This window comes from Novosphingobium sp. (assembly GCF_039595395.1).
Taxonomy (GTDB): Bacteria; Pseudomonadota; Alphaproteobacteria; order Sphingomonadales; family Sphingomonadaceae; genus Novosphingobium.
Window position 1 is genome coordinate 113,756 of record NZ_JBCNLP010000005.1, and the last position, 57,221, is coordinate 170,976.

The 57,221-nt window shown below is 63.2% G+C and carries 52 protein-coding genes and 3 pseudogenes (2 of these 55 running past the window's edge); 24 read left to right on the top strand and 31 right to left on the bottom strand.

The window, feature by feature from the left end; genetic code table 11:
• The 5 genes from ABDW49_RS19940 to ABDW49_RS19960 all read right to left on the bottom strand — a co-directional run.
• A protein-coding gene (locus ABDW49_RS19940) for an NAD(P)/FAD-dependent oxidoreductase (protein WP_343614596.1) crosses the window boundary here: on the bottom strand, window positions 1–818 show its 5' portion. The gene continues 388 nt to the left of window position 1, outside the view; only the first 818 of its 1,206 coding nucleotides appear in the window; the start codon lies at window positions 816–818; its stop codon lies off the left edge, out of view.
• 199 nt (window positions 819–1,017) lie between these two features.
• Entirely contained in the window at window positions 1,018–2,013 is a 996-nt protein-coding gene (locus tag ABDW49_RS19945; protein ID WP_343614598.1) for an alpha/beta hydrolase, read from the bottom strand.
• The gene (locus tag ABDW49_RS19950; RefSeq protein ID WP_343614600.1) at window positions 2,010–3,239 is read right to left on the bottom strand and encodes an LLM class flavin-dependent oxidoreductase; all 1,230 of its coding nucleotides are present in this window, start codon (window positions 3,237–3,239) and stop codon (window positions 2,010–2,012) included. Before ABDW49_RS19950 ends, ABDW49_RS19945 begins: the two co-directional genes overlap by 4 nt.
• Entirely contained in the window at window positions 3,239–4,063 is an 825-nt protein-coding gene (locus ABDW49_RS19955; RefSeq protein ID WP_343614602.1) for a nitrilotriacetate monooxygenase, read from the bottom strand. The genes ABDW49_RS19950 and ABDW49_RS19955 overlap by 1 nt, the downstream gene beginning before the upstream one ends.
• A complete protein-coding gene (locus ABDW49_RS19960; RefSeq protein ID WP_343614603.1) occupies window positions 4,060–5,352 on the bottom strand; it encodes a M24 family metallopeptidase in 1,293 nt (430 codons plus the stop codon). Before ABDW49_RS19960 ends, ABDW49_RS19955 begins: the two co-directional genes overlap by 4 nt.
• A 119-nt stretch (window positions 5,353–5,471) precedes the next feature.
• Here ABDW49_RS19960 and ABDW49_RS19965 point away from each other — a divergent pair, with 119 nt between their 5' ends.
• Window positions 5,472–6,341: an alpha/beta fold hydrolase gene (locus ABDW49_RS19965; protein ID WP_343614605.1), complete on the top strand. Its 870-nt coding sequence runs from the start codon at window positions 5,472–5,474 to the stop codon at window positions 6,339–6,341.
• A complete protein-coding gene (locus tag ABDW49_RS19970; RefSeq protein WP_343614607.1) occupies window positions 6,341–7,699 on the top strand; it encodes an MFS transporter in 1,359 nt (452 codons plus the stop codon). The genes ABDW49_RS19965 and ABDW49_RS19970 overlap by 1 nt, the downstream gene beginning before the upstream one ends.
• A 6-nt stretch (window positions 7,700–7,705) precedes the next feature.
• Here the strand turns inward: ABDW49_RS19970 and ABDW49_RS19975 are convergent, their stop codons facing one another.
• Both ABDW49_RS19975 and ABDW49_RS19980 read right to left on the bottom strand, forming a co-directional pair.
• A complete protein-coding gene (locus ABDW49_RS19975) occupies window positions 7,706–8,923 on the bottom strand; it encodes an alpha/beta hydrolase-fold protein (RefSeq protein WP_343614609.1) in 1,218 nt (405 codons plus the stop codon).
• Between the two features lie 100 nt (window positions 8,924–9,023).
• A complete protein-coding gene (locus ABDW49_RS19980; RefSeq protein ID WP_343614611.1) occupies window positions 9,024–10,529 on the bottom strand; it encodes an aldehyde dehydrogenase family protein in 1,506 nt (501 codons plus the stop codon).
• 258 nt (window positions 10,530–10,787) lie between these two features.
• Between ABDW49_RS19980 and ABDW49_RS19985 the strand changes: the two genes are divergently transcribed.
• The 8 genes from ABDW49_RS19985 (at window position 10,788) to ABDW49_RS20020 (ending at window position 21,294) form a co-directional block, all read left to right on the top strand.
• Window positions 10,788–12,836: a hydantoinase/oxoprolinase family protein gene (locus ABDW49_RS19985; protein WP_343614613.1), complete on the top strand. Its 2,049-nt coding sequence runs from the start codon at window positions 10,788–10,790 to the stop codon at window positions 12,834–12,836.
• 13 nt (window positions 12,837–12,849) lie between these two features.
• The gene (locus ABDW49_RS19990) at window positions 12,850–14,727 is read left to right on the top strand and encodes a hydantoinase B/oxoprolinase family protein (RefSeq protein ID WP_343614615.1); all 1,878 of its coding nucleotides are present in this window, start codon (window positions 12,850–12,852) and stop codon (window positions 14,725–14,727) included.
• A gap of 83 nt (window positions 14,728–14,810) precedes the next feature.
• A complete protein-coding gene (locus ABDW49_RS19995) occupies window positions 14,811–15,671 on the top strand; it encodes an isocitrate lyase/PEP mutase family protein (protein WP_343614617.1) in 861 nt (286 codons plus the stop codon).
• Between the two features lie 5 nt (window positions 15,672–15,676).
• Window positions 15,677–16,822, top strand: a complete 1,146-nt coding sequence (locus tag ABDW49_RS20000; RefSeq protein WP_343614619.1) for a zinc-binding dehydrogenase — start codon at window positions 15,677–15,679, stop codon at window positions 16,820–16,822.
• A 145-nt stretch (window positions 16,823–16,967) separates the two neighbouring features.
• Window positions 16,968–17,753 carry an IclR family transcriptional regulator C-terminal domain-containing protein gene (locus tag ABDW49_RS20005; protein WP_343614621.1) on the top strand — a complete coding sequence of 262 codons (786 nt, stop codon included), beginning with the start codon at window positions 16,968–16,970 and terminating at the stop codon, window positions 17,751–17,753.
• Window positions 17,754–17,990: 237 nt separating this feature from the next.
• Entirely contained in the window at window positions 17,991–19,559 is a 1,569-nt protein-coding gene (locus ABDW49_RS20010; protein WP_343614623.1) for an FAD-binding oxidoreductase, read from the top strand.
• 114 nt (window positions 19,560–19,673) lie between these two features.
• Complete coding sequence (locus ABDW49_RS20015; protein ID WP_343614625.1) at window positions 19,674–20,903, top strand: class I SAM-dependent methyltransferase; 1,230 nt, start codon at window positions 19,674–19,676, stop codon at window positions 20,901–20,903.
• Window positions 20,904–20,916: 13 nt separating this feature from the next.
• Window positions 20,917–21,294, top strand: a complete 378-nt coding sequence (locus tag ABDW49_RS20020) for a hypothetical protein (RefSeq protein ID WP_343614627.1) — start codon at window positions 20,917–20,919, stop codon at window positions 21,292–21,294.
• Between the two features lie 67 nt (window positions 21,295–21,361).
• Here the strand turns inward: ABDW49_RS20020 and ABDW49_RS20025 are convergent, their stop codons facing one another.
• From ABDW49_RS20025 to ABDW49_RS20035, 3 genes are read right to left on the bottom strand one after another with little or no spacing between them, the layout of a single operon-like run.
• Window positions 21,362–21,895: a VOC family protein gene (locus tag ABDW49_RS20025; RefSeq protein ID WP_343614629.1), complete on the bottom strand. Its 534-nt coding sequence runs from the start codon at window positions 21,893–21,895 to the stop codon at window positions 21,362–21,364.
• Window positions 21,896–21,900: 5 nt separating this feature from the next.
• Entirely contained in the window at window positions 21,901–22,590 is a 690-nt protein-coding gene (locus ABDW49_RS20030; RefSeq protein ID WP_343614631.1) for a hypothetical protein, read from the bottom strand.
• A complete protein-coding gene (locus tag ABDW49_RS20035; RefSeq protein WP_343614633.1) occupies window positions 22,587–23,420 on the bottom strand; it encodes an alpha/beta hydrolase in 834 nt (277 codons plus the stop codon). Before ABDW49_RS20035 ends, ABDW49_RS20030 begins: the two co-directional genes overlap by 4 nt.
• Before the next feature lie 218 nt (window positions 23,421–23,638).
• On the opposite strand from ABDW49_RS20035, the gene ABDW49_RS20040 reads away from it, so the two are divergent.
• The 3 genes from ABDW49_RS20040 (at window position 23,639) to ABDW49_RS20050 (ending at window position 25,548) form a co-directional block, all read left to right on the top strand.
• Entirely contained in the window at window positions 23,639–23,935 is a 297-nt protein-coding gene (locus tag ABDW49_RS20040; RefSeq protein WP_343614635.1) for a hypothetical protein, read from the top strand.
• A 5-nt stretch (window positions 23,936–23,940) separates the two neighbouring features.
• Window positions 23,941–25,071 (top strand): class I SAM-dependent methyltransferase, encoded by a 1,131-nt coding sequence (locus ABDW49_RS20045; protein ID WP_343614636.1) that lies wholly within the window; start codon window positions 23,941–23,943, stop codon window positions 25,069–25,071.
• A gap of 258 nt (window positions 25,072–25,329) precedes the next feature.
• Window positions 25,330–25,548, top strand: a complete 219-nt coding sequence (locus tag ABDW49_RS20050) for a hypothetical protein (protein ID WP_343614639.1) — start codon at window positions 25,330–25,332, stop codon at window positions 25,546–25,548.
• A 12-nt stretch (window positions 25,549–25,560) separates the two neighbouring features.
• Here the strand turns inward: ABDW49_RS20050 and ABDW49_RS20055 are convergent, their stop codons facing one another.
• From ABDW49_RS20055 to ABDW49_RS20070, 4 genes are read right to left on the bottom strand one after another with little or no spacing between them, the layout of a single operon-like run.
• Window positions 25,561–26,616, bottom strand: coding sequence for an alpha/beta hydrolase (locus tag ABDW49_RS20055; RefSeq protein ID WP_343614641.1), 1,056 nt, complete (start codon window positions 26,614–26,616; stop codon window positions 25,561–25,563).
• A complete protein-coding gene (locus tag ABDW49_RS20060; RefSeq protein ID WP_343614643.1) occupies window positions 26,613–26,903 on the bottom strand; it encodes a hypothetical protein in 291 nt (96 codons plus the stop codon). Before ABDW49_RS20060 ends, ABDW49_RS20055 begins: the two co-directional genes overlap by 4 nt.
• Window positions 26,904–26,950: 47 nt before the next feature.
• A complete protein-coding gene (locus ABDW49_RS20065; protein WP_343614645.1) occupies window positions 26,951–27,520 on the bottom strand; it encodes an MBL fold metallo-hydrolase in 570 nt (189 codons plus the stop codon).
• A gap of 4 nt (window positions 27,521–27,524) precedes the next feature.
• Window positions 27,525–28,394, bottom strand: a complete 870-nt coding sequence (locus ABDW49_RS20070) for a DUF1838 family protein (protein WP_343614646.1) — start codon at window positions 28,392–28,394, stop codon at window positions 27,525–27,527.
• 41 nt (window positions 28,395–28,435) lie between these two features.
• On the opposite strand from ABDW49_RS20070, the gene ABDW49_RS20075 reads away from it, so the two are divergent.
• Window positions 28,436–29,341, top strand: coding sequence for a transporter substrate-binding domain-containing protein (locus ABDW49_RS20075; protein WP_343614647.1), 906 nt, complete (start codon window positions 28,436–28,438; stop codon window positions 29,339–29,341).
• Between the two features lie 212 nt (window positions 29,342–29,553).
• Here ABDW49_RS20075 and ABDW49_RS20080 read toward each other — a convergent pair whose 3' ends face one another.
• Window positions 29,554–31,599, bottom strand: a complete 2,046-nt coding sequence (locus ABDW49_RS20080) for a TonB-dependent receptor (protein WP_343614649.1) — start codon at window positions 31,597–31,599, stop codon at window positions 29,554–29,556.
• A gap of 574 nt (window positions 31,600–32,173) precedes the next feature.
• On the opposite strand from ABDW49_RS20080, the gene ABDW49_RS20085 reads away from it, so the two are divergent.
• The 5 genes from ABDW49_RS20085 (at window position 32,174) to ABDW49_RS20105 (ending at window position 39,079) form a co-directional block, all read left to right on the top strand.
• The gene (locus tag ABDW49_RS20085; RefSeq protein WP_343614651.1) at window positions 32,174–33,502 is read left to right on the top strand and encodes an LLM class flavin-dependent oxidoreductase; all 1,329 of its coding nucleotides are present in this window, start codon (window positions 32,174–32,176) and stop codon (window positions 33,500–33,502) included.
• Window positions 33,503–34,708: 1,206 nt separating this feature from the next.
• Entirely contained in the window at window positions 34,709–35,731 is a 1,023-nt protein-coding gene (locus ABDW49_RS20090; RefSeq protein ID WP_343614652.1) for a polysaccharide deacetylase family protein, read from the top strand.
• Between the two features lie 11 nt (window positions 35,732–35,742).
• Window positions 35,743–36,453, top strand: coding sequence for an SDR family oxidoreductase (locus ABDW49_RS20095; protein WP_343614654.1), 711 nt, complete (start codon window positions 35,743–35,745; stop codon window positions 36,451–36,453).
• A 10-nt stretch (window positions 36,454–36,463) separates the two neighbouring features.
• Window positions 36,464–37,006, top strand: a complete 543-nt coding sequence (locus ABDW49_RS20100; protein WP_343614656.1) for an ester cyclase — start codon at window positions 36,464–36,466, stop codon at window positions 37,004–37,006.
• Window positions 37,007–37,363: 357 nt separating this feature from the next.
• Window positions 37,364–39,079: a tetratricopeptide repeat protein gene (locus ABDW49_RS20105; protein ID WP_343614713.1), complete on the top strand. Its 1,716-nt coding sequence runs from the start codon at window positions 37,364–37,366 to the stop codon at window positions 39,077–39,079.
• A 239-nt stretch (window positions 39,080–39,318) separates the two neighbouring features.
• Here ABDW49_RS20105 and ABDW49_RS20110 read toward each other — a convergent pair.
• The 4 genes and pseudogenes from ABDW49_RS20110 to mobQ form a co-directional block, all read right to left on the bottom strand.
• Window positions 39,319–39,579: pseudogene (locus ABDW49_RS20110) on the bottom strand (transposase); the annotation flags it as partial.
• Between the two features lie 189 nt (window positions 39,580–39,768).
• On the bottom strand, window positions 39,769–40,371 hold the full coding sequence (locus ABDW49_RS20115; protein ID WP_343614658.1) for an outer membrane beta-barrel protein: 603 nt from the start codon (window positions 40,369–40,371) through the stop codon (window positions 39,769–39,771).
• A 412-nt stretch (window positions 40,372–40,783) separates the two neighbouring features.
• Window positions 40,784–41,449 (bottom strand): hypothetical protein, encoded by a 666-nt coding sequence (locus ABDW49_RS20120; protein WP_343614660.1) that lies wholly within the window; start codon window positions 41,447–41,449, stop codon window positions 40,784–40,786.
• A gap of 215 nt (window positions 41,450–41,664) precedes the next feature.
• Window positions 41,665–43,343, bottom strand: a pseudogene (mobQ, locus tag ABDW49_RS20125) (MobQ family relaxase); the annotation flags it as partial.
• A gap of 172 nt (window positions 43,344–43,515) precedes the next feature.
• Here mobQ and ABDW49_RS20130 point away from each other — a divergent pair.
• Together ABDW49_RS20130 and ABDW49_RS20135 are read left to right on the top strand one after the other, a co-directional pair.
• Window positions 43,516–43,860 (top strand): conjugal transfer protein TraD, encoded by a 345-nt coding sequence (locus tag ABDW49_RS20130; RefSeq protein ID WP_343614662.1) that lies wholly within the window; start codon window positions 43,516–43,518, stop codon window positions 43,858–43,860.
• 16 nt (window positions 43,861–43,876) lie between these two features.
• A complete protein-coding gene (locus ABDW49_RS20135; RefSeq protein ID WP_343614663.1) occupies window positions 43,877–44,095 on the top strand; it encodes a conjugal transfer protein TraD in 219 nt (72 codons plus the stop codon).
• A gap of 295 nt (window positions 44,096–44,390) precedes the next feature.
• On the opposite strand, the gene ABDW49_RS20140 is transcribed toward ABDW49_RS20135, so the two are convergent.
• On the bottom strand, window positions 44,391–44,975 hold the full coding sequence (locus tag ABDW49_RS20140) for a hypothetical protein (RefSeq protein WP_343614665.1): 585 nt from the start codon (window positions 44,973–44,975) through the stop codon (window positions 44,391–44,393).
• Window positions 44,976–45,359: 384 nt separating this feature from the next.
• On the opposite strand from ABDW49_RS20140, the gene ABDW49_RS20145 reads away from it, so the two are divergent.
• On the top strand, window positions 45,360–45,662 hold the full coding sequence (locus ABDW49_RS20145) for a DUF6429 family protein (protein ID WP_343614668.1): 303 nt from the start codon (window positions 45,360–45,362) through the stop codon (window positions 45,660–45,662).
• Window positions 45,663–45,726: 64 nt separating this feature from the next.
• Here the strand turns inward: ABDW49_RS20145 and ABDW49_RS20150 are convergent, their stop codons facing one another.
• From ABDW49_RS20150 to ABDW49_RS20160, 3 genes and pseudogenes are all read right to left on the bottom strand, one after another.
• Window positions 45,727–46,422, bottom strand: a complete 696-nt coding sequence (locus tag ABDW49_RS20150) for a sigma factor-like helix-turn-helix DNA-binding protein (protein ID WP_343614670.1) — start codon at window positions 46,420–46,422, stop codon at window positions 45,727–45,729.
• Window positions 46,419–46,715: pseudogene (locus ABDW49_RS20155) on the bottom strand (zincin-like metallopeptidase domain-containing protein); the annotation flags it as partial. The pseudogene ABDW49_RS20155 and the gene ABDW49_RS20150, both read right to left, overlap by 4 nt.
• A gap of 24 nt (window positions 46,716–46,739) precedes the next feature.
• On the bottom strand, window positions 46,740–47,711 hold the full coding sequence (locus tag ABDW49_RS20160; protein WP_343614672.1) for an ArdC-like ssDNA-binding domain-containing protein: 972 nt from the start codon (window positions 47,709–47,711) through the stop codon (window positions 46,740–46,742).
• Between the two features lie 622 nt (window positions 47,712–48,333).
• On the opposite strand from ABDW49_RS20160, the gene ABDW49_RS20165 reads away from it, so the two are divergent.
• Both ABDW49_RS20165 and vsr read left to right on the top strand, forming a co-directional pair.
• A complete protein-coding gene (locus ABDW49_RS20165) occupies window positions 48,334–48,447 on the top strand; it encodes a hypothetical protein (RefSeq protein WP_343614714.1) in 114 nt (37 codons plus the stop codon).
• A gap of 178 nt (window positions 48,448–48,625) precedes the next feature.
• Complete coding sequence (gene vsr, locus ABDW49_RS20170) at window positions 48,626–48,943, top strand: DNA mismatch endonuclease Vsr (protein ID WP_343614674.1); 318 nt, start codon at window positions 48,626–48,628, stop codon at window positions 48,941–48,943.
• Between the two features lie 21 nt (window positions 48,944–48,964).
• Here vsr and ABDW49_RS20175 read toward each other — a convergent pair whose 3' ends face one another.
• The 8 genes in view from ABDW49_RS20175 to ABDW49_RS20210 are tightly spaced (at most 49 nt apart) and all read right to left on the bottom strand, a layout consistent with a single transcriptional unit that may run on beyond the window.
• A complete protein-coding gene (locus tag ABDW49_RS20175; RefSeq protein WP_343614676.1) occupies window positions 48,965–49,534 on the bottom strand; it encodes an HAD family hydrolase in 570 nt (189 codons plus the stop codon).
• Window positions 49,531–50,514, bottom strand: a complete 984-nt coding sequence (rfaD, locus tag ABDW49_RS20180) for an ADP-glyceromanno-heptose 6-epimerase (protein WP_343614678.1) — start codon at window positions 50,512–50,514, stop codon at window positions 49,531–49,533. The genes ABDW49_RS20175 and rfaD overlap by 4 nt, the downstream gene beginning before the upstream one ends.
• A 27-nt stretch (window positions 50,515–50,541) precedes the next feature.
• A complete protein-coding gene (locus ABDW49_RS20185) occupies window positions 50,542–51,303 on the bottom strand; it encodes a methyltransferase domain-containing protein (RefSeq protein ID WP_343614680.1) in 762 nt (253 codons plus the stop codon).
• 16 nt (window positions 51,304–51,319) lie between these two features.
• Window positions 51,320–52,477, bottom strand: a complete 1,158-nt coding sequence (locus tag ABDW49_RS20190) for a hypothetical protein (RefSeq protein ID WP_343614682.1) — start codon at window positions 52,475–52,477, stop codon at window positions 51,320–51,322.
• Window positions 52,470–54,470 carry a glycosyltransferase family 9 protein gene (locus tag ABDW49_RS20195; protein ID WP_343614684.1) on the bottom strand — a complete coding sequence of 667 codons (2,001 nt, stop codon included), beginning with the start codon at window positions 54,468–54,470 and terminating at the stop codon, window positions 52,470–52,472. The genes ABDW49_RS20190 and ABDW49_RS20195 overlap by 8 nt, the downstream gene beginning before the upstream one ends.
• Window positions 54,460–55,650 (bottom strand): AGE family epimerase/isomerase, encoded by a 1,191-nt coding sequence (locus ABDW49_RS20200; RefSeq protein ID WP_343614686.1) that lies wholly within the window; start codon window positions 55,648–55,650, stop codon window positions 54,460–54,462. The genes ABDW49_RS20195 and ABDW49_RS20200 overlap by 11 nt, the downstream gene beginning before the upstream one ends.
• Window positions 55,637–57,091 (bottom strand): D-glycero-beta-D-manno-heptose-7-phosphate kinase, encoded by a 1,455-nt coding sequence (rfaE1, locus tag ABDW49_RS20205; RefSeq protein WP_343614688.1) that lies wholly within the window; start codon window positions 57,089–57,091, stop codon window positions 55,637–55,639. Before rfaE1 ends, ABDW49_RS20200 begins: the two co-directional genes overlap by 14 nt.
• 49 nt (window positions 57,092–57,140) lie before the next feature.
• Window positions 57,141–57,221 carry the final stretch of a lipopolysaccharide biosynthesis protein gene (locus ABDW49_RS20210; RefSeq protein WP_343614690.1) on the bottom strand. It continues 1,017 nt past the right edge of the window, so the window shows 81 of its 1,098 coding nt (coding positions 1,018–1,098); the start codon falls outside the window, past its right edge; it ends in the stop codon at window positions 57,141–57,143.

Consider the following 57,221-nt stretch of genomic DNA (forward strand, 5'->3'; position numbering starts at 1 on the left):
TGCACGCGGTAGAGCGTGCGGTGGCCGGTTTCCACCTGCAGGTCGCTGCCCAGCAGGCGGCGGAAAATGCCGTCCTTGAAGGCGTCCGATTTCAGATGCTCGTCGCCCAGCGAGGCGTCGGTCGGCACCAGCACGCGCCACACCGAGGGCACGCGCAGCAGCACCAACCATTCCGACGGATCTGACACATAGTTCACATAGGCCAGATTTGGCAGAAACTCGGCCAGTTCCAGCGGGGTGGACAGGGTGAGGAAGCGTTCGGGATAGGTGAAGCCGTCAAATTCGATGCCCAGCCACTTGCGGACGATCGAATTGGCACCATCGGCACCGATCAGGTAATCGCAGCGATAGCGCAGGATGTCCGTCATGGTTTCCACCGCAAGGTTCACCCCCGCATCGTCCTGCTCGAAGGTGAGCAGGCGATGGCCGAAGAGCACCCTGGCGTTGGAATATTGTGCCAGCCCCTCGGCCAGCCCGCGCGAGAGGTGATACTGCTCGCACTGGATTCGGAAGGGATAGCGCGTGGCGTCAGCAATTTCGGCCAGGTCGAAGTCGATTACCTCGCCGCTGGCCCGGTCGCGCCAGTGATAGACCGGCGCTTTGAGACCACGCTCGAGCAGCATGGAAGTGATGCCGATCTCGTCGAGCATTTCGAGCGTCGACGGATGGAAGGTCGATGCACGCAGGTCCTGCGCACAATCCGCACCGGCTTCGAACACGGTGACATCATAGCCGGCCTTGGCCAAGAGAGTGGCCAGAACCGTGCCGACGGGGCCCGCCCCGACGATCGCAACCTGGCATCGTTCTACCCCTGTCATTCTCATGCACTCCAACTTCAGACTTGGAATTTGGTATGGACGTGCTTTGAGCAGGGATTGCCCCAAGTGCCGGAACTATCCGCACAGTGAGTATCCGGCCAGGGCAGCGGACCGGGCAAAACGCAAAGGGCCGCGCGGACGATGCCCCGCGGCCCTTTGCCGCAGACAGACCGCTACCCGGGCGGCGGATTTAGCTGGCTTATGGTCTCGCGCGATGCGGTTCGCGCCAAGGATGCCGGTCGAGAAACGCCTTGAGGTCGCGGGTGAAGAGCTGCGGATCTTCCCACATCGGGAAATGGCCGAGCTGCGGATAGTTGACCACTTCGACCTGCGCATTGGGAAAGCGCTGCTTTGACGAATCCTCGCTTTGACTGATGACCGTATCGAGACCGCACCACTGGATCAGCACCGGCCCATGCACCGCCGCTGTTTCCCGCGCGACCAGGTCGGTCTTGAACAGCTCGACATTGGCGGCCAGCAGCGCCTGCTGGTTGCGGTAGGCGCCAGGCAGATTGTCGGCGTCGAAGATTGAATCGACCATCCAGTCCTTCGGCTCGAAACCGGGCGAGGTCGTATCCTTGAACACCTCGCGGAAAAAGGCGTGGCTGCGCCATTGCGGGGTTCTGGCTTTCTGCTCGGCGATCAGTTCCTGCATCCGCGCGCCGATCTTGCGCGTCTGGCTCGGCCGTTCGAGCGGCAGAATGGAAAAGGCCATGGCCGTGACATGGCCGGGATAGGCCCGGTTGTATTCCAGCGCGACATTGGCCCCGTTGCTGGTGGCAACCAGCGCAAAGCGGCTATAACCCAATTGGCGCATCAGGCCGTCCATCAGAGCGGCTGCGCGCGGGGTCGTATAAACTCCCGTGGGATCGGGACCAGAAAGCCCATAGGGCGGCCAGTCGAACCGCACCACGCGGTAGCTGCGCTTCAGACGCGGCACCACCAGATCCCACTGATGCAGATTGACGATCGACCCATGCAGCAGCACGACGACCGGTGCATGGCGCGGCCCTTCCTCGCGCACATGGATGGGGACGCCATCCACGGTGACGAAGCGCGAGGGCGGCGCGGCCCAGCGCGCCCGCACGGCGGCGACATCGGTGTTCACATTGGGCTGCTCGGCCGCAGGCGCCGCTGGCAACGGCCCAGTGATACCGGCCCCGGCCAGGGCGGCGGCAGCCAGCAGAGTCCTCACGCGGCCATATCCGCCGGCCAGCGCGGCAGGCCCATGGTCTCACGCAAGGTCTGGCCCGGATAGGCGCTGCGCAGCACGCCTGCCGCCTGGAGGATGGGCACCACCTCCTGCACGAAGAGTTCCAGCTCGCCCGGCATATAGGCCGGCTGCAGGGTGAAGCCATCGCAGGCCGCCGCATCCACCCAAGTGATCATCATCTCGGCCAGTTGGGCCGCCGTGCCGCGAAACACATTGTGTCCGCGCGGTGTGCGGACGTAGCCGGCGGCGAACTTGCCCAGCGACAGGCCGGTGGCCACCGGCTTTTCCAGCGCGCGGGCGATGTCCGCGCGCGGCAGGATGGTCTGGTCGAGGATCAGATCCTCGGGGATCGGGCCAGCAGGATCGCATGTCGTCAGATCAACGCCCAGACCTTCTGACAGATATTCAATGCACAAAGCCTCATCGGCCAGATCGAGCAGGGCCTGATCCTTGGCGATGGCCGCTTCCTCGCTTTCGGCCAGGATGAACGAAAGGCCTGGCATGATCCGTACCCCGTCCGGGTCGCGCCCGGCGGCGGTCACGCGCGCCCGCATGTCGTTGCGGAAAGCGATGCCGGCTTCCATCGTGGGTGCCGGACAGAAAATCGCCTCGGCGACGCGGGCGGCAAAGTCACGCCCATCCGCCGATTGCCCTGCCTGCACGAAGACCGGGCGTTGCTGGGGCGAGTTGCCCAGTTCGTGGTTCATCGCGCGCCAATGCTCCTGCGCTTCGGCCACCACCTGCGCCGCCATTCTGTAGCGCAGCGACTTTTCGGGAAGTTCCTCCTCGCCAAAGTTGAAGGCGGTGTCGGGATGAGCCGAGGTCACAATGTTCCACCCGGCCCGCCCGCCGCTGATCCGGTCCATGGTAGCAAAGCGCTGGGCCAGCCCCTCGGCAGACCAGTATGTGGTCGAAAGCGTGTTCACCAGCCCGATATGCTCGGTAACCGAAGCAATGGCCGAGAGCAACGCCATGGGGTCGAGCGTGGGCATGGCCAGCCGCTCGGGCGTGTGTCCCCCTGCCCCGCGCGACTGGATCTGGTCGCCAAAGACGATGGCGTCGAAGCAGCCGCGTTCCACCAATTGTCCCACGCGCTTGTAATAATCCATAGAGAACACGTCGGCGGGCTTCGCGTTTTCATGACGCCAGCCGCTGGGATAATGGCCGATACCCTGAAGGAAGGCCCACAAGTGCAGGGGACGGGGCATCAGGCGATCTCCTCTTGAGCGGCTTGGGTGGGCGCGGCCAGCTTCAGCCTTTCACGCAGCGTGCCGCCGGCGGCGGAGGGGGTAATAAGTCCAGCCAGGCGCTGGGCGACCAGCGGCAACTGGCCGAGCGCCGCGTCCACATCGACATGCACACCATCGATCCGCCCCTCGGCAAAGGCCTGTGCAATGGCGACACTGTCCAGATCCACACCGACGCGCAGCAGGCGCCGCGCGCCCTCCGGCGCGGCCTGATCCGCCTCCACGATCATCACATCGATGCCCGGCACGGCAAAGGGCGAGAGCGCATTGCACACCAGCAGCGGATGGCCCTGACGCGGGCGCATGGCATTCACCGGGCCCCGCGTCTTGTAATGGCTGCCGACATAATGGCTCGGGCGCACCTTGGTGGAATCGAGATAACGTCCGCTCTCCTTGTCGATGATGAGGCAATCGGCATCCCAGCCATCCCACAGGGCGCGCGTCGCCAGCACCATATCGGCGAGACGCTCGGCATCGCCATCTTCGGCCACCGGGCACCAGCCGAGCAGGCCGCCGGTCAGATAGTCGATCGCCGAGAGCGAGCGGGCGTGATGGAAGGGATGGCCAAGGCGCGTCGAGACCAGCGGCACCACGCCCATGCGGGTCAGGCGCGGGGCGGCCCAGGCGGCAATCACCTGCGCATCGAAGGGCAAGGCCTGGGGATGGCCCAGCACCAGCAGATCGACGCCCACCTCCTCGGCCAGAGGAAGGACCTTGGCGGCATAGGCCGGGTCGGCCATCGCCGCCTCGGACAGGCCGATGGAAAACATGAAATGTCTGGTCATACGATGATCACCGCTGGTGTGGAAATATGGATGGGCTCGCAACCATCGGCTGTGATGAGGACCAAATCCTCGCAATGGGCCGAGCCGCCGATGCCGGTGTCGAGCACCGGGCAATCGACCGAAATGACCATGCCCTCGCGCAGTTCGATGTCGGGCTTGCGCCAGAAACCGCCCGCATCCTGCCCTGGCTCATCGGTATGGGCCAAACCGCAGGAATGGGGGCCAAAGCCGATCGCCACATCATGGCCGCCACGCTTGAGGGCGTCCTGACCGAGCGCGACGATCTGGCTGAAACGCAGGCCCGGCCGCAACGCCTCGCGCACCGCCTGCCAGGCAAAGGCAGCGGCATCAGCGGCCCGCGCCGCTGCGCCCGTGGGTTCGCCGACGAACACCGTGCGGGCAAAATCGCCATGATAGCCCTGAAACTGGCTCACCGCGTCGAGAAACAGCGCCTGCCCGTCGGCGATGGTGTAGGGGCAGCTTTCCGAGGAGGAACGGTCGACATTGAGGAAGACGGCGGTGTTGCCCCGGCTGGCGGTTTCCCGTTTGAAGAGCGCGTGAAGGTCACGATAGGTCGCCCCGGCCCGCACGCCCTGCGCCACGGCGGCCAGCGCCTGCGCATTGGCCTGCGCCGCGCGCGCCATCAGCGCCTGTTCCAGAGGCGACTTGATGAGGCGGATTTCGCGCAGCGCGTTTTCGGCATGGACCGCTTCGCCCGGATGATCGTGGCGGGCCAGCACCACCGGCACCACGCCATCGTCCCACCCCACCCGGCCACCCCATGCCCCGCAGGCCTTGAGCGCGGCAACCAGCGCGCCGCCCGCGTTGCGATAGGCCGCCCGCTCTTTCAGCGAAGCGGCGCTGGTGGCCAGACGATGCGCTTCGAGCGGCGAGAGCGGAGCGAGGCCGCGATCGGGACACATCGGCACATCGCCGTTCTGGCCCAGGTCGCCGGTGTCGGTCAGATCGTCATACAGCCAGACATCGCGCGGCTGCGCGCGCCCATCGGCAAAGGTGTAATAGTGCAGGAAACGGCTGGTCACCAGCAGCGGTTGCTCGGGATGGCGACGCGAGAGAATGGCGAAAGTGCCCGGTGGCTGACCGATCCGGGTGCGGGCAATCTGCGGCCAGTGGCCCAGCGCATGAAAGACATTCACCGGCTGTCCCATCACGATGGCATCGAGATCCCACCGCTCCATCACCGCCATCGCCTCGGCCATGTTCATCGGGCCGGACAGGTTCAGCGCATCGAGGAGCGCCGCGTCGTCTTGGGGCTGGGGCAACATCATGGCCGTGACAGCAGCACGACCGGGCTGGCGGCGAACGTCCCTCGTGGCAACTTATCCGCCTGCTGGATAAGATCAGCGCGGCACGGCGCTTGGCGGCAGGGGAGCGTAGCCTGCCGTCCATGACATCCATCCACGCAACCGGGATCACACGCGAATTTGTCACGCTGGAGGAAGGGCAGATGCATCTGCGCCGCCTGCCGGGTAAGGCGGGCGTGCCGCTCGTCCTGCTCCATGCCTCACCGGCTTCGGGCAGCTTCATGCAGGGGTTGATGAATGCCTTGCGCGCGGCTGGCCATAAAAGCGCCATTCTGGCACCCGACACGCTGGGCAATGGCGACAGCGCCGCGCCCGCCCCCGACCATCCCGACATTGCCTATTTCGCCCACAGTGTGCTGCGCATGCTCGACGCTCTGGAGATCGAGGTGGTCGATCTCTATGGCTCGCATACAGGGGCACGGATCGCCTGCGAGTTTGCCGCCGCCTATCCAGGCCGCTGCCGCCGTCTGGTGCTTGACGGCATCACCGAATATTCCGACGAGATGCGGGCCGCCGTCGTGGCCAATTATGCCCCGCGCGTCGAACCCGACGCCTATGGCCGCCATCTCATCTGGGCCTTCAACTTCTGCCGCGATCAGGCGCTGTTCTTCCCCCATTTCATGCAGGATGCCGAGCATCGCCTGGCCGTGCCCATGCCCTCGCCCGAGGTGCTGCACCGCATCACGCTCGACGTGCTGAAAAACTGGGACACCTATTCCAAGCCCTATATCGCCGCCTTCGAATATCCCACCTTCGCGCGGATGGCGCAGGTTGCGGCCCCTACCCTGCTGCTCAAGCCCGAAACCGAACTGGCACTCCTCAACGCCTCGGTTGCGCGGGCCATGGCGGTGCTGCCGCAGGGCGCGGAGCAGGCCGTGCCCCCCGGCGACACCGCCAAGGCGCAAGCCATGGCCGCATTCCTTGTTCAACCCCCTGCTGACCGGAATCCGTGATGAGCGCGCAACGGCTATCGATGAAGATCTGTCTGGGCTTTGGATTGGGCACGGTGGGCGTGTCCATCATGCTCAACGCCGTGACAGCCTATTACCCCGCCTTCATGAGCACGGTTCTGGGCCAGTCGCCCGAAGTTGCCGGCTATCTGATGATGGGTGCCAAGCTATATGACGCCTTCGTCGACATTCTCATCGGCAACATGAGCGACCGTAGCCGCAGCGCCTGGGGCCGCCGCCGCCCCTTCATGCTGCTGGGCGCCATTCTGGCGGCGGCCAGCTTCCTGATGCTGTTCGCACCCCCAGCGCTCAGTTCCAGCGCGCTCATTGCCTATATGATCGCGGCGCAGATCCTTTATTCCACGGCCTATTCCCTCTTTGCCGTGCCCTATATGGCGCTGCCCGCGGAACTGACCGACCGCTTTGCCGAGCGGACCCGGCTCATCTCCTACCGGACGGTGTTTGTGTCCATCGGCCAGATGCTGGCGACAGCGGGCACGGCAGCAGTCATCAAGGCGGGCGGCGCGGGCGGCTCGGCCTATGCGATGATGGGCGTGGTGATGGCGCTTGTCATCTTCGGCACGATGACAGGCACCGTGCTGGCCGTTCCGGCCACCCATGCGCAAAAGGATGAGAAAAGCCCGGCACAGAAGGTGCCATTTGGCCGCCAGGTGCGCCTCATCACGCGCAACCGGCCCTATATGCTGCTGCTGGGCGCCAAGGTGTTCCAGTTCCTGGCCTTTGCCAGCATGGGTTCGACCGGGCTGCTCTATCTGCTCAATGTGTTGAACCTTGGCTATTCCGGCCAGATCACGCTGACCGCCACCTCGAATGTCGCCACGGCTCTTTCCATGCCGCTCTGGGTGTGGATGGGCGCGCGCATCGGCAAGCATCGCACCTATCTGGTGGGCGTGCTGGTGTTCTGCGCAACGGCGCTGAGCTGGCTGGCCGTAGGCCGGGGGGTGAGTGAGGGGCAGATCATCGTGCGCGGCATTTTTGCCGGGGTTGGGTCAGGTTCGCTGATCCTGATGTCGATTTCGATGCTGGGCGACACCATGGCCTATGACCGGCTGATCACCGGCATGGCACGCGAGGGGCTGCTCTCCTCGGCCGTGGCGGTGGTGGAAAAGGCCAGCTTTGCGCTCGGTGTGGCCATTTTGGGCCTCTGCCTGCGCGCGGCGCATTACATTCCCACCACCGGCGGCAGACTGGTCGAACAGCCCCATAGCGCGATGACCGCGCTGACGCTGGGCTATACCGCAGTGCCTGCGCTGCTCTTCATCGCCAATGGCGTCTTCATCTGGCTCTATGATCTGGACGAAGGGAAGATGGCCGCCACCCGCGCAAGGCTGGCGGCCTGATTGTGCTCAACGCGGCCTGACAGGCTGGAAGAGCATAGGGGCGAACTCGTTCAGATAATCGCGCCAGTTGATCCAGGTATGGCCGCCGCCACTTTCGCGATAGATATGGCGGATGCGGTAGCGGTCAAGCACGGCGACTGTGGGCGCAGCAGAAGGATAGAGGCCATCCTCGCGCCCCATGCCGAAATAGACCAGATGCACGGAGCGCGCCGCAGCCTTGAGCGCATCGTCATGGGCGGCGGCGAAATCGTCGGTGGCCTTGGCGCTCACCCCCGTCTGGCTGCCAACGCCCATGCCCATCGAGAAGATGCCGAGCCAGTGGAACGTGTCGGGCCGCGTCAGACCTTCGCGGATGGTGTGCGAGCCGCCCATGGACAGGCCCGCCATCGCCCGCGCCTCGGCGGTGGGGACGGTGCGATAGGTGCCGTCGATCAGCGGGATGAGATCCCGCGTCAGGTCCGCGCCGAATCCCGCCGCGTGAAAATCGGTCGCGCGGTCGGCATCGGGGAGGTGGCCATCGGGCATCACCACGATCATCGGCCGTGCCTCGCCCGAGGCGATCAGCCGGTCGAGAATCTGGTTGGCATGGCCGATGCTGACCCAGCTATCGTCATTATCGCCCGAACCATGGACGAGATAGAGCACCGGATAGCGCGCGGCGGCGCCCTTTTCATAGCCCGGTGGGGTGTAGACATGAGCCCGCCGGCGCACCTTGAGCGACTTTGACCAATAATCTACCGTGGCCACTGCGCCATGGGGAATGGTCGCGTCCCATGCCTGAAAGGTCGCGCCGGGCACCTCGACCACCGCTTCGATGCCATAGCGTGTCTGCGAGAAGGACCGGGCATAAGGATCGACGGTGCGCACCCCATCGACGCGGAAGCCATAGCGATAGGGCCCGGGCGCCACAGGGCCAGTTGTCGTGCCGCTCCACAAACCGCTGGCATCGCGGGTCAGGACCAAGCCCATCGGCGTGCCTGCCGGAAAGCCCTGGGGGATCACCGGCGCGGCATCGGGGCTGGTGGCCAGCACTTCCCTCGCCTCTGGCGCGCAGAGGCGGAACGTCAGGCGATGATCGGGCAGCACCTCGACCGAGCGGACCGGCGGCGGAAGCGGCGTGTACCACGGCTTCAGGCAGGTGCCGCCCTGGGCCACGACAGGGCCGCCCGACATAAGCGCGCCCGTTGCAAGCAGAAAGGCTGAAACACGTAGATGGACCGGCATGGCTTTCTCCCTTTGCACAGGCAAGAAAGCTGAACCGGCGGCGGGCGAGCGCAACTTTCACCCGCCCCTTATCCGACCAGCGGTGAGTGGTCCCTCGCCCTCACACCACGGCGCAGAGCGTCTTCCATTCCAGATAATTGTCCATCGCCTGCTTGCCGCTGTCACGCCCCCAGCCCGAAGCCTTGACCCCGCCGATGGGCAGGCAGGCATCATACATGGCGTGGCAGTTGATCCATACCGTGCCGGCGCGAATGTCGCTCGACAGGCGGTGGGCGTGGCTCAGGCTCTGGGTCCAGACGCTGGCGGCAAGCCCATACTGGGTGCTGTTGGCAGCCGCGACCACCTCCTCCACATCGTCATAGGCCTGCGCCACCAGCACCGGGCCAAAGACCTCCTCGCGCACGATCTCGAAGTCGGGCTTCACATCGACCACCACGGTGGGCGCAATGAAGGTGCCCACCTCACCCGACCGTTCGCCGCCAGCCAGCATGGTGGCACCCTGCGCCTTGGCCCGGTTCAGGAAACCTTCCACCCGCTCGGCATGGCGGGCCGAGACGACCGGGCCCATCTGCGTGTCAGGCAGCAGGCCATGCCCGAGCTTGATGCTCCTGGCGTAATTGGCCACGCCCTCGACCACCTGATCGTGGATCGAGCGATGGACATAAAGACGGCTGCCCGCGATGCACACCTGCCCCGCGTTGAAGAAGATGGCATTGGCCACGCCCGGAATGGCAAGGTCGAGATCGGCATCGGGCAGGACGATGCTGGGTGATTTGCCGCCCAGCTCCAGCGTAACCCGCTTGAAATTGGTCTTGGCCGCATCGAGAATGGCCCGGCCCGTGGCGGTGGACCCAGTGAAGGCCACCTTGTCCACGCCCGGATGGTTGGCGAGCGCTGCCCCCGTTTGCGAACCCAGCCCTGTCACCACGTTGAGCACGCCGGCGGGCAGCCCCGCCTGCGCCATCAGTTCGGCAAGGCGCAGGGCAGTAAGGCTGGTGTCCTCGGCAGGCTTGAGCACGAGCGTGCAGCCTGCCGCGAGCGCCGGGGCCAGCTTCATCGCGGTGAGCACAAGGGGCGAGTTCCACGGCACGATGGCCGCCACCACGCCTACGGCCTCGCGCACTGTCCAGCTGCGCATCTGCTTGCCGGCGGGCTGGTAATTGATCGAGCTTTCGAGCGTGTTGCCCTCGATCGCCATCGCCTGGCCCGCAAAGAAGCGGAACTGGTTGATGGCGCCCGGGATCTCCGCCCAGCGCCCGACATAGAGCGGCTTGCCCTGGTCGAGCGTTTCCAGCTCGGCCAGTTCGTCGATATTTGCTTCGAGCAGGTCGGCGATGGCCCAGAGGATACGCGCCCGCTCCACCGGCACGGTGGCGCGCCAGCCCGGCAGGGCGGCCTGCGCCGCAGCCACCGCAGCATCCACATCCTGCACGCTGGCATCGGCGATCAGCGCCGTCTGCGTGCCCGTGGCCGGATCAAGCGTGGGCAGTGTGCGGCCACCTTGCGCGGCCTGCCACCGCCCGCCGATAAACAATCCCTCGCCGCCGCCACGCCGGGCCAGAAACTCGCGCGAGTCGTTGCGCAGCGTGTTCATATCAAGGGCCATCGGTTCGTTCTCCATCTGCGGCGCGCGGCGCCTCGCTGCTGAAACTGGCGCGCATGGGCCGGACTGACCACTCAGCGCCACCAAAAATTCGGCTGGCGGATATTCCGCCGCCTGCCTCAAGCCAAGTGCCGGCTTTCGGTTACGCATGGCCCGATCGGCATCGCCGTTTATGGAATATCATTATACCAAATCCCATCGCTGCGCTACGGCGGATCTGCCCGATGCCCGATTCATGGAACCAAGGAAGCTGGGGACTATATGACCTACCGATTGGGTGTAGACGTTGGAGGCACCTTCACCGACCTCCTGCTTTTCGACCAGACCAGCGGCAATTTCTGGCGCCACAAGACCCCTTCGACCCCGCATGACAGTTCCGAGGGCATCCTTAATGGCGTAACGGCAATCTGCAACAAGGCAGGCGTCACCCCGGCCGATGTGGAATTCTTCCTGCATGGCACCACCGTGGCGACCAATGCCGTGCTGGAAGGCAAGGGTGCGCGCGTCGGCCTCATCACCAGCAAAGGCTATCGCCAGATCATGCAGATCGCCCGCAGCTTCGTGCCGGGCGGCCTTGCCGGCTGGATCGTCTGGCCCAAGCCCGAGCCGTTGGCTGCGCTGGAAGACACCCATGAAGTCTCCGGGCGCATGGATGCCCAGGGCAACGAGATCGCCGCGATCGACGAGGCCGAGATCCGTGAGGCGCTCACTGCCTTGCGCGACAGCGGCGTGGAAGCGCTGACGGTCAGCCTGATCAACGCCTATCTCAACGGCGCACATGAGAAGCGCGTGGGCGAACTGGCCGCGCAGATCATGCCTGGCATTCCCATCTCGCTCAGCCATGAAGTCCTGCCCGAGATGCAGGAGTATGAACGCACCCTCACCACCGTGGCCAATGCCAGCGTGCGCCCGGTGGTGGGCAAATATGTCCGCAATCTGCGCAGTCGCCTGCGCGAGGGCGGCATGGCCGGATCACTGAGCCTGTTGCGTTCCGACGGCGGGTTGATGTCCTCTGAGAAGTCGGAAGAACATCCCGTCAGCCTGCTGATGAGCGGCCCGGCGGGCGGCGTCACCGGCGCAATCTGGGTAGGCCGCAACGCGGGGATCAAAAACATCCTTACGCTCGATGTCGGGGGCACGAGCACCGATGTGGCGCTGATCGAGAACCTTGAGGCGCGCCGCCAGCGCACCACTGAGGTCGGCCATCTTCAGGTGCGCGCCTCGGCGCTCGATGTGAAAACCGTCGGGGCGGGCGGCGGCTCGATCGCCTATGTGCCCGAACTGACCAGGGCGCTGCGGGTCGGCCCCCAGTCGGCAGGCGCGGTGCCGGGGCCTGTCGCCTATGGCAAGGGCGGCACGCTGCCCACGGTGACGGACGCCAACGTGGTGCTGGGCTATCTGCCAGAGAACCTGCTGGGCGGCACCTTCCAACTCGACCGCGAAGGTGCGAAACAGGCGGTGCAGACCATCGCCGATGCGCTGGGCATTGGTCTCATGGAAGCGGCGCGCGGCATCATCGACATCGTCAACGAAAACATGTTCGGCGCGCTGCGCATGATTTCCGTCCAGCAGGGCTATGACCCGCGTGATTTCGCGGTGATGGGCTTTGGCGGGGCCGGGCCGCTTCATGTCAATGCCGTTGCCAAGCTGATGGGCTCCTGGCCCGCCGTTTCGCCGGTCTCGCCGGGCGTGCTGTGTGCGCTGGGCGATGCCACCACCCGCATGCGCACCGAAACCGCACGCAGCTTCTCGCGCCGCGTGAGCGACACCGATGAGGACAGCGTCATCGCCGTGCTGGAGGAGATGGCTGCCCAGACCCGCAGGGAACTGCTGGCCGAGGGTGTGGCCGAGAGCGACATCATCTCGGTCTTCGAACTCGATGTGCGCTATGAGGGGCAGGCCTTCGAAGTGCCGCTCTCGATCGACCCGGAAACGCTGCGCAAGGATGGGCTGAAGGGCGTCACTGCCCGCTTCGATGCCGAACACCACCGCCTTTTCACCTTCAACATGGACAGCGCGCATGAACTGGTGAACCTGCGCGCGGTTGCCATGGGCCCGGCGCTCGAACTGGCCGCCCCGGCGCTGGAGCAGGGCGACGGCAATCCGCAGGCCGCCAAGATCCGTGACCACCAGCTCTGGGACAAGGACCGCATGGTCCCGGCCGTCATCTATGATCGCGCGAGATTGCGCGCCGGCGACATCATCCCCGGTCCGGCCATTGTCACCGAGATGGATTCGACCACGCTGATCGAGGCCAATTGCGTCGGCACGGTCGATCATGTCGGCAACATCCTGATCAACCTCGCCTGAAGGGAGCACCATCATGCCCGCACAGATCATCCAGGCGAATGAAACGCCTTTCGCCCCCGTCGCCGTCGATCCGGTCACGCTCGACATCATCGAGAACGCGCTGCGCAACGCCCGCATCGAAATGGACGCCACGCTGGTGCGCACCGCCATGTCGCCGGGCATCCGCGAGCAGGGCGACGCCTTCCCGCTGATCGCCGACCACAAGGGCCGCATGGTCGTCGGCCAGTTCGGCAGCTACATCGGGCCGTTCCTCGAAGGCTATGAGGGCACGGTGGAAGAAGGCGACATGATCTTCCTCTCCGACCCCTATTCGGTGGGCGGCGCGATCAGCCATTGCAACGACTGGCTGGTGCTGCTCCCCGTGTTCAGGGACGGGCGCCTGATCGCCTACACCTCGATGTTCGGCCATCAGAGCGACATCGGCGGCATGGTGCCGGGCTCCATGCCCATCCACGCCACCTCCATCTTTCAGGAAGGCGTGCGTATTCCGCCGGTCAAGATCTGGAAGAAGGGTGTCTATAACGAAGACCTCATCAAGCTGGTGATGCATCAGTCGCGCACGCCCAACTGGTGCAAGGCCGATCTGAACGCACTGATCGCCTCCTGCCGCGTCGCCGCACACCGCATCGAGGAAATGGCCGAGCGGTTTGGCGACGACATGTTCGTGGCCGCCACCGAACTCTTGCTGGAGCGCAACCACCGCGCGATGCAGCAACTGATCAATAGCTCCATCGGCGAGGAGAAGGTCAGCTTCGAGGATTATATCTGCGATGATGGCCTGGGCTATGGCCCCTACAAGATCAAATGCACGATGTGGCGCGAGAACGGCCGCGTGGTGCTCGATTTCGACGGGACCGATCCGCAGTCGCAGGCCTCGATCAACATGCTGCTCAACGAGAACATGATGCGCATGTTCTTTGGCATTTACATGATCATGATCTTCGACCCGCAGATCCTGTTCAACGATGGCTACTACGACCTGATCGATGTGCGCATCCCGGAAGGCTCGCTGCTGAAACCCCGCTTCCCCGCCGCGCTGTCGGGCCGCACCCATGTGCTGGGCCGCCTCTTCGACATTCTTGGCGGTTTGCTGGGCCAGAAGACGCCCGAGTTCCTCAATGCCGCCGGCTTCTCCTCCTCGCCGCATCTGTTCTACGCGGGCACGGACAGGAAGGGCCAGTGGTTCCAGCTCTTCCAGATCGGCTTTGGCGGCATTCCGGGCCGTCCACTGGGCGACGGGCCGGATGGCCACTCGCTGTTCCCCGGCTTCACCAACGTGCCCAACGAGTTCCTCGAACGCTATTTCCCGCTGGTGATCGAACGCTATGAAACCGTGGCCGACAGCGGCGGCCCGGGTCTGCATCGCGGCGGCAACGGCATCGAGATGGTCTATCGCTTCCTCGAGGACGGCGTGATCGCCATCCATGACGACCGCTGGTTCGTGCCGCCATGGGGCGTCAATGGCGGGTTGCCGGGCGCCCGCGCGCGCAAGGTGCTGGTCAAGGCCGACGGCACCGAGATCGTCGTGGGCAACAAGCTGGAGGATTATCCCGTCGAGGCCGGCGACAAGCTGCACTTCATCACCTGGGGAGGCGGCGGCTGGGGTGACCCGCTGGAGCGCGACCCTGCTCTGCTGGCCAGGGAACTGAAGCAGGGTCTGGTGACGGTCGAAGGCGCGCGCCGCTATGGCGTGGTGCTGATGGATGGAACGGTGGATGCCGCTGCCACCGATGCGCTGCGCGCCCGGATGCGTGCCGAGCGCGGCCCGATCGACACGTTCAACTTCGGCCGCGACCTTGAAACCCTGCGCGCCAATTGCCTGGCCGAAACCGGCCTGCCCGCGCCCATCGCTCCGCGCTGGGCCGCCCCTCTGGCGCAGGCGGCCGAGTAAAGCTTCGACGGAGCCCGTCGAACACCTCAGGCCCCCGGCGATCAACCTGCCGGGGGCTCTTTTCCCCGCAAGGACACATTTTCATGGCCAATCCCATCCTTCGCCAGAAGCTTGCCAGCGGCAAATTCTTCGTCGTGCCCGGCATTCAGGACATGATCGCCGCCGTCATCGCCAACAAGGTCGGCTTCGACATCGTCTATGGCACCGGCTATTGGCTCACCGCCAGCGCCTGGGGGCTGCCGGACGCAGGCATCGCCACCTATACCGAGATGAAGAACCGCATGGAGACGCTGGTGCGCACCAGCAACAGCGCGGTGATCGCCGATGGCGACACCGGCTATGGTGGCCTGCTCAACGTCCACCACACGGTCAAGGGCTATGAGGCGGCGGGTGTTACCAGCATCCAGATCGAGGATCAGGAATTCCCCAAGAAATGCGGCCATACGCCCTTCCGCCGGGTGATCCCGGTCGAGGATATGGTCGAGAAGATCAAGGTCGCCGTCGCCGCGCGCGAAAACGAGGATTTTCTGGTCATCGCCCGCAGCGACGCGCGCCAGAGCGAGGGCTTCGATGCCACGATGCGCCGCATGGAGGCCTATGACAAGGCCGGCGCCCATGTGCTCTTCCCCGAGGCGCTGGAAAGCGAGGAGGAAATGGCCAAGGCCTGCGCCGCCTTTGACAAGCCGCTGATGGCGAACATGGCCAATGGCGGATCAACGCCCATTCCGCTGGCGCCGGTGCTCGAAGAGATCGGCTATGCCTATGCGATCTATCCCTCGCTTACCTCGCTGGTGGCGGCCACCGCTATGGAAAAGGCGCTGCGGGACCTCAAGGACCATGGCATCGGCGAGCCCGAGGGCATCTTCAATTTCAAGGAATTCTGCTCACTGATCGGTTTTGACGAAGTGTGGGACTTCGAGAAGCAATGGGCAAAGGGCGCCTGACCGCCATGGCCATCAGCAACCCTTCCCCTGGCAACAGCCGCGACATCGCCGCAGCCGTCCTCACGCAGAGCGGCGGCCACAGCGCGCCCTATGCCACCAGCCATCCGCTGGAGATCAGGACGCTGCAACTGGCCGATCCTAAGCCTGGCGAGGTGCTGGTGCGGATCGATGCGGCAGGCCTGTGTCACTCGGATCTTTCGGTCATCAACGGCGACCGTCAGCGGCCCATGCCCATGGCGCTGGGCCATGAAGCCGCAGCAACCGTGCTGGCGCTGGGCGATCCGGAAGAAGCGGGGCTGGCCGTGGGCGACCGGGCGGTGCTGGTTTTCCTGCCCAGTTGCGGGCAGTGCCCCACCTGCCAGTCGGGCGAAGGCTATCTGTGTGCCAATGGCGCGGCGGCCAACGGCAAGGGCGAATTGATGCGCGGCGGCACGCGACTGTCCTGCCAGGGCGAGCATGTTCATCACCATCTGGGTGTCTCGGCCTTTGCGACGCAGGCGGTGGTGGACCGGCGCAGTCTGGTCAAGGTTGATGCCGAAATTCCGCCCGAAACTGCCGCGCTCTTTGGCTGCGCGGTGCTGACGGGCGTCGGCGCGGTGATGAACACGGCCGGCGTGCGCCCTGGTGAAAGCGTGTTGATCTATGGGCTGGGCGGCGTCGGTCTGGCTGCCTTGCTCGGTGCGCTGGCGGCGGGTGCACAGCCCGTGCATGCCGTGGATCCCAGCCCGGAGAAACGCGCGCTGGCGCTGGAACTGGGGGCTGCCATTGCCGTCGCGCCGGGTGATGAAGGCGGTGTGCCCGCCACCGATGTGGTGGTGGAGACCGTTGGCAAGGCCGCCGTTCTGGCGCAGGCCTACAAGGCGGCGCGCCGGGGCGGACGGATCGTCACGGTAGGTCTGCCCAATCCGGCCGAGTCGCTGGAGATCAACGCGCTGTCGCTGGTGGCCGACGGCAAGACGCTGATGGGCAGCTATATGGGCTCCTCCATCCCGTCGCGCGATATTCCGCGCTACATTGCCCTTTGGCGGGCGGGACGGCTTCCGGTCGAGCGCCTGCTCACGTCCAAGGGATCGCTCGAGGAAATCAACGAATTGATGGATCGACTGGCTTCTGGAACGGCAATACGGCAGGTTATTTTACCAGATTGGTGAGCGATTTGGTCCTTTCGTCGTCGGTTCCCGACAGGTGGCTACGTTATTTGACGTATCCGCCTGTCGGATAAACTAGCCCGTGTTTCGGAAAAATGACAATCTCCTGACACTCTGCATGAGTCGCGTGCAGCGAGGGAGACTGGCTATGGAAAAAGGCGTTCCGATTCGTTCGATCACAAGGTCCATTGCGGCGCTCAAGGCGATCAACCGCCATGGGTCGCTCTCGATGATGGAAATCGCCAAGGCCTCGGAAGTCCCCTATCCCACCGCCTGCCGCATCGTGCAGACGCTGCTCTATGAAGGGCTGATCGAGCAGGAACCGGCCCGCAAGCGCTATCGCGCCACGGCCATGGTGCAGACGCTGGCCACCGGCTTCCAGCATGATGACGAGTTGGTGCGGATCGCCCGCCCGCATATCGTCGCCCTCACCAAGAAGGTGGGCTGGCCGCTCTCGATCGCCATCCGCGTCGGGCGCGACATGATGCTGCGCGACAGCACCCATGCCAATTCCTCGCTGACCTTCGAGCAATATTACCCTGGCTTCACCCTGCCGATCCTCGACAGCGCCTCGGGCAAGGTGTCGATGGCCTATGCGCCCGATGAGGAGCGCGAGATGATCCTGCGCTTCATGCGCGTCTCGCAGGACATCGACCTCAACTATATGGCCACCGCCGAGGTAAGCCTCGATGTCGAGCGCATCCGCGCCCAGGGTTATGCCGTGCAGGGCCGCAACCATCACAATCTGACGCCGGGCAAGACCTCCTCGATCGCCGTGCCGATCTTCCGCAATGGTCATTACGAGGCCGCCATGACCCTGGCCTTCTTCGTCGCGGCCATGAAGCTTTCCACCGCCCTCGAGCGCTACCTGCCCGATCTTCAGGCCACCGCTGCTGCCATCAGCCACGATCTCTCCAACGGCGTCATGCAATGACACACGCCCGGGACAGCATGGGCCTCCCGGGCCTTCGCGCCACAGACCATCATGCACAAACGCGCCATCAGCCCCTTGGTCGTCAGATAAGCGTCCGGGCCTGCCCGTAGAGCGGATAGAACCGATCTCCATTCTCGAAGATGGCCGCCAAGGCAGGCAGCGAACTCGAAAGGCATAGTTTGACATGGACCGCCGCCGACCCGGTTGCCATCCGGGGGCGCCAAGGAACAGATGAGAATGGATTCGAGCCTCACCACCGCCTCTTCGGAAACGCTGCTGGCCGATCTGCACGCCGCCCTGCCGGCCGGAAGCCTGCTGACCAGCGAGGCGGATATCGCTTTTGGCGCGAATGATGTCTATCGCACCGGCGGCCTGCCACTGGCCGTCGCGCGGCCCCAGTCCGTAGCCGGAGTGCAGGCCCTGGTCCGTCTGTGCAGTGCGGCGGGTGTTGCCATCGTGCCGCGCGGCGGCGGCGCCTCCTACACCGATGGCTATCTGCACAAGCCGGGCGGCCATGTGCTTATCGATACCTCCGGGCTCGACAGCATCAATATCGACGAGGCCAATGCAGTGGTCACAGTCGGCGCAGGAGTCACCTGGGCAAGGCTCAAGGCCGAACTGGACCAGCGCGGCCTGCGCACGCCTTTCTGGGGACCCTTCTCGGGGATCGCCGCCACCATTGGTGGCAGCGCCAGCCAGAACACGCTGAGTCATGGCAGCAGCGCGCATGGCATTTCGGCCCAGTCGATCCTGGGCATGGAGGTGGTGCTGGCCTCCGGCGACATACTGAACACCAGCGCGGCGGAGGCCATGCGCTTCTATGGGCCTGATCTGACCGGCCTTTTCACCGGCGATTGCGGCACGCTGGGCATCAAGGTCTCCTTGCGCCTGCCGTTGATCAACCTGATGCCCGACGCCGAGACGCTCTCGTTTGCCTTCGATGATTTCGCGGCCTGTCATACGGCGGTCCGCAAGGCCCAGCTGGCGCGGCTCGATGATTCCTATTTCGGGCTCGATCTGGCGTTGTCCCAGGGACAGATCGGACGCCATGAGGGCATGGGCGCACGCCTGCGCATTGCCATCGAAGTACTCAAAAAGGCGCCGAACAAACTCAAGGGCCTGATGCAGGTGCTCAACATGGCGCTGGCCGGCGAGAACCCGATGCGTTCAGGCGCCTATATGTGCCATTTCATCGTCGAGGGCTTTGACCCGAAGGATGCCGCCCACAAGGCCCAGCACCTGCGCCAGATCATCAGTCCCCATGGCCGCGAGATCGCCAATTCAATCCCCACCTTTGTGCGCTCCATGCCCTTTGCGCCGCTCACCAACATACTGGGGCCTTCGGGCGAACGCTGGGTGCCCCTCCATGGGGTTTTGAGCCATCAGCAGGTGCTGCCCTTCCATGAGGCTTTCCAGCGGTTGATCGCCAGCTGGCAGGCGCGGATGGACAAGCATGGCATCTGGATCGGCACAATGTTCTCGCCGGTCGGCTCCTCGGGCTTTCTCTATGAGGTGGCGCTGTACTGGCCCGACGCGCGCACGCCCTATCATCTGACTGTGCTGGGCCCGGAACAGATCGCCAAATTGCCCGATTACCCCGCCAATCCCGCCGCCCGGGCCGCAACCGACGAGCTCAAGACGGAAATCGTGGCCCTGATGCAGGATCATGGTGCGGGTCATTTCCAGATCGGCCGTGCCTATCCTTATCAGACGCGCCTTTCGCAGCCCGCGCGGGAGTTGCTGGGCGCGATGAAGCGGCAGCTTGATCCGCAAGGTATCATGAACCCGGGCGCGCTGGGGTTTTGACCAAGGAGTGCTTCATGTCGCTTTATCCGTCTGGCGGATAAAGCGACACCACGCTTTCGGTCCCTTCGCGACCGGCACCATGATAAACGATTATTGCATAGTGGAGTCGCGCCAATGCTCAACACCTTCCAGCAAGCGAGCCATCCTGTCCTGCCCAAAGCCACGGCCGATGAGCATGCGCGGCAGGAGTTCGCCAAAAGCTTCAAGGGCTTCATCCAGTCCAGCCTGCTGCCCGGCCTGTTCCCGGTCTTCCATGGCCGCGTGTCGAAGACCTTTGAAAAGGCTCATGGCAGACCGCCGCAGGACCGGCGCGATATTCGCACCGGCATGGTCGATGACCTCTATTTCCAGCATTATGCCGCCGCCAACCGTATCGCGCAGGAGCTTTTGTGGGAATCGGTCAATGTCTCGGTTGACCGCCAGTTGCCCGCGCTCAATGCCAAGGCGGCGGAACTTTCGGCTGCCAGCAAGGCCCAGCTTGTCATTCCCGAGGGTTTCGAGCCACCCCGCTATGTTACGGCGCTCGACATTCACTGCATGCCCGGCGGCTATTGCAGCGAGGTCTGCGAGTGCGACATCTCCGTCGGCGCGCTCTACGACCGGGGCGTCTTCCTCTATGCCATGGGCTACACAGGGCCGGACAATGACGACATGGGCCGCTCGGTGGTCAATTATCTCAAGCGCCGCATGCCCGATTTCCAGCCCCGCCGCATTCTCGACATGGGCTGCACCGTGGGCCACTCTACCCTGCCCTACAAGGAACTGTTCCCCGAGGCAGAGGTCTGGGGCATCGATGTCGGCGGGCCGGTTGTGCGCTATGCCCATGCACGCGCGGCGGGCATGGGGCTGGAGGTCAACTTCGCTCAGATGAATGCGGAAGAGACCACCTTCCCCGATGGCCATTTCGACCTCGTCGTCAGCCATATCCTGCTGCATGAAACCAGCGGCAAGGCCATGCCCAAAATCTTCGGCGAAGCCCATCGCCTGCTGGCGCCCGGCGGGCTGATGATCCACGCCGACCTGCCACCCTTCGATCTGATGGACCCCTTCACCCAGTTCATCCTCGACAATGAGACTTGGTACAACAATGAGCCCTTCTGGGGCGCGATGCGTGATATGGATCAGATCGACCTGGCCGAGCGCGCCGGTTTCGACCGCGCGACGGTGAAATTCGACACCGCGCCCATGGCAGTGATGGAATTTGCCGCTGCTGCCGAAGGCTACAGCCAGGAAGCCTCCGAAGCGGTGGCCGAGCGCGAGTTTACCGCCGGCGAATTTGCCCCGGGCGGCGGCTGGGAAGTGCTGATCGCCCGCAAGGCCGACGCACAGGCCAAAGCGGCGTAAGAGGACCAGGACAATGACCCCCGACATCATCGACCGCCCCGCCGACTACCCGCATGTCGTCAAGGACGCCAAGGGCAAGCGGCCCCATTTCTATGAAGCGCCCGGCCTCGATCAGGCGATGAGCATGATCATGGTGCTGGCCAGCGAACTGGCGACGTTGCGCGATCGGCAGGACAGCGCCGAGCGCGTCGCCAAGGCTCATGGCATCGACCTTGCGGCGGGCATCGAGACGCTGGAACTGGATCAGGCCGCGCTGGAAGAGCGCGAAGCTCGCCGCCAGGGCTTCCTTGATCGCCTGTTCTATCTGGCCCGCAAGGATGCCAGCGAAGCCGGCAAGACCGAAACCACCGAGGGCTACAACGCCACCATTCACGATATCGCCCAGCAGTAAACCTGCCGGAAGGCATGAACCCCGCACCGGCCCCACGCCGGTGCGGGGTTTTTGCTGCAGCTGTCTCTCAGGCGCCCTCCCTGCCGGTGCGCTCCTGCTCGGCGGGGTTGGTCTCGACCAGATTCAACAAAACGCCGTTAGGGTCGCGCAGACAGACCTCGCGCTGGGCGCGATGCGGCATCACGAAAACCTGCGGATCAGGCGACCAGATTGCCCCTGTCGCCCGGAGTGCCGCGAGAGTCTCATCCATATCCTGCACGTAGAACACCAAAGCCACCTCACCGATGCGCGCGGGCCCGCGCGAGACCGGCGCCGTCAGAGGCTCGAGCTTCGGATCGATGACAAACAGCCCGATCATGCCGAAATTTGGCCCGCCGCTCTTGACGATGCGCACCGCCAGGGGGCCATGGCTGCGAAAACCCAGGATCCGGCTGGCCGAAGCATGGGTCAGCACGCCCTCGTAGTAAACCTCGGTAAAGCCCAGAGCCGCATAGAAGCGCGCTGACCGCTCCATGTCGCGCACGAAAATCGTGGCGCGAATCAGCGAAGATACCGGGCGGGGAAGGCTCTGCTCCTCGGGCGGAAAGGGGGAAGTCTGCACGCTCATCATATCACTTTCGTTTCATCATGCAGGTCGACAAGTTCATAGGAATGCCCGGTCAGCGACCATGTCATCGCCAGGAAAACCCCGTCGCCCTGCCTGACCCAGAGGTCGGCGGCGGGCCAGTCATCGCGCCAGCGCAGGCGGTAATGCCACGAGGCAAAGCGTCCGGCGGCCACGCTGCGATCCACCGGCCCCATATAGGCCGCCTCTATCACCATGGCCTGTGCCGGTCCCTCGCTCTCGCCGTCGGGCGAAACGGCATTGGTGACGGCAGGAATGGGCAGGAAGCGACCGGGCTCATGCTGGCCCCGTTCATGGACGATCAAGGCGTCGCCCATGAGCGGATGCAGCCCCAGATAGGGCAATCTTCCGGTCGTGGAGATGCGTTGCGGCGCAAGCGCCATCCCGTCGCGCAACGCGCCGACATGCACTGCGGTGTCTTCGATCCGGAAGGCCATCGCGTGTTGCCGCCCGTCGGCATGCCACAGACGGCAAGCGCCATCACGCGGCCGCCAGCTTTCGTCCATCGCCAGGGACACCTCCCGCCAAAGCCCTGCATCGGCAAGTTCGCACCAGGCGCGCAGCAAATGGCCGCCGGGCAGGGTCAACAGTTCAAAGGTCTCATGACCGATGTCCTGTCCCTGCGCATCGCGATAGGCGATTCGCCCCGCAACGCTCTGTGCCGCGATCATGCCGGTACGCCCCTCAGGAAGTCCGCAATGGCCGCCGCCCATGCTTCGGGCGCCTCGTCACAGATGTCGATCCCGCCGCCGACGATTTCCGCCCAGGCAAAATCGGGGCGCAGGGCAAGGGCGGCCTGCGCACTGGCGTGTGTCATGTCGCCCGTGTTGGTCAGCAGCAGGCAGGGCACGGCGATACGCGGCAGGCTCTGTTCATGACGATAGGCAAAGGCGGCGGCATGCCCCCACCAGTAGGTGCCCTGACGATAGGCCTGCATCGCCTGCACCACATAATCGGTGATGCGATCGGGCGGTACGCGCCCTTGTGACAACTCCTCGCGCAGCGAGGCGACGTCCGCCAGATGCGCGCCGCCCGGCAAGGCGGCGAAGGCCATTTCCTTCGCGAGCAGACGTTCGCCCAGACGGGCGCGCTCGTCATCGGGCAGTAGCATGGGCCCGTGAAGGATCAGGGCCTGCGTCCTTTCAGGATGGGCAAGCGCGAATTCGGTCGCCACCGCCGCCCCGGTGTGATGGCCCGCCACCGCCGCGCGCTCCAGCATCAGGGCATCGAGCACCGGTGCCACGCAGCGCGCGTAATCGGCAATTGTGGGCGGCCCTGCGGGCGGATGGGAAAGGCCGAAGCCGGGCATGTCGATGGCAATCGGCCGCAGGCCCGCCGCCATGAGCGGAGCGAAGACCGCATCAAACTGCCCTGCGGCCATGATCGCCTGATGCAGCAGCACCAGCGGCCTGCCGTGCGGGGCGACATGGACATGGATCTGCCCAAAGGGTCCATCGACATAGCGGCGCTTCATCACCATCCCTGCGGTGTCCTGGCTCATCCCGATCATCTGGCTCACCACTCCGGTTCGCTCCGGGGCGATTATCTTCAGATTGAAGGGCACCTTACAGAACGTCCACCCCCCCTTCCAGCCCGGCCTCCGCCTGTCGGACAGCGGGCAAAGAAAGAGTTCCACCAAGCGATCATCCGCCACAGACAGCTCTTGCGATCTGCTATCCTTTTCACCATCATCTGCGACCATCCCTGGAGTGCTGCCGCGTGAAACTTCCCCCCCCCCCCACCGCGGGACGCCGCGAGATCACCGGCCTCTCCGTCATCGAGGATCAGGCGCTCTCGATGATTGCGGCGCTGGCCAGCGAACTGGCCGTGGCACGCGAACGCATCGATACGCTGGAACGTCTGCTGGACGCCAATGGCACGCTGCCACGCGCGCAGATCGAGGCTTATCGTGCCGAGGGCGAGGCCGCGCAGCAGCGCGAGGGATTGCGTCACAATCTGATCGCCAAGGTCTTCCGGCCACTGCGCGATGCCTCGCGCCGGGCGCTCGAAGGATAAGAACCATGTCCACCCCCCCACCTTCCCTCACCCATCCGATGCTGCCCGAGGCCGGCCATGACGAGATGGCCCAGCAGCTTTTCATCCGCGATCTCAAGATGTGGCTGGGCGCCGAGATCGAACCGCTTCAGGGCGAGATCGCGCGCAAGCTGGACCCCGGCCCCGCCCATAACGACCGTGATGCCGAAACCTTTGCCCGCCTGCACGAGGAACCGGCCTTCCGCTCCTGGGCCGGCGTGTTCCGCGCCTCGCAGGAATTGATGTGGGACGATATCTGGCGCAGCGTGGAGCGGCAGGCCGATACGCTCGACGCGCGCGCCAATGAGGTGACACTGGGATCGCTGCACCTCGACCCGGACTTCAAGGCGCCCGACTATCTGGTGGATGGCCATGTCCATATCATGCCGGGCGGCTACGATCTGGATGCGCCGGGCGTGCGGCAGGGCGCGATGATGGATCGCGGCGGCGCGGTCTATATGCTGGGCCGCAACGGCGGCTTCCTTAACGACGGTCGCGGCAAGACGGTGCTGGCCCATGTTTACGCGCTCTATCCCGACCTTCAACCCGAGCGCATTCTGGAACTGGGCTGCGGCGTGGGTGCCAGCCTGCTGCCCGTGGCGCAGGCCTTCCCCCAGGCAGAAAGCTTTGGCCTCGATGTCGGCCCTTCGATGCTGCGCTATGCCCATGCGCGGGCTGGTCATCTGGGTGTAGCGGCGCATTTCGTGCAAGGCAGCGCTGAAGAGGCGCCTTTCGAGGACGGCAGCTTCGATCTCGTTTTCTCCGCCGCGCTGATGCATGAAACCTCCGCCGAAGCCATCGAGCGCATTCTGGCCGAGAGCCACCGCCTGCTGCGTCCCGGCGGGGTGGCGGTGCATCTGGAGGTGCCTTCACGCTATGATGAGCTGGACCTTTGGAGCCAGATTCGCTCGCAGGTGGAGCGCGATTACAACAATGAGCCCGCCTGGCAGGCTGCCACCTCCGCCGATTATGGCGCGCTAATGCGTGCGGCGGGTTTCACGGATGTGGCCGTGGGCTTTCAGGATGCCGCTTGGGCGCCATTGCCGGGCCAAGCTGGCTTCGGACCTGATTCGAAGGGCGTTTTCCGCTCCTGGTTCGTCACCTCGGCGCGGCGCTGACCGATCGTTTCCCCCGGGCGTGGCCTGGCACATCTGGGCCACCGTTCATTTCGACATCAGTTTAAGCCAATCATGCACCGGGGAAAGCCCGGAACATGACGATGGGATGTCGCTCGCCGGCGGCATCAAAAGATATGGGGCACTCGCGCTGGACGGCTCACGAGCTGCGTTGAACTTGGTTTCCCTCGGACTGTTCCATGATTGGTGTGGAGGACGCTCGGGATAGCGGTCGCGTTTGGACGTGTAAGGCGCGCAGCCATGCCGGAGACATGGCAAGCACCGACACGCCAACATCGCGGCGATGGTGAAGAAATTGGCGAGCGAGAGCGCGACCTCGCGCGGCAGGCACTGCTGTGCTGGCGCTTCAAACAGGCCGGCGCGCAGCCGGCCGGGCGGAACGGTGTTCACATGCTGTATGCACGCCCGCTCGCGGCAAGGCCGGCCGCTGCAAATCCGCCAGCAGCGCGCGGCGGCTAATCCGCGCTCCGGTCATCGCGCCACGCGCTGGATGAAGGGCATCGCGCTTTTCAACGCACGGTCGCTGCAATCAAGCGGCATCATATGGCCGCAATCCGGCACGACGACCAGCGCCTTGTCCTTCGCCGCCAGCAACGCCATGCCGCGCTTCGCCTCGCCCTCTACCGTCACCTCGCGATCCTGAGCACTCCACAGGAACAGGGTCGGCACTGTTATATGGGCAAGGTCGTCCGGCGTGCGTTCATCAAGGGGCATGGGGACCACCCCCACCTGCAACCGCAAGGAACGGTTGTTGAGGTCAGTCCACTCCCTCACCAGTTCCGGCGTCACCTTGCTCTTGTCCTCGATGTTGTAGAGCAGGATCTGCCGCCAATAGTCCTCCTCATGATAGCCCTTGTGGCTGGCATCCTGCGCGACCGCACGCTTGAGGGCTTCAGGAAACCTGCTGCGGTCCAACACCAGAGGGCCGACCGCCCCGTTGTTGAAGATCAGGCCGGAGAGGTGCTCGCCATGGGTCGCGGCATAGGCCGCCCCCGGGATGGCGCCGCTCGAGGTCGCCACCAGCAGCATCCTGCCCACGCCCAGCCTGCGCCGGAGCTCCTCGATAAGGGCGACCTGATGAACGACGCCGCGATCGCCAAGGGGCGAGCGGCCCGAAAGGCCAGCGGGCGGCATATCGAAGCGGATGACCCGATAATGCCGGCGCAGCCGTGCCGCCCAGCCATTCCACTGGCGCAGACTGGCGAAGGAGCCGTGGAGGAGCATGATGGCAGGACCCTTGCCTTCATCCATGTAGTGGATGGGCTGGCCTTCGATCTCCGCAAATTTTGAGCCAGGCAGGGCATAGTGTGCCCTCAGCGCGGCCTCATCTCCCGTCGGCGTCTGCCCCGTCGCTGCGGATGCCAGAAGCACCGCAGCCAAGGTCATCACCGTCTGCACCGCCTTACCCATCGCATTGCCTCCCTGCCATCCGGGCCGAACGGTAATCGCTGGGGGAAAGGCACCGTGAATATCCCGGGCAAATGATCGGCCCTCGGACAAAGGGGAAAAGTGCGGCGAACGGGTCAAACGCCTGGATGCACCCCTTCCGCCTGGAGGCGCGCATCAAGCGCGGCCTCGTATCGGTCGGCCAAGGCCTTGCAGGCCCCGGCACTGCGATAGCCGTCCGGGCTAAGACGCAATCGGGCGAGGCGCTCCTCGCCATCGGAATGTTCCGGATGGCCGGTGATCAGAATGTCGCATGGCATGGCGCGGATCGTCGCAAGGCTCTGGCGGAAATTGCGGATGATCGCCGGATGATCGCTGAAGCGATAGGCGCCATCGGTTAACGAATTGAGGCTGGCGGCAAAGACCATGTGGGCGCAATCCCTGCCCGCCGGGTTGCACGATGTCCATGACCAGCTCATGCTGCCGGGCGTGTGCTCCGGCGTGGCATGCGCGGTGACGGCGACATCCCCAAGCCGGACGACCTGCCCATCACGGACAACGCGAACCCGGCGCACCGCCGGATAGGCAAACAGACTGGCCCGCTGCGGATCTTCCATCCCGCTATGCCCGCGCGCAGCACTCTGGCCCCGGCGCGGCTTGCCAGAACCGTGGCTCCGCTGTCGCGCGCCAGAGCCGCAAGACCGCCCGCATGATCGTAATGCGGCTCGCTGCTGAGGATGTAGCGGACGTCCTGAATACGGAAGCCCGCCTCGTTCAGGCTCTTTTCAACCAGCGGGGCCGCCTGCGGCAGGCCCGCGTCGATCAGGATCAGCCCGGCATCGCTGGCGATCAGCACCACGTTCATGCGCGTGAAGCCCACCAGCCATGTGTTCCCATGGACCCCGATCGGCCCGACCGGATCGAGCCAGAGCGGCGCCAGTTCCTGCGCTATCGGGCGAGTAAGGTCGTCGGTCGGAGCCGCACCTGCCAATCCGGCGTGGACCAGCGCCACCGCAGTTGCCACCCGTCTGCCGGCCGTCCGCATGATGTCAGCCCTGCGCATCGAGCGCGGCGATGGGATCGGCGGCGATGGCGGGAAACACGTCATGCAGCATCGCGCGCCAGTCCCCGGGCAGGTCCTCGAAGCGATGAACTTTGCCGCCATTGCCGAACAGGGCGAGATGCCCCGTGCGATCACCCATCTTCAGCCAGGCCGGAAAGCTGCGCACATCGTTCGATTGCGCACGCGATGCGATCGAGGTCGCCGCGGGGTCGAGCACCTGCGCTCGAGGGCCCGAGATCGTGCTGACCTCATTCAGCAACGACACGCCATCGCGCCCCGTCACCCGTGCGTGGGTCCGGTCGCGAATGGCGATGTCGTCGCCGATGGCGAAAGGACGCACCGGATAATGCGTCAGCTCGAAATGGGGGCCGCCGGGCAGATCGCTGAGCCGGGCGTGATTGTCACGCGAGAAGATCGCCCGGTTCGGCCCCTGCACGCGCTCGACCACCGGCAGGATTTCGCCCGTGACGGGATTGCGGAAGCTGGTCAGACGCTCGCCGGTGTCCACATCGGTGCGAAAGCTTATTTCCAGATCGCGCAGCTCAAAGCCTCCGTCGGCCCGCTGGGTCACGCGCGAGAAAGAGCCAAGATTGATCGCATACATCGGGATCAGGTCGCCGGCGATGACCGCCATATAGGGCCCTTTGACCCAGGAAAAGATCAGTCCGTCATCCGTGCGATAGCGCAGTTTGCGATAGATCAGCCGTGCATCCTCGGGATCGTTGGGATCGAGCTGGCGCGAGGCGGCGCGCGCCGCTTTCGGCGCGGCAAGCGCTGCCGCGGCGGCCAGCCCCAGCCCGAGCGCCTGCCTGCGATCAAGGGAGACAAACTTGTCGGTCGATTGCTGGTTGGGCATGATCTTCCCCGTTGGTCTTGCTGCGACGAAGCTGCTTGCGCGTGGCGGCGGGCGCCAATGCGCTGCCGGCTCTGATCGCGCTGCGGATAGAGGGCACCATTGATCGCTGGCCGGACAGGAAAAAACGGTCCCATGGCGGCAACCCGAACGCCCGGCAACCTTGCGCTTACGCGATGGAGCAGGAGCAACAGATGCGCATGGGCGGAACTTCCAGATATATGCTGACGGCTGCCCTTCTGTTTGCCGCCCTGGTCCCGGGCGGGGCGGCCAGAGCGGAGAAACGGGCGTTGCGCTTTGGTCTGACAGGCGATTACCCGCCTTTTGCCGAGCAGCGCCCCGATGGCAGCCTTCAGGGCGCCGATATCGACATGGCACGCCAGATTGCGCGCACGATGGGGCGGCCGGCGGAATTCGTCCTGACCAGTTGGAGCACATTGCCGGGCGATTTCGCCGCCGGGCGCTTCGACATCGCGATCGGGGGCCTGACGGTCACACCCGAGCGGGCCGCGCTTGGCACATTTTCGCTGACCCTGCTTGATGATGGAAAACGGCCTTTGGCGCTTTGCCGCAATCAAACGCGCTATAAAACTCTGGCCGACATTGATCGACCCGGTGTCAATGTCCAGATCAACCGCGGGCCTGCGATCGCACAACTGGCGGGCCAATGGCTGCATCGCGCCAACCTCGTCGTCAACCGCGATGACGAGACCTTGACCGCGCGCCTCCTCGATGGCTCGGTGGATGTGTGGATCACCGATGGCGTCGTCGTCGATCGCATAGCGCGCCAGTCACATGGCCGTCTTTGCGCGACCACGGCCACGCCCTTTAATCATGTGGCCAAGGCATGGTTGATCCGCAATGACCCCAGGCTGATCGGTCAGGTCAACAAGCATTTGGCAAAAGCCTTGCGCTCGGGCGATTGGGCGGCAGCCGTGCAGGCGCATTAACCGCACGATCCGGCACAATGATCGCGAAGCTGGCATCATCGCCATTTCTTGTTCGGTTTCCGCGACGGCAGCACGCACCGGAACCACTAGTCTGACGACGCCGGCAACAGAGGAGCACACCCGGGCTATCCAGTCTCGCAGGTCACGATCAGAAATATCTGCTGCCCTCAGGACCGGCCCGTTGGCACATCTCATGCCAACGGGCTCGACCGTTACAGCTTGTAGGCGAAGGTCAGGCGCCATGTCATGGGGTCGGCCGTGAAGCGCGGCATCACCTGCGCAAAGGCAAAGCCAGTGGTCCAGTAGCGCTGGTCGGTCAGGTTTTTGCCCGTGAGATGCACCGACCACGGCCCCTGCTCATAGCCGACGTAGGCGTTGAAGATCTGGGTGGAGGGCACATGGCCGATCCAGGCATTGTCTGGCGTCGAATAATAATCGGCCCGCAGATTGGCGTTGACACCAAGCACTAGCCGGCCCGCCGCAACCGGCAAGGCCAGATCTGTTCCCAATGTGACCTGATAGGGGAACACATTGGTCATGGCATTGCCGTTGTAGTTGGCCGCTGTCGACACGTTGGTCCCTAAACCCTTGTAATGCGCATCATTGTAGGTGCCGTTCACCCACAGCGTCAGCGGCGGAAGGGGGCGCAGACTGAATTCGGCCTCCACCCCCTTGTGCGTGGCCGCAAAGGTAGCGGTCTGAAAATCGCCGGTCGCCGTCACGAACTGCTGCTGGATGCTGGAATAATCGTTATAGAAGGCCGAGACATTGAGCTTGGCGCGCCTGTCCCAGAACTGGCTCTTGAAGCCGACCTCGTAGGCCTTGACCTTGGCCGGGCCATAGGGGGAATTGAGCTGGGCCGCGCTGCCGGCCAGGCCGTTGTACCCGCCAGCCTTGAAGCCTTCCGAGAGGCTGGCATAGGCCATCACCTGCGAGGCGATCTGCCAGTCCAGTCCGACTTTGGGCACGAAATTTTGCCAATTGTCCTTGCGGTTGACAGGAGAAGTATCCACGAGCGCATCAATGGACTTGCAATCCTGGGTGTAGCGCCCGCCCAGTGACAAGGTCAGCGCGGGCGTGATCTTGAAGCCCAACTGGCCAAAGGCGGCATAGCTGTTGGTCAGGATGTCGAAGCGGGTGTTCGAAGGCACGAAATAGGTGGTGGTGGCGTACTGCTGGTTCCCCCATTCGCGGAAGTAATACAGCCCGCCCACATAGCTCAGCCTGTCACCAAGGGTGCTGCCATGCAGTTGAAGTTCCTGGCTGACGTTGTCGTCATGCATGAAGGCGGTGCGGTCATACAGCGCCGCATAGCCAGGCAGGTTGACCCCCAGCGCGGTGTAGGCCACGCCGCCCGAAAAATCTTCGCGCCATCCATCGCTCAGATGCGACCATGCCGTGATCGAGGTCAGTTGCGCGCCGCCGCCAAGTTCGACCGAGACGTTGAGGTTGGCGCCATACTGCGTGTCGCGGGTGAAAGAGGGACTGGGGCTGAGCACGGTGCGGTAATTGCCGCTGGTGGGCCGCGCCGCCAGATAGTCGTTGCCGGTATAACTCGGGTCTATCGCCACGGTATACTGGCCGTCGCTGGTGTAATGACTGTAAAAACCGCTGAGCCGCGCGGAAATGCCGCCCTGTTTGTAATAGAGGTTGGCCATCGTTCCGGCAAAATCCTGCCCGCCCACGCCCTTGCCCAGCGTGGCGTCGTATTGTCGCCCACCATCGTTACCGCGATACATGGCCGAAATCCCGCCGCGTAAGCTTCCATCCGCATTGAGCGGCCCGCTGACAACCCCCTTGACCATCCGCTCGTTCCAGCTTCCGGTTCCGACCTCCACCCCGGCATGCAGTTGATCGCTGGGGGTCTTGGTCACGATTTTGAGTGCGCCAGATGCGCTGTTGCGGCCGTAAAGCGTGCCCTGCGGACCACGCAAGACCTCGATACGGTCAATATCCAGAGCATCGATTATAGAAGCGGCCGCGCGCGGCTGGTACACATCGTCGATATAGATGCCGACATCGGCCTCGGAGGTGATATTGGCGCCATCGGTGACACCGCCCCCGCGGATATAGGGGGATATGCCTGCCGAACCGCCAGTCACCTGCGAAATCTGCACATTGGGGGCGATCTGCCCGATATCTTTCACATTGGTGATCTGCAGACGCTTGATCGTGTCGGCATCCAGCGCGGTGACGGCGACGGGGGTCTTCTGCACCGAGGATGTCGTCCGTGTGGCGGTGACCACAATATCGCCCAATCCCTGCGCCTGGGCGTCGGCAGATTGGCTGTCGACCGTCCCGGCCCGAACTGGACTGACGCTCGTCAACCCAAGGCCCAAAACCAGCCACGCTGAATGCCGCAAGAGCCCCGCCCGATAGCAATCGTTATTGGCCGCCATAACCTTTCCCCGCAAAGAAACTGATTTCCTGATGAAAAATGCATCAGGTCCGACAGTAGAGCGGGATTCCTGCGCGAATGATCGCTGTGTGGACATTCCACCTAAACTTCGGCCGGTTATACCGACCTTGCCGCCACCTCCTCCTGCTGCTGGGTGCCGCGCGTGATAGAGACGGGCCGCTCCCATACATGCGCGCGCATTGCGCGCGAGGAACTTTCGCTCCTTTTCAGTCAAATCCCGATATATCCGGCTGGCGACGGGTGGCCAGAAAACATTTGCGCGTGGCACGAGCAACGCCCATCCGGCAGATCGCCATATCGGAGAAATCATCTGGGTGTGGGCCAGTGAGTTGGATGGTCCCATCGAGTGCGCGGCCCAAAGGATTTTTCCCAGGGATAGAGCAAAATCCAGAGCACCCCATGAAAGGCACCCAATGTCAGAACCACGGCAACTGCATCTTTGTGCCTTCATCAAACCGGGCAGCCTTCATCAGGCGTCCTGGCGATTTCCGGGGGCTTGGCAGGACGCCAATCTCAACATCCGGGCGCTGCAAAGTTTCGCCCGCAAGCTTGAACAGGCGCGGTTCGACGCGATTTTCACGGCAGACCATCTGGCTGTCCTCAATCTGCCGATGGCGGCGCTCAAACGCAGCCAGACTGTCTCGACCTTCGAGCCTCTGACCTTGTTGGCGGCTCTGTCGGCAGTCACCGAGCATATCGGTCTGGTGGGCACCACATCGACGAGCTACGAAGAGCCCTACAACGTGGCCCGCAGGTTTGCATCGCTGGACCATTTGAGCGAGGGTCGGGCAGGATGGAACATCGTTACCACCTATAATCCCGAAGCCGCGCTCAACTTCGGCATGGATGACCAGTTGGCACACGCAGACCGCTATGACCGGGCCCGGGAATTTTATGATGTCGTGCGTGGCCTGTGGGACAGTTGGGCCGATGACGCCTTCATCATGGACAAGGCGAAGGGCCTTTACTTCGATCCCGATCGCCTGCACGTCCTGAACCATAATGGACCGCATTTCAGGGTGCGCGGTCCGCTCAACATTGCCCGCCCCGTTCAGGGCGCGCCGGTCATCTTCCAGGCGGGCAGTTCCGGGCCGGGGCGGCAACTGGCAGCCGAAACGGCCGATGTGATTTTTGGAACCGCCGGAACGCTCGAAGCCGGGCAGTCTTTCTATGCCGATATCCGGGAAAGGCTACGCCTGACGGGGCGACCGGGCGACGCGATCCGCATCCTGCCGGGCGCCATGATCATCATGGGCGACACTCTGGCCGAGGCGCAGGCGCGGCGCAGGCAGTTGGATGGTTTGGTCGACGACGAGCTTTGCATACCGGCGCTGTCGCGATTCCTGGGGTGCGACGCATCAGGGTTCGACCCGGACCTTGCGCTGCCCGACGTGCCCCCGACCAATGAAAGCCAGAGCACGCGCGACTATGTCATCGACTTGGGGAAACGCGAAGGCCTGACCGTCCGGCAACTGGCCCAGCATCTCGCGGGTTACGGCGGGCTGACGTTTGTGGGCACGGCAGCAGGGATCGCGGATGACATGGAACGCTGGCTTCACGGGCGCGCCGCAGACGGCTTCAACGTGATTTTCCCCTATCTGCCCATGGGCCTTGACGATGTCGTTGAAAAGCTCGTGCCCGAGTTGCAACGCCGTGGGCTTTTTCGCCGCGACTATGAAGGAGGCACCCTGCGAGAGAACCTCGGTCTGGGGCGCCCAGACAACGCTTTCTTCCGGCATTGATCTAGCGCGCGTGCCCGCGCTTGAACCCCGCCCGCACGCGGGAAAATTGGTCGATCGGCACATGCTTGTGAAAGAAACCGACCGAAAGGTCCGCAGCCATGGGCATTCAGGATGCAAATTTCGGGCGCGGTGAATGAACGGCAGCTCGAGCCAATTCGCGCCTTAGAGGTGACGTTCCGGTCCGTCCCCACCCATGGTCATTCCCACGAGACTCCAACGCAGCGGCAATTATTTCGGCAGTGATGATTCTACCGGCGAGATTAGACAGCGGGACTATCAATCACGAAATGCTATATCGTGACCGATAGATGCTCGGCGCCAAGGCAAAGGCATCCCGTCTTCCCCCTGAAAGCCAAGGCGTCTGCACAACGGCACTGCGTTGAACCATTAACCCATCCTACCCCTGCCTGCATCGCGCACGATAGGATGGTCTATCCTCCCACCCTGCGAAGCATCCGTCCGCTGGCATTGGAGGACGGGGTCCGCTTACGAACATAGCGTAAGGCTGTAGACGTGTAGGTCCAGCGCAAGGCCTGGGCAATTGGCCCGGCACCTCGGTGCTGGCGGACAGATCAGGGGTCAACCCGACGCGCGACGAACGGGTGCTGAGCCTCGCATTCGCCCCGTCGAGCTCGGGGCCCACCAAGTTGACCAGTTGATCGCACACTGCCCGGCGCACTGTACGTTTTACGATCAATCGCACCGCCGGCGGGGTCTGGGCGCGTTCCCCCAGCATCAATTTGCTAGTCGCCGGCATTGGTTGTGTCACCAACTTAGACCTGATGCTGGGAGGCAATCCCCAACCATATCCCGGTGGTGCTGGTGAGGGAGCGATTGGCCTAGGCTCGCGCGCGTTGGCCCGCAACACGTGGATGCGACCAGGCAGCGGCCCGTCACAAGTCCGCCAGCCTCTTGCAACGCTCGGACTTGCGGTACTGTATTAGGCGACAGTCAAGCTTAGGTCCCCCGCCACTCCCGATCTCCCTCGAACGCGAAGCCGTCAGCAACGCCGCGCCGTCCCCCTCGATCTCGGTAATGTGTCCCAGATTCTTCGCCGCGCCCGACATGTTTCCCTACGCGAGAATGGCGCGGAAAATCTTAAAATCGTTGAGATCGTCCAGCATCGCGAATTATCGTCTTTGATTTGATAGTGCATCGCTTGCTGGCGATCTAATCCCTTTCAGGACGATAAGTTATACCGGAATCATGACACAGCAAGCCCCCCTCTTCGTCACGCGCCGCAGCGTCCTTGGCACCGGCATCGCCGCCGCCGGAGTCGCCGCCACCGCGCGCCCCGCAACCGCACACGCACCGGTTCACCCGCGCGTGAGCCACAACTCTGGCGGCGGCTTCTGGCCAAATGGCGCCCGCATCGCTGTTAGCCTGTCGCTGATGTTCGAAGCGGGCGGCCAGCCCATTTCGGGCGCCGGCGGCCCCATTCCCGAGCCCATCCAGAACGGGCTCCCCGATCTCCCGACAAACGCCTTCTTCCAATATGGTATCTACGAAGGCATCCCGCGCATCCTCGACCTGATGGACAAGCACCAGATCAAACTCAGCTCCTTCATGGTGGGCGAAGCGGTGCGCAGGGCGCCGGATATCGCGCAGGAAATCGTGCGGCGTGGACATGAAGCCGGTGCGCATGGTGATGCCTGGCGCAATAGCTACACCCTCGATCCCGAGGCGGAAAAGCGCTTTATCGCTGCTGGCGCGGAAAGCATCCACAAGATCACCGGCTTCAACCCCGTGGGCTGGAACGCCTATTGGCTGCGCAATTCGCCTAACACGCTCGATATCCTGAAGTCTCTGGGTTTCCTCTACCACATCGACGAACCCAGCGCCGACCAGCCCTTCATCGTCAAGCTCAAGGGCGGCGACTTCGTCACCGTGCCCTACACGCTGCATATGAACGACATTTCGGCCTATCCGCTCACCGGCTGGAACCCGGCCGCCTACGAACAGGCGCTAAAGGACGAATTCGACCAGCTTTACGAGGAAGGCGCCACGCAGCGCCGCATGATGGTCGTGTCCATGCACGACCGGATGGAGGGCCATGCCAACCGCATCCGCGTGATGGACCGCTTCCTCACCTATGCCCGCTCGAAACCCGGCGTGTGGTTCGCCCGCAAGGACGAGATTGCCCAATGGGCGCTGACACGCCGCGCCCATACCCCTGTCTACAACCGTGCTCTTCCCACCGAAACCGGCCTGCCCGGCTCGGCAGCTTAAGGAGTGATGTGATGACGATATCTCTTTCCGGTCAGTCCGTTCTGATCGTCGGCGCTGGTGGCGGCGTTGGCCGCGCCGCGCTGGAGACCTTTGCCCGCCAGGGCGCCATCGTGACGGCTGCGGGCCGCCCGGGCGACGCCCTCTCCACCGCCGCCGCTGCAGCCGGTGTGGCCCCCACCCCGCTCGATTTCCTCGACAACGATGCGGTGGAAGCCTTCTTCGCCGCCCATGCCCCCTTCGACCATGTGGTGATCGCCGCAGCCTCGACCAAATCCGGCTCGGTGGCCGGGCTGGATCTCGATGCCGCCAAGGCCGCGATGGAGAGCAAGTTCTGGGGCGCCTATCGCGTGGCTCGCGCCGCCAAGGTCAACCCCGGCGGCTCGATCACGCTGGTCTCGGGCTTCCTCTCGCACCGGCCCAGCGCCGGGGCCGTATTGCAAGGCGCCATCAACGCCGCGCTGGAGGCTTTGGGGCGCGGCCTTGCGCTGGAACGCGCGCCGGTGCGGGTCAACACCGTGTCCCCTGGGCTGGTCAACACGCCGCTGTGGCAGGGCATGAGCGAGGAAGCCCGCGACGGCATGTTCGAACGCACCGCCGCCCGCCTGCCCGCTGGCCGCATCGGTCAGCCCGAGGACATCGCCTCGGCCATTCTCTTCGTCGCCACCAACCCCTTCGCCACCGGCTCGACCATCACGGTCGATGGCGGCGGCACGATCGCCTGAGGACACCGCCATGCGCTTTCCCATCCTTGCCGCCCTTGCCATGGCGCTCGCCATGCCCGCCCATGCCGCAACGCTCAGCGACAGCCAGGCCGTGGCCATGGCCAAACCGCAGACGCTGATCGTCTCGCCCGATCTCAAACCTGCCGCGCGCCGCGCCCTGCTACGCCCGGTCGACCAGTTCTATGGCTTCTGGATCAACGGCAGCGCAAAGCTGCTGGCCGCCGCCATCTCGCCGAACTTTGTGGATCACACCCTGCCCGCCGGTCGCCCGCAGGGGCCAACCGGGCCTGCGCTTGCCTCCAAGGGGTTTCTGGGCGCGGTGCCCGATCTGGAGATGACGGTCGTCCAGCGGATCGTGGTGGGGGATCGGGTGGTCTCGCATCTGCGCTTCACCGGGCATTTCACCGGCAGTTTTCAGGGACATGCCGGCAAGGGCCAGAAGGTCGATTTCATCGCCACCGACATTCTGCGCGTGCAGCACGGCGCCATCACCGACAACTGGCACCTGGAGGACAATCTGACCTTCCTCCAGCAGATCGGTCTGGTGCCCTGACAGGTGTCGGGACGACGCCCTGCCTGCGAGGCGGCAGAGCGCGGCACCTCCTCCAATCAGCTTTGCTGTGTAGACCTGACGGCAGGTACTCTGCGATACTCGAAAGCCATTGATTGATCGATTTTAGGTCATGATCATACACATGATCCAAATCTGCCATGATTTCTGCCATGATTTTTCTTTGGCGTCCCGCAGCCGTATGTTAGAGGCCAAAAATCCGCAGAGTTCTGCGGATCTCAACATGGCTGGATTTCACGAATTATCGTTGTTAGCTGTTGGAAAAACACCTACGATTTCGCCGAGCCCAAGACCTTCACCACTAGCTTCGAGCCGACCAAGCGCGAATTACTCTTCGTGATGGACGGCACCACGAAAATGGACTGGAACGACGGGTGGTATGAGGCAGACCATGTCTGGGTCGGCTTCAAGGCCGACTTCAGCCGCGACGCCGGTGCCGACAAGACCGCGCCATATGCGGTCGAATACCCCGCCGCCACCCATGTCACCGAAACCATCCTGTTGCCGCCAGGTGTGGGCACCTTTGTGGTGGCCCCCGGATCGGATGTCGACCAGACCGTGGCGGGGCGCGAATACCACCGCCATGCCAGAGTCGAGGGCGACCGCTTCATGGTCGAGGAAAGCGACCGCAGCATCGCCCAGGAATTTCCCGCCGCGCAGGCCCCCGCAGCGGAGCAAACCCTGCGCGCTCTGGCCAAGAAAAGCGTCTATCTGCGCCAGCCCAGAGGTTACAGCGGAACGCAGGCCGAGCGCGATGCCATCATGGCCTCCGACCCCGCCACGGCGCCGGAACTGGTCAACAAGGCCCGCCTGCTGCTGAACGCCCAACGAACCGAGGATGGGGTGAAGGCACTGGACAAGGCCATCGCTCTCGATCCAAAAAACGCCGAAGCTTTCGGCCTGCGGGCTATCGCAAGGATGAATCTGCAGCAGACAGCGGCGGCCAAACCCGATGTCGATGCGGCTTTGGCGATCAACCCGCATGATGGAACGGCGCTGCAGGCGCGGGGAGAGCTCGCGGGCCTTGAAAAGGACTATGCCGCGGCGGTCGAAGCCTTTTCCGGCCTGTTGCAAGGCTCGCCCGGTTACAGCCCGGCGCTGCTTGGCCGGGCCCATGCCTATTACGCGCAGCGCCGTCTCGATCTGGCACTGGCCGACACTGACAACGCGGTCAAGACGATGCCTGCCAATGCCGAGCTGCGCTTGCTGCGCGCCAACATTCTGCATGACAAGGGCGATCGGAAGGGCGTGGCGGCGGAAGCCGACGCGCTGATGGCGCCGGCACCCAACGACGTCTATTCGCTGGCCGCCGCCAGCCGCATCTATGCCGCAGTCCAGCAGCGGGATAACGCGATGCACGCGCTCGACAAGGCGATGGCGATCGGCCCGACCAGCTACATCTATCTCAGCCGCTATGATCTGCGGCCCGCAAGCGACCTTGCCGGGCGGCGAAGCGATATTGACGCCGCGCTCCGTCTGGAACCGACCTCGCCGGAGGGTCTAACTGCGAAGGCCTATCTTCAGGGGGAACAGGGCAACTGGCGCGGGGCAACCGAAACCCTGTCCCCGTTGATTGCCCGCTTTCCATCCCGCTCCGACCTGCTGCTCAGGCGGGGTATCGCCTACGCCAAATTGGGGAATGCCCCGGCCGCCGACAGGGATTTTTCCGAGGCCAGGACCCGTACCAAGGGCGCGCAGCCGCTCAACAGCCTGTGCTGGGCCAATGCGATTGCAGGGGTCGGGCTGAACCGCGCCCTGGAAGAGTGCGATGCGGCGCTGGCCATCACGCCCGAAGCGCTCGACATTCAGGACAGCCGGGCTCTGGTTCTGCTGCGGCTGGGGCGACTGGATGAGGCACTCGACACCTACAACCGCATTCTGGCCAAGGCCCCGACCCAGTGGCCCTCGCTTTACGGACGGGCACTGGCCGAGGAGCGCAAGGGCGACACCGCCGCCGCAGCCCGGGATGCCACTGCGGCACTGAAAGCCAATCCCGGCGAAAAGGATGATTACGCGCGCTATGGCCTTGTGCTGCAGACCAAGGTGAGCGGCTGAGTGTCCGCCTTGCTCCTTGCAGGGAATAGGCCAGCGAACATTTATGCATCATAATACGCTGCGCAGGTGGTGCACCGTAGTCGATCATAGGCAGAACTTCATGCGCCATAGTCCTCTAGAGCGCCAAATGGTGTCCTCGACCTCGCGAATCCTGTCATGCATGAGAAGACATGAACTATCTCCCGATGGTCCAAGTTTTCGCTCGCATCCCCCCGTCCACACCCTAGAGCATTTTTCGATCAGTTAGGATCGTAACCGCATGAACTGAAGTAGTTAGCGCATTCGGTGGGCTGGAAGACATCGACGAGTTTGCCGATGAGGCCCCGTAAACCGCTGACGGTTCGCTCGCCTGCTTTCCGGAGCCTGGCTTTGAGGCGGGAGAATGCCTTCTCGATCGGGTTGAAGTCAGGACTGTAGGGCGGGAGGAAGCGGAGCGTCGCTCCTGCCGCTTCGATCCGATCCCGGACCGCCGGGCGCTTATGGCTCGACAGATTGTCCATGAATCATAAAGTGCCGCCGGAGGGAAACCCTCACGATTCATAGCAGTTGAAAAACGCTCTAGATAAAGTCTAACGGATAGCCCAGCGATAATACTCACCCAAGCTATCCGTCAATTCAACCTTTTCCATCCGCGGTCAATTCGTCCCGGCATATGTTGTACATCCGACACCGCTCCGCAGTTCGAATCATCAAAAGCGCAAGCCAACTCCATTTACGATCTGATTGCGCGATACTTGTTCCGAATAGCGAGTATAGCGATATTCTCCTAAAACATAAACAGGACCGATTAAAGAATACTGCAAGCCAATGCCCGCACGAATTCCGCCATTATCGCGCGCGTAATCGGGGTCAAGTGTCACCTTGCCACCTTGCCCCGGATGTAAGCCGATGTTGCTCGAGAAACGGGCGTTTGCATAACCGACTTTCGCATAGAGGTGTAGGCTCGGCATGGCGTGCAAGGTGATACGCGCACCTGCATAAATATCCCGGCCAATCTGGAATTGGCGTTCAGTAGAGGTCCTGCCCTGACCTGCGGTGGTACCACTCAACGCCGCATCAATGCCAAATGAAACGCGTGGCGTCACCGACACATCATAACCAATATTACCACCATAGGCGACCCCATGGATTTTCTGATCCGATAGAACATTTGTCGGCGCGTTTGCGCTCTGCCCAATCTGGTCCCAACCGAGTTGCGCTTCGACGCGGGTTTCTCCCTTGGCAAGGGCAGCTTCAGGGGTGGACGTAAGCAATGCCACCATCATCCCCACGGAACAAAGCTTAAATTGCATAATAGCTCCCTCTTCTATGCAGATTTTTGATATCTTAACCACTGCACACACAGAGGATTACGTTCAATCAATTGCCAAAATAATTCAACATAAATTGTTTCATATTTATTTTTATTCCAAATCCTGCGCCAACAACCGAAATAGCTTTTCTCGTCCCTGCCCCATCCGACCTGAACCCGTTTGTCAGAACTGCAAATTTCAGCGATGAAAATCACAAAGCTGACCGCAAAGTTGTGAGGTGCCCCCACGGCAGTCCCTCGATCATAGCGTGAGTCAGGGGCGGAGATATGAAGCCTCGGGCGCCTGCACAAGCGCGTCGTTCATGATGGTTTCGTCTTGCACAAAGGCTCTACGCGCTAATACAGGCGCGCAGTCGGCAGGCGTGCATCCTTCCTTAATCAGGTCTTTTCTTCTAGTATGTTGCGCTGCTTGGGACCCGCCCGACGGTGGCATCAATGATCTGCCCGCCCATGGCCAGATAGCCACACTCCTTAAGCACTGCATCGGACGGGCGAAGTGCTGCTCGATGGCCCTGGCCTTGACCAGGCGCTCGCGGAACAAACATGCTGACGCAAAATTCTGCGATATCCAGGGCCTCATTGATCTTCGTGAGCCAGTCGGTCAGATCGGCGCCCGCCATCTCGTAGGCGTCCGCCGCTGTCAGCGGCCGAGGCGTCACGAGAGCTGATCCGGCCAACTGGTAGAAAGCAATGCCATCACGGGCGATATCGACCCAGAAATACTCGCCGCGTGTCAGGCCAGAATTCACCTCATCGAGCGCGTGGACGGTGAGGTTCACCGGGCGCGCGATCGCTGTATCGCGCTGGATCTTGTCCTCTGAGACGTACCAATATTCCGCGATGTCGGTGAGATCCTTGTGCCCCACGACGATGAGAATGTCTAAGGCAGACTGATAGCCGTTCGCTGGCTCATCGATCCAGTCATAGCGAGCATAGGCCGCCGAACAGGATGATCTGTGCCGCATGCTGGAGTTTACGCGTCGCCATCCGGTGAAAGCCGCAGGCATGTGACGCTTTTGTCCGGTCTTTAAGATTGCAGGCACTTCAAAACGCTCCATTGTAAGGCCATGCCGAAATACGTTCCCCTTGAGATAGGTACCCCGGTTCAGGCCAGTGCGAGCGATCTAATCGCCTTCAAACGACAATTTTATTTGGAGTAGATATAGTTTAGGTAGCTGATTTTAATGTCTATTTTTGAGCAATGCGGTCGTGTGAAGTATGTGTCAAATATGACGGTTGTGGACGCCCTCAGACAATCTGGGACAAAGACGGGTAGCCGCCCGCCTGCCGCCTCGTTGAGCGCGTGAGCCTCCGCATTGGTGTGGGTGAGAATGATCCAGCTCGCCTCCGGACTCGCCTGCCGCTGGGCATCCCAGCGGTCGATCAGATCAACGCGCGCCGCCTCGCGGGTTTCCATCGCATGGACATGGCCCTTCTCCGCATAGGCCTCGATCGCACCATCCACCTTCCCCGTCGCCAGATCCCTCGTTGCCTGCCGCTGCCAGTCCTCGCGCTGGCGCCAAACCTCGGTGATCTCGACGCCGCCATGCCGCTCGTGGATGGCGCGGAAGGCCGCGCCCGCCTCGATGGCCTGAAGCTGCTGCTGATCGCCGACCATCACCAGCACATCGCGGGAAGTGAGCAGATCATAGCCCTGCTTCCAGCCATGCTCCATGCTGGCAAACGTGCGCAAAGCGATGCCCGATCCGCTTTCCAGATTTTCCGCCGCGATGCCGGAAAGCGCGGCGCCCCGCACAGTGTAGCCGGCCTCCTTCCAAGCCTCGCTGGCGACGCCCAGCATCGCGCTATTGCCCGCCCCCGCCGTGCCAATCACCACCCCCAGATCGCGGGCACACGTCACATGGGTCAGCGCATCGGCCTGCTCGCCCGACAGCACCAGACTGCGCTCGCTGGCGGCGCGGCTCAGGGCGCCATCCCTTGCAGCATCGCTGACGCGGTGATGCTCACGCTGGGCCATCAGTTCCACCGCGCGGCGCAGCCGCTCCTCGGTCTCGATCATCTCCTTGGTCGTGAAGCGCTCCTGCCCCGATGAGTCATGGCCCAGCTCGACCAGTTCGGGCGAGCCCTTCACCGCCGCTATTACCGCATTGAACTGCTCCCGCCCTTCGCTGTGACGATGAACGAAATGGGCGAGATCGCGATTGGTGAAGGTGGCCTGCTGGTGGGTAATGGGGTCGAGCGCCAGCTCTGGATGGACGATTAGCTTCTCGCCATTCTCCCGCTCGATGCGCAGATAATCCTCGGCCCGGTCGCTGTCCAGTCCTTGCTCCTGCATGCACTGCCCGGCAGCGCCGATCTTGTGCTGGGGAAGGTCGATGCCCTGGGCCTCATAACTGCGGTGATCCACGCTGGCATCGATATCGAGTTCGGCCAGACGCTGGTTCACATGATCGGCCCAAGCTTCGCGCCAATGCGTCCGAAGCTCTGTCCGATTCCAGTCGCGCACCTTGGCGCCGAAGCTCATGTCGCCGTTCTCGTCGGCGCGTGCTTCCCACATCGTCAGCATCACAAGGGCATGGGGTTTGGCGAAGCCATCCCCCCCCCCCCCCGATCCCAATGGACATTGAGATCGGCGATCATGCCCCGGTCCACAAACTCGACCTGCACAGAGTCACGGGCCAGGGCGATGCCCTGCTCCTGGGTCATCTCCCTTGGAATAGCGAATTCCACTTCGCGGGAGAGGTGGGCATCCTTGCGCAGTTCGGCGGCCTCGACAGCATTCCAGAGCTTTTCCCTGTCCTGCCATTCCTCTTTCGCGCCCTCGGGCAGAAGCACTTCGCTGTGGACCACGTCGCGCTTGTTGGAAAAGTCGTGGGTCCGGCCCAGGCGCTCATCGTGCAGACGGCCCGCGGAGCGGTAGGCGGCGGCGGCCACGGCGGAGGAGCCGCCGCAGCGCGAGATGACCTTGGCCGAGAAGTGGTAGATCGCCATAGCGGCATACCATCTACACCCTGAAGCGCACGTCGGCACGACGTATAAGCGCGCCCTCCAACCCTTTGCGGATTTTCGGGATCACACGGTCTCAGGGGATTTCAGCAACTTGGCAGAGAGACGCGCGAGGGATAGCTGGTCTGTCCGTTCCCCTCAAGGAAGGACCGACTCGATGCGTAAGCCCCGCGATTTCGATGCTGACCTCAAAGCCCTGGAAGCCCGCGCCAACCAGCTCAAGTCCCGCAAGCAACAGCAGCTTGGCGAGCTGGTGATCGCGACCGGGGCTGACGCACTGCCGATCGAGGAACTGGCGGGCGTACTGCTCGCCGCTGCATCCACCGGCACCGCGCCCAACGCCAGCGACCGTCAAACACGGGAGGGCTGGCGCAAGGCGGGCGCTGCTTTCTTTCAGCGCGGGGCGAAGGCCTCAGCATCTGGCGCTGATCGCGGTGACGGCGGCGCACCGCCGCTCACGGCAGGCGCTCAACCGGCTCAAGGCTCAGGCGGCGCGGCATGACACGCGAGAATGGCAGGTGAAGCGCCGCGAACGCACGCGTCATCTGATCGAGCTGGGCGGCCTCATCATCAAGGCCGGACTGGTCGAGCTGACCGATGATGACCGCGCCGTCCTGCTCGGCATCATGGTGGAAGCCGCAGCCAAACTGCACGGCGAGGAACGCGAGCAGGCGCTGACGCTTTGGCGGCGGCGCGGGCAACGAGCCTTCGCGGCGGATCGGGATGGCGAGCTGTAGCGGCGCCGATCTCGCGGTAAGGAAGGGTCGCCTCGCTCATGGTCAACCGGCCCGTCTGCCTCGCTCCATCGACGAAGCATTCGGGCGCACAAGTCTCGGCCGTGCTACCCCGTGCCGGAGGATTCGGGACGGCAGCTTCCCCGCCCCGGCCCACATCTCCAGCCACCACGCCGCATAGCGACTCCGACATCCAAGGCTGGCTCGCCAATCCATCGGGATGGACCGTCAGCGAAGTCAGACCGGCACGCTCACTTGGCCCACGAGGGCGAAGCCTTTCGAGCGTGCCGGTTTTCCTTCAGGCAAGGTCATCGTTGATCAGCTCATACCCCGTTACAAGGCGCACCTGGGCCAGCAAGTCGCGAAGCAGACCACGCACATCCTCGACCGTAAAACCGGGGTCCTTGGGCATGCCATAATGATGGATGCTCTGCCCGTTCCATCGCCAGTAAGGGGTCAGGACGGCGGCAAGGCGTGCCATGTCCGGGCAGCGATGATTCAGGCCCGTGGCATTGGCATAGGCCAGTGAATTGGCCACCCGATGTCCAATGCGCTGGGCACACCAGCGGTCGGGGAAGCCCACTTTGAGAAGGTGCGCCGAAAGCCCGAGCTGGGCCGTGATCCCGGCCTTGTAATAGACGTCGCTCATGTCGGTTTCGAGCGGGAAGTCTCGGCGCGGGAAGAACGCCTCGGCGTTCTCGTAGCGGCCCTCGCCTTCCTCGTTGCTTTCAGGCGTCGGGACCAGGGCCACGGGCGGATCGTTCAAACTGTCGAAGAGCTCGGCCAGCGAGGCATTCTTTGTCGCGATACCCAGATGAAGTCGATTGATGCCCTTGAGCCCCGTCCTGCGGCTCGAGATCCTGGGTTCGGGCGTGGAAGTCATCTTATCCATACACACCTTCCGTTCCGCATCACAGCGGGTTGGCGGAAGCGAGGGACTGATGCGGTATAAAGATCCCGAAACTCCCGCGCGCTGGGCGCGGGAGGAACCGGGGCTGGTAAGATGACAAGAGACACCCGCCGCCGTCTTTACCCTTGCGGGCTGGACATGCACGACGGCACCCCGGAAATCATGGATTCCGAGTTGCTTCTCTTGTCGGGATTACCAGTCCCGGCGCAGCCTTTTGCGCAACGCCCGAGCAGCATAGCATCGCGCAAGTTGTTCGCCAAGCGACCGTGAAAATTGGGATAAATTTGACGTCACCACTGCTCCCGTGTGCTAGAATTCCGGGCCGATTGGTCATCCACAACATGCATGGAGGTATCCATGAACAGACCGGAGATCGACCCGGACCTGATCGATGAAGCGGTGCTCGCGCTGCTCTATTTGACGCTACATCGTGAGAACGGCCCCGCCCCGGTCTGGCGCGCGTGGAAATCCTTCGACTGGGACGCATTGAGCAGACTTCACGACAAGGAACTGATCCTCGATCCGGTCGGCAAGGCCAAGTCCGTCATGATGACCGAGGAGGGGCAACGGCGCAGCGAAGAGGCCTTCCATCGCCTCTTCGCGCGAAGGGCGCCCCAAGCCAAAACGGCGAGCGAGAGCGGGCAGAAAAAAGCCCCCTGAGGCAAGCTCAGGGGGCTTTCGCATTCTTGGAAAATATGGGGGGTGGAGGTCGGCTTCGGCGCCGTCACGGATAGGTGATCCAGCGGCGCCACCAGTGCCGACGCGGATCACGAAGGTTGCAGTCCAGATTGTAGAGCGCCCTTCCGAAAAGCTTCATGACCTTCTCATCGGACCTCCCGATCTTCTCGCCGATCTCAGCATAGGACATATCGTCCACGCTCACGGCGAGGAACACGTCCCGCTCCAGGCCGGACAAACGTGCCAGCGCGCCATGCACGCGGGCGACGGTCTCGGGATCTGGCGGCGGCCCTGCGTGCCGCCGCTTGTTGAATCTGAAGCCGGCCCTCGCCCGTTCGTAAGCGCGCTTTGACCGCGCACTCATGGCCAGACTGGTCCTGACCTGTTCCAGATAGTCAGCGGGCATGGCCGCGATATGCTCGCGCCACAGTTCCATGCCGGATTGCGAGTGATGCAAATGCTCGAAAGCCTTGGCGAACTGACGCCTTACCTGTTTGCGGGACAGGCCGGTCTGCTCACAAATCTCCGCCACGGAAAGGTCATGGAACTGCCGGGCAATGAAGATGTCGCGGGCCAATTTCGGCATCGCCGCGAAGATCGCATCCATCGCTTCGATGCCGGGCTCGGCGCCATCCGGTGCTCTGTCGGCGCCTTCGCTCGCAGCAGGTGTAACGTGATCTTGGGGTGCTCCATCGCCAGTGTGGAACGGACCGGGCTCTTCGCCCCTATCCGCCCCGCTCATGCCACCTCTCCCGCATCAATTGCAGCATCGGCGCCGGGCCGAAACGCCAGCAGATAATCAGCCGCCTTGCTCGCCTGACTGGCCGCCCGGAAGATCGCCCGGTTGTCGCCCTTGAGCACCTCCAGCCAGCAGGCGATATAGTCCGCATGCCGCACCGTTGGCACGATACCCAAGGCCGCGCAGGTGAAGGCGCTGCACAGCTCCGCGACCAGCTCCTCCCGTCCATATGAGGCAGTGCCAAAGCCCCCAGTCTGATCGCGATCCAACCGGGAGGGATGGCCCGTCCAGTGGCCATTATGCCGATATCGGCATAAGTGTCATAATGCCGTATCTTGGATTATGCCGAATGGGACGCGAAAAAGCGCCGAATTCGGCGGGTTTTCCTCACGCGCATTCGGCATAATCCTGCAACTTTTGCCGGTTCGACCCATCGAGCCAATGCGATGCCATGTGTTTACCGCACGCGGGAAATGGCCAGATTTGAGCACTTTAAAATTTGCGTATTCTGGTTGTGCTTGGCAGGGCCAAAAATTGATGTGGGATGGGCGCGCCTGCCCGAACATTATGCCGCACGGCGAACTGCGAAAACATGGAGAGCCGGCCAATTGGAGGCTTTCGCGCGGCATAATCCCGGATGCGGCATTATGGCCAAGCTCATGCAGCACGGTGCGGTAGTAATTGATGGGCTCGATGAAAGCGGCCTGCAACGGCACCTCGATCCGATCAGCGCGCGGTCGGTAGCATGCATTCGGCGATCCGACGGCAATGTTCGCCCCGCTTGCCGCGATCAGCGCTTCGGCCTCCGGGATGGTCACCAGATCGACGCGCTGTTCGCGGTCCTCCGGCTCATAGAGATGATCCGGCAACCCGTCACATTGCGCGACGTTGAAGACCGTGAAGCGCTTCAGGAAAGCAACCTTGCGCACCTCATCACCGCCCCCCGATGATGCGTCCGTATCCGCGCCCACGCCGCCATCGCCGCCCCGCGCATCCTTGGGCGTAAAGCGATCCGCATAGCAGACCGTCACGCCGCGCTCGCCCTTGCGGACATGGCCGCCCAGCGCCTCGGCCTGCTTGAACGTCAGCCAACGCTGCGCGGTGTACTCGCCATCGAACAGGGCCTGCCACAGGATCAGAATGTTGATCCCGCTGTAGGGCCTCCCGCTGCCCGCGTTTCTCGGGAAGCCCGCCAGCACAAAGGAATTATCCCAAGGCTGCACCCAAGGGAGCCGCCCCTCTTCCAGCTCCGCGACGATGCGCGCCGTCACCGTGGAATAGAGGTCCTCCATGGGCCGAGGCCGCGAAGCCTCCGCATGGGATTGGCCCGAACGTTCCGATTGCCTGCGCGAGGTATGATTGAAAGCCATGATCCTTCACTCCTGCCTAAACCGCCGCAAACCGGCGCCGGTCTGGCGGGTGGGCGGCAGGAGCGGACCAACAGGCACGTCGATGAAGGCGCGGCGCACCCTTGGGCCGCAACGAAGTGGAGGACCCCGGCTCCGCCGGGGTTGTGGCGCGCCGCGACGGGACTACGGGGCAGCTCCGCCCACCCGCCAGACTGGGGCCGGAGGCCCACGCCAGCGCGCATCGCGCGCTGTCCGCCAGGACGGGCAAGGCCCGGCCCCGCGCCAGGGGCGCGGCCCTTCTCCCTTCCGCGTCAGCGATCGCAGCGGCTTGGCCGACGAGACGCCTCGGGCGACTCGGGTGGAGCGCAGCGGAACCAGAGCGCGGTTCGGCGCCCCGAACAGGGTGAGCGACAATAGCGACATGACAGCTCACGAGGGAATGCCGCCCTGACACCACCGCCCGATCGCCTGATGCGCCTCAAGGAGGTTCTGGAACTGACCAGCCGGCGCCGCGCGCCCCCTCTACCGCAAAATTCAGGATGGCACCTTTCCCCGGCAGGTCCGCATCTCAGAGCGGGGTTCCGCATGGCGCGAATCCGCCATTCGGGCCTGGCTCGAAAATCCCACACTTTGGTCAGCCAGCGAGGCCCGATCGAGCAAGACCTCAGGCGCTTGCTAGCCCCAAACCCCGATTGCCCGAAACATCGTGCGCCGCACGGCCGGATGGTGGCTGCCCCGATCAGTTAACCGTCAAGGACACCAAGCTGAACATGACGACCGCGCGGCCTTTCCACCCATCCGTTTTCACTTGGAGAGCACGCCTTCATGAGATCGGGCCAGGATCCTATATCGAGCCCATGGCCGATACGCTTACCACCAATGCGCGCAGCGAGCGCATGGTCCGGATCCGTGGACGGGACACCAAGCCCGAAATGCTTGTCCGCCGCATGCTTCACGCGATGGGCTACCGCTATCGGCGGCAAGCCAGGGATCTGCCCGGCTGGCCCGACATCGTGATGCGCAAGCGCCGCAAGGCCATTTTCGTGCATGGCTGCTTCTGGCACCGCCATCGCGCCCCCGAGTGCCGGCTGGCGCGCCTGCTCGAAAGTCGGCTCGATTTCTGGCTCCCGAAGCTGGAAGGCAAACGCGTTCTTGGCCCTGGGGCGGAAGAGTAAGGCGGGCCGGCCAAACCGGCCTCATGCGTCGTGCATTTGGTCGAGCCAGTCAGCCATGATGCGCTTTGCTTCAGGCAGGTCCGCGGCATTGTAGCAGCCCGCCATGGTGCGCAGGCCAATGAGGATGCGGCAGCCCACACCTGCAGCCTGAGCTGCCTGCATGTCGCTGGAATTGTCTCCGATCATGGCCGAGACGCTCAGATCCAGATCGAAATCTTCCGCAGCCTGTAGCAGCATCCCCGGCGCCGGCTTGCGCCACGGGTGGTCGGCGCGCCATTGCCCTTGCCCTGCCGTGGGGTGATAAGGGCAATGATAGACACGATCGATCGGCGCGCCTGCCTCGGCAAAGCGGTCCATCATCCAGCCCGTCAAAGAGGCGAAATCGGCTTCGGAATACAATCCTCGGCCGATCCCGCTCTGATTGGTAACGACCATGACGGCCATACCCCTTTGGCGGGCTTCGCGAACCAGTTCAAACACACCGGGCATGAAGGCGAAATCCTCCATGCGATGGACGTAACCGCGATCCTCATTGATGACGCCGTCGCGATCAAGTAACAGCGCCGCTCGCTTGCCATTCTGGCGGGTCATACGTAGCGGTCGGCCTGTTGCAGCATCTCCACGTAGCGGGCTACCCCTTGTTCCACATCGAGAAAGGGCCGATCATAGCCCGCCGCCCGCAGATTGGTCAGCGATGCCTCGGTAAAATACTGATATCTATCGCGAATTTCTTCCGGCATGGGCACGTATTTGATGTTGGGCTCCTGCCCACAGGCCCGGAACAGGGCGCCGATCAATTCGGCAAAGGATTGAGCGCGGCCCGTGCCCACGTTGAAAATGCCAACCTTGGGCGCCTGTTCCTCATCCATGAACCAGCGCATCACATTCACCACATCTTCAACATGGATGAAATCGCGAAGCTGGCCCCCATCGCTGTAGCCTTCGCGGTGGCTCTTGAACATGTCGACAACCTGCCCGTTTCTGGCCTTTTCAAAATTTTTGGCGACCACGGACATCATACCTTCCTTATGATATTCGTTGGGCCCATAAACGTTGAAGAATTTCATGCCGATGCATTTGGGAGGCAGGAGTTTGCCTTGCTCCGCCCGCTCCGCAACAATGCGGTCGATGGTGTGCTTGCTCCAGCCATACAGGTTCAGCGGGCGCAGCTTGCCAAGAGCCTCTGTGGAAAAATCGTCCACAAATCCGTTTTCGCCGTCACCATAGGTGGCTGCGGAGGAGGCGTAAATCAACGGCACCTGATGCTGTGTGCACCAGTCGACAAGATCAAGGGTTGCGCGAAAGTTGGTCCGCAAGATCTCGTCACCGTCCCGGGCCGTGGTGGCCGAATTGGCGCCCATGTGGAAGACGGCGGACACCTTCACCTGCTCCAGTTTGGTCATCAGCTGTTCGGGTGGAACAAAATCCTGAAAGGCGGCCTTGCGCAGGTTCTGCCATCGCTGGTCGCTCAGCAGCCAGTCACAAAGCAGAAGATCGGTATGCCCGGCCTTGTTGAGGGCATGGACGAGATAGGAGCCGATAAAGCCAGCAGCGCCGGTTACGAGAATCATGATATGAATTTATCCCACGAGTTGGAATCAGGATTTGGTTTCTTTCAAGGCCTGTATCTCTTCGTCGCGCCGGCGCACTTCTTCTTCCAGATAGAAACTGCGCTGACGCGCCTCGATCAATTGATAATGGATCCTCTGGTACAATTTGGGTGCGGCCGCTAAGTCGTGGTCGAAAGATTGGGTCGCAATGTCGGCTGCAATCGCGGAATAATCGCCCAGCGGCCGCCTCACCAGCTGTTCGTACATATCGGCGGGATTGACGCAAGGCTCCGTACGCTTGACGGCACTGACATTGAGCGACATGGCGCAATGGTCGCCATCGTAACGGGGAACCCATCCGTTGGATGCGTCGCCAAATGGAGAATTCCACCAGTTAAAGTCGGAATAGCCAAGAGACTCCAGGATATCGACAATCATTCCAGCGGTAAAACCGTAGCGATGTTGCTCGAAGCGGTTTTCTCGCCCACCAACGCCATAAATCAGCCCCATGACATGAAACACGCTGTCGCCCGAAAGGACCATGCGCATCAACGATGACATATCAGGAATTGAAATACGCAGCTTGCCGCCGATTTTCAGAACTCTGGTGAACTCTGCGATGGCCTTGAAACTGTCGGGCCAGTCGATGTGCTCAAGGACATGGCCTGCCACAACTTCATCTGCGGAGTTGCTCTCGATTTGCGGCATGTTGGTAACGTCTGCAACAATATCAGGTGAATGCGTGTCATCGATATCCACGGTCTTGAAGCCGTCCGGCTTATATTTCTGGGCGCCAACATATAGCTTCATGACTTTTATCCTGTAATTAGATATTCCAGATGCGGATGAGGTCGAACTTTACTGCCCGGCCATAGGTACCAGACAGCTCGACATGCAGCAGCTTGAGCGGATCGTGATCCAGACCGGCGGGTACACGCAAGACGAGACAGCAATTTTCCCCAGCCCGGTGCAGCATGACAGGCAGGGCATGCCCGCCCAGTGACGCCGCACCGACCAGATCATCGCCTGCCTGGACAGCGATCATCTCCACCATGATAAAGGGAGAGTGGCGCACCCTCGCCGGGCTGATAATGGTGAAATTGCCGCCGGGCAGTGTCAACCAGCCATCGGGGGAAGGCATGGCCGAACTGTTGACCAGCAGTTGCGCCGCCGGCGAAAAGGGGCGCATCTCGGTTACCACGTCCAGTCGGTCGCGAGCGTGCCAGTCGCCGATCTGGCGATAATGGGTCTGGATCGCGCTCTCGGCTTGCTGCCGGATCTGCTGGGCGCCCGTGGCTGAAAGGCGAGACGATGCATGGGGCTGGGAGAGCGGCTGTTTGTGCCAGTTGCGCATGGGCCATTCCGCCAGCTCGGCAGGGGCGGCCAGCCAGAACAGGCGGTATGTATCCAGCCCTTCCTGCTGCAACCACGCCCGGAAAGGCTCCGCCTGCCAACGCCCGCCCTTGATGAAACGCCCTTTCAACTCGGGCCTTTCGCGCAGCACCAGCACGCCCAGCGCGGGCATGCGGGTCAGCCAGGCATTGACCACCGGGCGCAGCAGGGCCTGTCGCAAGGCACCATCAACAAAATGCCACAGGCGGTGTTCGCAGATGCCGTGCAACACCAGCCATTGCAGCCCGGCTTCCAGCGAAAAGCGGCCCTTTTCGCGGAAATGGGCTACAAGATCGCTGCGGCCCAGAATGGCGGCTAGCAACATGATGTTGACCGGAACGGCTCCACCCATCGCTGTGGCTGCTGTGGTCGCTGCCAGGCCGGCGGTGGCGTGCGTGTCCCACCGCACACGCATGGCGCCAAAATCGCCCGATGCGGCGTGCAGAAGATCGGCCCCCACCGCCGCGACAAAGGCGTGGGGCACGCTGTCTGCGGCTTGGCGAGGGCGCGCCGCCAGCGCGGTTTCCAGGCCCGAGATCAACGCATTGTGATCGACGAAAGAGCGGAACGTATCTGCTGAAACGTCAATCACGCTGGCCGCCATTGCTTGCGCCGCTAAAGCGGCTGATCACATCGCTGGCCAGCGCATCGAAGCGGCGCAATCCTTTGCGCATGACATTGCGCATATTGCCGCTGTTCATCGTCAGCGTGCCGGATTCGACGGTGAACTCATACACTCCCGCCCCCAACATGTCGGGCATGCCGCTCAGGCTGACCTGCAGTCTTTTGCCGATAGAGGCATGAAAGGCCGTATCCAGTTCGGCCAAAGACATGACACGGTTCTTGAGTTCGAGTGCCAGCAGGATCTGGCCGCGCTTGACGACACGGGCACATTCAAACAGCAGCGAGGCGACCTGCGCCTCTTCGAGCTGGCCACCATCATCGCTCAGATTGCACACAACCCAGTCGATGGCCTTGCTGTCGAGCGGAAGGCGCGTCCAGCTGGCGGGATAAAGTCGCACACCGGCCGAGGCATGGTGAAAGCCATCGCCAAGCGCGAAAAGGCGCGCTTCCTCTCGGCTCAGTCCCTGTTCGGACAACTGGGCAATGGTTTCAGCATCATTGCCCACAACCGCCCCTTGCCCATTGGAAGGGAGCAAGCGCCCCAGGTCGGCCACAATGTTGGGCCCGGGCAGCTGGCGCCTTGAAACAAAGTTCAGATGCGTGGTCGGCGCGCTCAGTTCGATCGCCGCTTCGGCCAGACTGTCGGCCGAATGGCTTTCCATACACGCCACGGTGGGCAACTCGCGAGGGCAGCGCACCGACCAGTCCCGACTGGTCCACCAGCAATCGCCGCAGGTTTGCGCGGCAAGATTGGTGTTTTCGGGATAGCCGAAAAATGGCAGGGAGGTGGGGCCAAAGGCAACGACAGAGGGCGTGCCCACCGCGCGTGCAAGATGGACCAGGCCGCCTTCTGTATCGATGTGGACCTGCGCATGGCGCAACACCATGGCAGACTGACTCATGGTGCACTTCCCGCGCAGATCGGCATCCACGCCGCCGATCAGCTGCTCATGCGCCTCGCCGAGCTGGACCGTGCGCAATCCCGCCGCCTTCACCCGCGCGACAATGTCCAGCCATTTGGCCAGCGGCAGATTCTTGGTCTGCAACCCGTCCGCGCCGGCCATGTTGCGGTCCGCGCCGTGGTGCACCGTGACATAGGGCCCGTCCAGCAGCGCCCGCACGTCTTCATCGGGTTCCTGCGCATGCAGGAAATCGCCGAAATTGCCCAGTTGGGGGGCAATGTTGGCGGTGTACATGCTGAAGCTGTATTTCGAGAAGCCCTGGCCTACCACTTCGCGGGCAAAGATGTTGTTGAGATAGGGCCAGTCGCGACGGATGTAGTTTTGCCAGATCCACGAGCGACTGTTGGCCTCGGCCAGGAAGTCGCCCTCCACGCGCGAACGCGGGGGTGGGGCGTAGGTGATCGCATAGCGCACGTCGGCAATCAGATCGAAAACATCGGTGGCCGCGGCCAGTTGCAGGAACCGGTGCCCCTGTTCTCCGGGCAAGTGGCAGGCTTCCACCACATAAGGGTTGTCTGAAAGGATGGAGCGCACGCCCGGATGTTCATGCACCACGAAAATGCGCGGCCTGTCGAAATGGTAATACAATCCGCGCACCACCGCGGAGAGATAGAGCATATCGCCATAGCCGCCCGACCCGCGCACCATGATGGTGATGGGATCGGCGTCATCATCATGGGGCACCAGATTCCCCAGCATGCCCCGGATGCCCAGCGCCTCGCAGGTTCGCAGCCAGACCTGCTGGCGCTTGATGATGTTGGTGTTCTGCCAGATCTGCGACATCGTGTAGGCCGGGAACATGTTCTGGCCGTCGTTGGCGCCCGTCAGCCCGCGCAGCAATTCGGCCAGCTTCTGGCCGGAGGCATCGTTGTCGCTGCGGATCAGCTGGGCTTCCTGTTCCAGCTGGGCAATGCGGCTGTTGGCCTCGCTCAGACGCAACAGGGCAGCTTGGAGTTGCACCTGCTCCAGCTCTGCGCGGCTTCCCTCGTCATGCATCATTAAAAGAACTCCCCACGGCCGTATACTGGTTGGCAGATACCAGCTTGTCTTGCCCGGTCAGCAAGGGAAGCAGGCCCGTAACAATGTGATAGAGCGAGCTGGCCGGCACATGGCCACTGGCAAAAGCATAAGTGCGCGCGTCGCATGTCTCGTGCCAAAGCCCTTCGACCGGCACATTCAGGAAAGCCTTTAGATGCCCGAAAGCGTCCTGCCATGACCCTGCGGGAACATCGGGCCGTTCCAGCCCCACGCGGAGCCATTCCGTGATGGTCCAGATGCGGCATTGCCTGTCGGCCACGGCCCCGTCCGCATGGACCTCGCCAAAAGGCAGGCCGGTTTCGGTGGCAAAGCCATGGCGGGCCCGGCGGGCCAGTGCGTGGTCCAGATCGGGCGCGTGCAGCCCGAGCTTGCGTGCCTCGCCCAGCAGCCACACCCATTCGAGATGGTGGCCCGGTTCAAAGATATGGCGAAGCGGATCACTGGTCGGGCTCCAGTCCGCGTCGAAATACTCGAACAGGCATTGGCGCTGTTCGTGCCAGAAATGGCGGCCGAACATGGCGATCAATTCGTCGGCTTGTTCGCGGAAAGCGGGGCTCCGGCTCAGCGGCAGCCATGCCAGACATGCTTCCAGCAGATGCATGTGCGGATTTTGCCGATGCGGCAGCCGGTATGGGATCGCCTCGATAAAACCGCCGGGCGCATGCACCATATGGGCGTGCAGAAAGGCCAGAACCTCCCTGGCGGTTTCTTCCAGTCGCGCATCGCCCAGGCGCTCGAAAGCAGAGGCCAGCGCGAAAAGCACAAAGGCCAGATCGTAGAGGTCGCGCGTGTCATCAAGCGGCGCCCCTTCCAGCGTCACGCTGCGGCGAAAGGCGCCATGGCCATGGCTGAGGGGGCCAAACAGGAAATCGAGCCCATGCCGCATGGCATCGCGCGCGCCTGGAACCGACATCCGGTCGAGCGTTGCAAAAACGAAGATGTGGCGGCAGGTGACCCGTAGCCGTTTGAAATCCACAGCATTGCGCGCATCGTGGAAAGACAGCTGGTCGAAATAGCCGCCATGCACCCGGTCAACGCCCGCATCGAGCCAGAGAGCCGCGGCCGGCCCGGTCAGCCAGCGATGCGCGTCCAGGGTGGCGGCGCTGCGCTCCCCACCTAGAACAGCGTCACGGCCGATCATGGGTCAACTCCGGCTGAAGCGAGCGCTTGACCAGATTGCTGGTTGACTGCCCTTCGACCAGACGGGCCAGCACCACCTTGCCGCCATAGGATTGCACCAGAGGCGCACCCACCACCGTGTCGATGGTATAATCGGCGCCCTTGACCAGCACATCGGGCCGCAGGGCCTCGATCAGCTCTGCCGGCGTTTCCTCACCGAACAGGGTGACGGCGCTGACACAGGACAAGGCGCTCAACACGCGAGCGCGGTTGTCCTGCGTCTGGATCGGCCTGCTCGGCCCCTTTAGGCGCGAGACCGAGGCGTCGGTGTTGATGCCCACGATCAGATGATCGCAATGCGAGGCGGCCTCTTGCAGCAAGGAGATATGGCCGGGATGCAGAAGGTCAAAGCAACCGTTGGTAAAGCCCACGGTCTGGCCCTGCGTGGCCCATTGCCGGCGCAGCATGGCCGCATCGGCGCGGTCGAGCACCAGGCCCCGCGTGCCAAGCCCGTCTTCCTCGCCCAGCGCCCGGTGAAGCTCGTCTGCCGAAACGGTTGATGTGCCCAGCTTGCTGACCGCAATGCCCGCCGCCAGATTGGCCATGGCCATGGCCTCGATGATGCCGATGCCGCCGCCCAGCCCCGATGCCAGACAGGCCACAACCGTATCGCCCGCCCCGGACACATCGAACACTTCACGCGCCTTTGTCGGCAGCAGGACAGGGTTCTGCTCCCGGTCGTAGAAGGCCATGCCCTTTTCCGAGCGAGTGACCAGAATGCGCGCGCCTGTCACATCGATCAACCGCTCGGCGGCCTGCCTGCACGCTTGCTCATCCGGGCAAGGCATGCCCGAAGCTGCGGCCAGTTCGCTCAGATTGGGGGTGATGATGCTGGCGCCGCGATAGATCGACCAGTCGCTCCGCTTGGGGTCGACGATGGTGGGCACGCCTAGATCACGCGCCTTGTCGATGATGCGGGTGATGATCGCGTCGATCAGCAGCCCCTTGCGATAGTCGGACAACACGATCACGTCGTGATCGTGCGCCAGCTCTTCCAGACGGTGCAGCAGTGTGTCGCAGGCCGACTGGTCAATGGGGCCGGTATGTTCCTCATCCAAGCGCAGCACCTGATGGGAGCCGGCCATCAGGCGCGTTTTGCAGGTCGTGGGCCGCCCGGCAATGTCGAGCAACTGGGCGTTCACCCCCCGCTCTTCCAGCATGGTGCGCAAGGTGCGGCCTGCCTCATCCGATCCGATCCCGGCCAGCAAGGTAGCCTTGCCACCCAGTGCCGCGACATTGGCCGCGACATTGGCCGCGCCGCCAGGCGCCCAACGCCGGCTTTCGTACCGCAGCACAGGGACCGGCGCCTCAGGCGAAATGCGTTCGACTGAGCCCTGAACATAGGAATCGATCATGGCATCGCCAATGACCAGCACGCGGGCCTTGCTCAACAACTCTAGCATCCGATTGCCCCAACAAAGGTGTAAGAATGAGAATATTGTCAGATTTCAATCAAATCTGATGTTCTTTGACACCCTGAACCAGCATCCAGCCAATCGCAAAGGAAAAGATCAGTGACAGGAATACCGTTCC

Bases quoted from the DNA above. Each gene is read 5' to 3' on its own strand.
- ABDW49_RS19950 (WP_343614600.1), bottom strand. From the start codon at position 3,239: ATGCCCCGTCCCCTGCACTTGTGGGCCTTCCTTCAGGGTATCGGCCAT.
- ABDW49_RS19955 (WP_343614602.1), bottom strand. From the start codon at position 4,063: ATGACCAGACATTTCATGTTTTCCATCGGCCTGTCCGAGGCGGCGATG.
- ABDW49_RS19960 (WP_343614603.1), bottom strand. From the start codon at position 5,352: ATGATGTTGCCCCAGCCCCAAGACGACGCGGCGCTCCTCGATGCGCTG.
- ABDW49_RS19965 (WP_343614605.1), top strand. From the start codon at position 5,472: ATGACATCCATCCACGCAACCGGGATCACACGCGAATTTGTCACGCTG.
- ABDW49_RS19970 (WP_343614607.1), top strand. From the start codon at position 6,341: ATGAGCGCGCAACGGCTATCGATGAAGATCTGTCTGGGCTTTGGATTG.
- ABDW49_RS19975 (WP_343614609.1), bottom strand. From the start codon at position 8,923: ATGCCGGTCCATCTACGTGTTTCAGCCTTTCTGCTTGCAACGGGCGCG.
- ABDW49_RS19980 (WP_343614611.1), bottom strand. From the start codon at position 10,529: ATGGCCCTTGATATGAACACGCTGCGCAACGACTCGCGCGAGTTTCTG.
- ABDW49_RS19985 (WP_343614613.1), top strand. From the start codon at position 10,788: ATGACCTACCGATTGGGTGTAGACGTTGGAGGCACCTTCACCGACCTC.
- ABDW49_RS19990 (WP_343614615.1), top strand. From the start codon at position 12,850: ATGCCCGCACAGATCATCCAGGCGAATGAAACGCCTTTCGCCCCCGTC.
- ABDW49_RS19995 (WP_343614617.1), top strand. From the start codon at position 14,811: ATGGCCAATCCCATCCTTCGCCAGAAGCTTGCCAGCGGCAAATTCTTC.
- ABDW49_RS20000 (WP_343614619.1), top strand. From the start codon at position 15,677: ATGGCCATCAGCAACCCTTCCCCTGGCAACAGCCGCGACATCGCCGCA.
- ABDW49_RS20005 (WP_343614621.1), top strand. From the start codon at position 16,968: ATGGAAAAAGGCGTTCCGATTCGTTCGATCACAAGGTCCATTGCGGCG.
- ABDW49_RS20010 (WP_343614623.1), top strand. From the start codon at position 17,991: ATGGATTCGAGCCTCACCACCGCCTCTTCGGAAACGCTGCTGGCCGAT.
- ABDW49_RS20015 (WP_343614625.1), top strand. From the start codon at position 19,674: ATGCTCAACACCTTCCAGCAAGCGAGCCATCCTGTCCTGCCCAAAGCC.
- ABDW49_RS20020 (WP_343614627.1), top strand. From the start codon at position 20,917: ATGACCCCCGACATCATCGACCGCCCCGCCGACTACCCGCATGTCGTC.
- ABDW49_RS20030 (WP_343614631.1), bottom strand. From the start codon at position 22,590: ATGATCGCGGCACAGAGCGTTGCGGGGCGAATCGCCTATCGCGATGCG.
- ABDW49_RS20035 (WP_343614633.1), bottom strand. From the start codon at position 23,420: ATGAGCCAGGACACCGCAGGGATGGTGATGAAGCGCCGCTATGTCGAT.
- ABDW49_RS20045 (WP_343614636.1), top strand. From the start codon at position 23,941: ATGTCCACCCCCCCACCTTCCCTCACCCATCCGATGCTGCCCGAGGCC.
- ABDW49_RS20050 (WP_343614639.1), top strand. From the start codon at position 25,330: ATGCCGGAGACATGGCAAGCACCGACACGCCAACATCGCGGCGATGGT.
- ABDW49_RS20060 (WP_343614643.1), bottom strand. From the start codon at position 26,903: ATGGTCTTTGCCGCCAGCCTCAATTCGTTAACCGATGGCGCCTATCGC.
- ABDW49_RS20065 (WP_343614645.1), bottom strand. From the start codon at position 27,520: ATGCGGACGGCCGGCAGACGGGTGGCAACTGCGGTGGCGCTGGTCCAC.
- ABDW49_RS20070 (WP_343614646.1), bottom strand. From the start codon at position 28,394: ATGCCCAACCAGCAATCGACCGACAAGTTTGTCTCCCTTGATCGCAGG.
- ABDW49_RS20085 (WP_343614651.1), top strand. From the start codon at position 32,174: ATGTCAGAACCACGGCAACTGCATCTTTGTGCCTTCATCAAACCGGGC.
- ABDW49_RS20090 (WP_343614652.1), top strand. From the start codon at position 34,709: ATGACACAGCAAGCCCCCCTCTTCGTCACGCGCCGCAGCGTCCTTGGC.
- ABDW49_RS20095 (WP_343614654.1), top strand. From the start codon at position 35,743: ATGACGATATCTCTTTCCGGTCAGTCCGTTCTGATCGTCGGCGCTGGT.
- ABDW49_RS20100 (WP_343614656.1), top strand. From the start codon at position 36,464: ATGCGCTTTCCCATCCTTGCCGCCCTTGCCATGGCGCTCGCCATGCCC.
- ABDW49_RS20105 (WP_343614713.1), top strand. From the start codon at position 37,364: ATGGACGGCACCACGAAAATGGACTGGAACGACGGGTGGTATGAGGCA.
- ABDW49_RS20115 (WP_343614658.1), bottom strand. From the start codon at position 40,371: ATGCAATTTAAGCTTTGTTCCGTGGGGATGATGGTGGCATTGCTTACG.
- ABDW49_RS20120 (WP_343614660.1), bottom strand. From the start codon at position 41,449: ATGGAGCGTTTTGAAGTGCCTGCAATCTTAAAGACCGGACAAAAGCGT.
- ABDW49_RS20130 (WP_343614662.1), top strand. From the start codon at position 43,516: ATGCGTAAGCCCCGCGATTTCGATGCTGACCTCAAAGCCCTGGAAGCC.
- ABDW49_RS20140 (WP_343614665.1), bottom strand. From the start codon at position 44,975: ATGACTTCCACGCCCGAACCCAGGATCTCGAGCCGCAGGACGGGGCTC.
- ABDW49_RS20145 (WP_343614668.1), top strand. From the start codon at position 45,360: ATGAACAGACCGGAGATCGACCCGGACCTGATCGATGAAGCGGTGCTC.
- ABDW49_RS20150 (WP_343614670.1), bottom strand. From the start codon at position 46,422: ATGAGCGGGGCGGATAGGGGCGAAGAGCCCGGTCCGTTCCACACTGGC.
- ABDW49_RS20160 (WP_343614672.1), bottom strand. From the start codon at position 47,711: ATGGAGGACCTCTATTCCACGGTGACGGCGCGCATCGTCGCGGAGCTG.
- vsr (WP_343614674.1), top strand. From the start codon at position 48,626: ATGGCCGATACGCTTACCACCAATGCGCGCAGCGAGCGCATGGTCCGG.
- ABDW49_RS20175 (WP_343614676.1), bottom strand. From the start codon at position 49,534: ATGACCCGCCAGAATGGCAAGCGAGCGGCGCTGTTACTTGATCGCGAC.
- rfaD (WP_343614678.1), bottom strand. From the start codon at position 50,514: ATGATTCTCGTAACCGGCGCTGCTGGCTTTATCGGCTCCTATCTCGTC.
- ABDW49_RS20185 (WP_343614680.1), bottom strand. From the start codon at position 51,303: ATGAAGCTATATGTTGGCGCCCAGAAATATAAGCCGGACGGCTTCAAG.
- ABDW49_RS20195 (WP_343614684.1), bottom strand. From the start codon at position 54,470: ATGATGCATGACGAGGGAAGCCGCGCAGAGCTGGAGCAGGTGCAACTC.
- ABDW49_RS20200 (WP_343614686.1), bottom strand. From the start codon at position 55,650: ATGATCGGCCGTGACGCTGTTCTAGGTGGGGAGCGCAGCGCCGCCACC.
- rfaE1 (WP_343614688.1), bottom strand. From the start codon at position 57,091: ATGCTAGAGTTGTTGAGCAAGGCCCGCGTGCTGGTCATTGGCGATGCC.